Origin of the sequence: Streptomyces sp. F001, assembly GCF_004187715.1 — a bacterium.
Taxonomy (GTDB): Bacteria; Actinomycetota; Actinomycetes; order Streptomycetales; family Streptomycetaceae; genus Streptomyces; species Streptomyces flavusporus.
Genome location: NZ_QZWF01000002.1, coordinates 790,883 through 848,553, shown reverse-complemented (window position 1 = coordinate 848,553; position 57,671 = coordinate 790,883). Strand labels below are relative to the sequence as shown.

At 69.5% G+C, this 57,671-nt stretch carries 43 protein-coding genes and 3 pseudogenes (2 of these 46 running past the window's edge); 18 read left to right on the top strand and 28 right to left on the bottom strand.

The genetic code is table 11. From position 1 onward, the window contains the following. From StrepF001_RS11535 to StrepF001_RS11520, 3 genes are all read right to left on the bottom strand, one after another. Positions 1-254, bottom strand: partial view of an AMP-binding protein gene (locus StrepF001_RS11535; RefSeq protein WP_165396227.1) — the 5' portion only. It extends 1,717 nt beyond the left edge of the window; 254 of the gene's 1,971 nt are visible here — the first part of the coding sequence; its start codon is at positions 252-254; its stop codon lies beyond the left edge, outside the window. Positions 255-325: 71 nt separating this feature from the next. Beyond that, positions 326-1,876, bottom strand: a complete 1,551-nt coding sequence (locus StrepF001_RS11530) for a condensation domain-containing protein (protein WP_276322814.1) — start codon at positions 1,874-1,876, stop codon at positions 326-328. A gap of 421 nt (positions 1,877-2,297) precedes the next feature. Beyond that, the gene (locus StrepF001_RS11520; RefSeq protein ID WP_129798168.1) at positions 2,298-3,299 is read right to left on the bottom strand and encodes a condensation domain-containing protein; all 1,002 of its coding nucleotides are present in this window, start codon (positions 3,297-3,299) and stop codon (positions 2,298-2,300) included. Between StrepF001_RS11520 and StrepF001_RS49470 the strand changes: the two genes are divergently transcribed. Further along, the gene (locus StrepF001_RS49470; RefSeq protein ID WP_276322813.1) at positions 3,294-3,425 is read left to right on the top strand and encodes a hypothetical protein; all 132 of its coding nucleotides are present in this window, start codon (positions 3,294-3,296) and stop codon (positions 3,423-3,425) included. The genes StrepF001_RS11520 and StrepF001_RS49470 overlap by 6 nt on opposite strands. A gap of 7 nt (positions 3,426-3,432) precedes the next feature. Here StrepF001_RS49470 and StrepF001_RS50020 read toward each other — a convergent pair whose 3' ends face one another. The 12 genes and pseudogenes from StrepF001_RS50020 to StrepF001_RS11460 all read right to left on the bottom strand — a co-directional run bounded on the left by StrepF001_RS50020 (position 3,433) and on the right by StrepF001_RS11460 (position 19,889). Then, a complete protein-coding gene (locus StrepF001_RS50020; protein ID WP_346656929.1) occupies positions 3,433-4,365 on the bottom strand; it encodes a condensation domain-containing protein in 933 nt (310 codons plus the stop codon). Then, positions 4,342-7,144 (bottom strand): annotated as a pseudogene (locus StrepF001_RS11510) (amino acid adenylation domain-containing protein); the annotation flags it as partial. The gene StrepF001_RS50020 and the pseudogene StrepF001_RS11510, both read right to left, overlap by 24 nt. A 205-nt stretch (positions 7,145-7,349) precedes the next feature. Continuing rightward, on the bottom strand, positions 7,350-8,627 hold the full coding sequence (locus StrepF001_RS11505; protein ID WP_129798165.1) for a HAMP domain-containing sensor histidine kinase: 1,278 nt from the start codon (positions 8,625-8,627) through the stop codon (positions 7,350-7,352). A gap of 18 nt (positions 8,628-8,645) precedes the next feature. Beyond that, positions 8,646-9,299, bottom strand: a complete 654-nt coding sequence (locus StrepF001_RS11500; protein WP_129798164.1) for a response regulator transcription factor — start codon at positions 9,297-9,299, stop codon at positions 8,646-8,648. A gap of 285 nt (positions 9,300-9,584) precedes the next feature. Further along, positions 9,585-11,663, bottom strand: coding sequence for an ABC transporter ATP-binding protein (locus tag StrepF001_RS11495; RefSeq protein WP_276322812.1), 2,079 nt, complete (start codon positions 11,661-11,663; stop codon positions 9,585-9,587). A 78-nt stretch (positions 11,664-11,741) separates the two neighbouring features. Then, positions 11,742-11,975: an MbtH family protein gene (locus StrepF001_RS11490; RefSeq protein WP_129798163.1), complete on the bottom strand. Its 234-nt coding sequence runs from the start codon at positions 11,973-11,975 to the stop codon at positions 11,742-11,744. A gap of 63 nt (positions 11,976-12,038) precedes the next feature. After that, positions 12,039-12,911, bottom strand: a complete 873-nt coding sequence (locus tag StrepF001_RS11485; protein ID WP_129798162.1) for an alpha/beta hydrolase — start codon at positions 12,909-12,911, stop codon at positions 12,039-12,041. 5 nt (positions 12,912-12,916) lie between these two features. Continuing rightward, the gene (dpgC, locus tag StrepF001_RS11480; RefSeq protein ID WP_129798161.1) at positions 12,917-14,269 is read right to left on the bottom strand and encodes a (3,5-dihydroxyphenyl)acetyl-CoA 1,2-dioxygenase DpgC; all 1,353 of its coding nucleotides are present in this window, start codon (positions 14,267-14,269) and stop codon (positions 12,917-12,919) included. Next, positions 14,266-14,952, bottom strand: coding sequence for an enoyl-CoA-hydratase DpgB (gene dpgB, locus StrepF001_RS11475; protein WP_129798160.1), 687 nt, complete (start codon positions 14,950-14,952; stop codon positions 14,266-14,268). Before dpgB ends, dpgC begins: the two co-directional genes overlap by 4 nt. After that, positions 14,946-16,088, bottom strand: a complete 1,143-nt coding sequence (gene dpgA, locus StrepF001_RS11470; protein WP_129798159.1) for a 3,5-dihydroxyphenylacetyl-CoA synthase DpgA — start codon at positions 16,086-16,088, stop codon at positions 14,946-14,948. Before dpgA ends, dpgB begins: the two co-directional genes overlap by 7 nt. 109 nt (positions 16,089-16,197) lie before the next feature. After that, positions 16,198-18,579 carry an aminotransferase class I/II-fold pyridoxal phosphate-dependent enzyme gene (locus tag StrepF001_RS50015; protein ID WP_346656919.1) on the bottom strand — a complete coding sequence of 794 codons (2,382 nt, stop codon included), beginning with the start codon at positions 18,577-18,579 and terminating at the stop codon, positions 16,198-16,200. A 167-nt stretch (positions 18,580-18,746) separates the two neighbouring features. Then, the gene (locus StrepF001_RS11460) at positions 18,747-19,889 is read right to left on the bottom strand and encodes a prephenate dehydrogenase (protein WP_129798157.1); all 1,143 of its coding nucleotides are present in this window, start codon (positions 19,887-19,889) and stop codon (positions 18,747-18,749) included. Positions 19,890-20,164: 275 nt separating this feature from the next. On the opposite strand from StrepF001_RS11460, the gene hppD reads away from it, so the two are divergent. Both hppD and StrepF001_RS11450 read left to right on the top strand, forming a co-directional pair. Continuing rightward, positions 20,165-21,253 (top strand): 4-hydroxyphenylpyruvate dioxygenase, encoded by a 1,089-nt coding sequence (gene hppD / locus StrepF001_RS11455; RefSeq protein WP_129798156.1) that lies wholly within the window; start codon positions 20,165-20,167, stop codon positions 21,251-21,253. A gap of 34 nt (positions 21,254-21,287) precedes the next feature. After that, a complete protein-coding gene (locus tag StrepF001_RS11450) occupies positions 21,288-22,403 on the top strand; it encodes an alpha-hydroxy acid oxidase (protein ID WP_129798436.1) in 1,116 nt (371 codons plus the stop codon). 86 nt (positions 22,404-22,489) lie between these two features. Here the strand turns inward: StrepF001_RS11450 and StrepF001_RS11445 are convergent, their stop codons facing one another. The 4 genes from StrepF001_RS11445 to StrepF001_RS11430 form a co-directional block, all read right to left on the bottom strand. Further along, positions 22,490-23,419 (bottom strand): ParB N-terminal domain-containing protein, encoded by a 930-nt coding sequence (locus StrepF001_RS11445; RefSeq protein WP_240797394.1) that lies wholly within the window; start codon positions 23,417-23,419, stop codon positions 22,490-22,492. A gap of 697 nt (positions 23,420-24,116) precedes the next feature. After that, the gene (locus StrepF001_RS45525; RefSeq protein ID WP_165396225.1) at positions 24,117-24,269 is read right to left on the bottom strand and encodes a hypothetical protein; all 153 of its coding nucleotides are present in this window, start codon (positions 24,267-24,269) and stop codon (positions 24,117-24,119) included. Between the two features lie 16 nt (positions 24,270-24,285). Then, complete coding sequence (locus StrepF001_RS11435; protein WP_129798153.1) at positions 24,286-27,234, bottom strand: LuxR family transcriptional regulator; 2,949 nt, start codon at positions 27,232-27,234, stop codon at positions 24,286-24,288. 740 nt (positions 27,235-27,974) lie between these two features. Next, on the bottom strand, positions 27,975-28,724 hold the full coding sequence (locus StrepF001_RS11430; protein WP_129798031.1) for a transposase family protein: 750 nt from the start codon (positions 28,722-28,724) through the stop codon (positions 27,975-27,977). A 111-nt stretch (positions 28,725-28,835) separates the two neighbouring features. Here StrepF001_RS11430 and StrepF001_RS47515 point away from each other — a divergent pair. From StrepF001_RS47515 to StrepF001_RS11405, 4 genes and pseudogenes are all read left to right on the top strand, one after another. Next, a pseudogene (locus tag StrepF001_RS47515) lies at positions 28,836-28,984 on the top strand (IS630 family transposase); the annotation flags it as partial. 198 nt (positions 28,985-29,182) lie between these two features. Continuing rightward, complete coding sequence (locus tag StrepF001_RS11420) at positions 29,183-30,019, top strand: MIP/aquaporin family protein (RefSeq protein ID WP_129798151.1); 837 nt, start codon at positions 29,183-29,185, stop codon at positions 30,017-30,019. Positions 30,020-30,030: 11 nt separating this feature from the next. After that, positions 30,031-31,545 (top strand): glycerol kinase GlpK, encoded by a 1,515-nt coding sequence (gene glpK, locus StrepF001_RS11415; protein ID WP_129798150.1) that lies wholly within the window; start codon positions 30,031-30,033, stop codon positions 31,543-31,545. Between the two features lie 685 nt (positions 31,546-32,230). Further along, positions 32,231-32,629 carry a hypothetical protein gene (locus StrepF001_RS11405; protein WP_129798149.1) on the top strand — a complete coding sequence of 133 codons (399 nt, stop codon included), beginning with the start codon at positions 32,231-32,233 and terminating at the stop codon, positions 32,627-32,629. A gap of 60 nt (positions 32,630-32,689) precedes the next feature. Here the strand turns inward: StrepF001_RS11405 and StrepF001_RS50010 are convergent, their stop codons facing one another. Together StrepF001_RS50010 and StrepF001_RS50005 are read right to left on the bottom strand one after the other, a co-directional pair. Then, on the bottom strand, positions 32,690-33,124 hold the full coding sequence (locus StrepF001_RS50010) for a hypothetical protein (RefSeq protein ID WP_346656918.1): 435 nt from the start codon (positions 33,122-33,124) through the stop codon (positions 32,690-32,692). A gap of 85 nt (positions 33,125-33,209) precedes the next feature. Then, a pseudogene (locus StrepF001_RS50005) lies at positions 33,210-33,486 on the bottom strand (helix-turn-helix transcriptional regulator); the annotation flags it as partial. A gap of 543 nt (positions 33,487-34,029) precedes the next feature. Here StrepF001_RS50005 and StrepF001_RS11390 point away from each other — a divergent pair. Beyond that, positions 34,030-34,779 carry a transposase family protein gene (locus StrepF001_RS11390; protein WP_129798031.1) on the top strand — a complete coding sequence of 250 codons (750 nt, stop codon included), beginning with the start codon at positions 34,030-34,032 and terminating at the stop codon, positions 34,777-34,779. Between the two features lie 78 nt (positions 34,780-34,857). Here the strand turns inward: StrepF001_RS11390 and StrepF001_RS11385 are convergent, their stop codons facing one another. Then, positions 34,858-35,730, bottom strand: coding sequence for a leishmanolysin-related zinc metalloendopeptidase (locus StrepF001_RS11385; protein WP_129798147.1), 873 nt, complete (start codon positions 35,728-35,730; stop codon positions 34,858-34,860). A gap of 268 nt (positions 35,731-35,998) precedes the next feature. Between StrepF001_RS11385 and StrepF001_RS11380 the strand changes: the two genes are divergently transcribed. Beyond that, the gene (locus StrepF001_RS11380; protein ID WP_240797393.1) at positions 35,999-36,646 is read left to right on the top strand and encodes a hypothetical protein; all 648 of its coding nucleotides are present in this window, start codon (positions 35,999-36,001) and stop codon (positions 36,644-36,646) included. On the opposite strand, the gene StrepF001_RS11375 is transcribed toward StrepF001_RS11380, so the two are convergent. Further along, a complete protein-coding gene (locus StrepF001_RS11375; protein ID WP_129798146.1) occupies positions 36,637-37,386 on the bottom strand; it encodes a transposase family protein in 750 nt (249 codons plus the stop codon). The two genes, StrepF001_RS11380 and StrepF001_RS11375, sit on opposite strands and share 10 nt — an antisense overlap. 134 nt (positions 37,387-37,520) lie before the next feature. Here StrepF001_RS11375 and StrepF001_RS11370 point away from each other — a divergent pair, with 134 nt between their 5' ends. The 3 genes from StrepF001_RS11370 (at position 37,521) to StrepF001_RS11355 (ending at position 40,890) form a co-directional block, all read left to right on the top strand. Next, positions 37,521-38,696, top strand: a complete 1,176-nt coding sequence (locus StrepF001_RS11370; protein ID WP_240797392.1) for a DNA/RNA non-specific endonuclease — start codon at positions 37,521-37,523, stop codon at positions 38,694-38,696. A 115-nt stretch (positions 38,697-38,811) separates the two neighbouring features. Beyond that, positions 38,812-39,993 carry an ISAs1 family transposase gene (locus StrepF001_RS11365; RefSeq protein WP_129798145.1) on the top strand — a complete coding sequence of 394 codons (1,182 nt, stop codon included), beginning with the start codon at positions 38,812-38,814 and terminating at the stop codon, positions 39,991-39,993. A gap of 555 nt (positions 39,994-40,548) precedes the next feature. Beyond that, a complete protein-coding gene (locus StrepF001_RS11355) occupies positions 40,549-40,890 on the top strand; it encodes a hypothetical protein (protein WP_129798143.1) in 342 nt (113 codons plus the stop codon). A gap of 994 nt (positions 40,891-41,884) precedes the next feature. On the opposite strand, the gene StrepF001_RS11350 is transcribed toward StrepF001_RS11355, so the two are convergent. The 3 genes from StrepF001_RS11350 to StrepF001_RS11340 all read right to left on the bottom strand — a co-directional run bounded on the left by StrepF001_RS11350 (position 41,885) and on the right by StrepF001_RS11340 (position 45,480). Then, positions 41,885-42,643, bottom strand: coding sequence for a hypothetical protein (locus StrepF001_RS11350; protein ID WP_240797391.1), 759 nt, complete (start codon positions 42,641-42,643; stop codon positions 41,885-41,887). A 296-nt stretch (positions 42,644-42,939) separates the two neighbouring features. Then, positions 42,940-43,761, bottom strand: coding sequence for a S8 family serine peptidase (locus StrepF001_RS11345; RefSeq protein WP_240797470.1), 822 nt, complete (start codon positions 43,759-43,761; stop codon positions 42,940-42,942). Between the two features lie 663 nt (positions 43,762-44,424). Further along, positions 44,425-45,480, bottom strand: coding sequence for an ISAs1 family transposase (locus tag StrepF001_RS11340; protein ID WP_240797390.1), 1,056 nt, complete (start codon positions 45,478-45,480; stop codon positions 44,425-44,427). Between the two features lie 299 nt (positions 45,481-45,779). Between StrepF001_RS11340 and StrepF001_RS49465 the strand changes: the two genes are divergently transcribed. Continuing rightward, positions 45,780-45,902, top strand: coding sequence for a hypothetical protein (locus tag StrepF001_RS49465; RefSeq protein ID WP_276322811.1), 123 nt, complete (start codon positions 45,780-45,782; stop codon positions 45,900-45,902). A 152-nt stretch (positions 45,903-46,054) separates the two neighbouring features. After that, positions 46,055-46,231 (top strand): helix-turn-helix domain-containing protein, encoded by a 177-nt coding sequence (locus tag StrepF001_RS47510; RefSeq protein ID WP_276322810.1) that lies wholly within the window; start codon positions 46,055-46,057, stop codon positions 46,229-46,231. 509 nt (positions 46,232-46,740) lie between these two features. Here StrepF001_RS47510 and StrepF001_RS11330 read toward each other — a convergent pair. Beyond that, a complete protein-coding gene (locus StrepF001_RS11330; protein WP_129798140.1) occupies positions 46,741-47,676 on the bottom strand; it encodes a LysR family transcriptional regulator in 936 nt (311 codons plus the stop codon). A gap of 133 nt (positions 47,677-47,809) precedes the next feature. Here StrepF001_RS11330 and StrepF001_RS11325 point away from each other — a divergent pair, with 133 nt between their 5' ends. The 3 genes from StrepF001_RS11325 (at position 47,810) to StrepF001_RS11315 (ending at position 54,856) form a co-directional block, all read left to right on the top strand. After that, positions 47,810-49,078 carry an MFS transporter gene (locus StrepF001_RS11325; RefSeq protein ID WP_129798139.1) on the top strand — a complete coding sequence of 423 codons (1,269 nt, stop codon included), beginning with the start codon at positions 47,810-47,812 and terminating at the stop codon, positions 49,076-49,078. An 84-nt stretch (positions 49,079-49,162) separates the two neighbouring features. After that, positions 49,163-50,458: an FAD-binding oxidoreductase gene (locus StrepF001_RS11320; protein WP_129798138.1), complete on the top strand. Its 1,296-nt coding sequence runs from the start codon at positions 49,163-49,165 to the stop codon at positions 50,456-50,458. 687 nt (positions 50,459-51,145) lie between these two features. Continuing rightward, positions 51,146-54,856 (top strand): S8 family serine peptidase, encoded by a 3,711-nt coding sequence (locus tag StrepF001_RS11315; protein WP_129798137.1) that lies wholly within the window; start codon positions 51,146-51,148, stop codon positions 54,854-54,856. Between the two features lie 320 nt (positions 54,857-55,176). Here the strand turns inward: StrepF001_RS11315 and StrepF001_RS11310 are convergent, their stop codons facing one another. After that, positions 55,177-56,178: a LacI family DNA-binding transcriptional regulator gene (locus StrepF001_RS11310; RefSeq protein ID WP_129798136.1), complete on the bottom strand. Its 1,002-nt coding sequence runs from the start codon at positions 56,176-56,178 to the stop codon at positions 55,177-55,179. A 386-nt stretch (positions 56,179-56,564) separates the two neighbouring features. On the opposite strand from StrepF001_RS11310, the gene StrepF001_RS11305 reads away from it, so the two are divergent. Then, positions 56,565-57,671 carry the 5' portion of an extracellular solute-binding protein gene (locus tag StrepF001_RS11305; protein ID WP_129798135.1) on the top strand. 228 nt of this gene lie beyond the right edge of the window, so the window shows 1,107 of its 1,335 coding nt (coding positions 1-1,107); it begins with the start codon at positions 56,565-56,567; its stop codon lies off the right edge, out of view.

Genomic DNA, 57,671 nt, shown 5'->3' with positions numbered 1-57,671 from the left:
AACGTGTTCACGAAGAACCCGACCAGCTCCTCCAACGCCGGATCCGACCGCCCCGCCACCGGCGTGCCCACCACCACATCACGGCCCGCACCCATCCGCGCCAGCAGCACACACACCGCCGCATGCACCACCATGAACATCGTCGCCCGGCCCCGCCCGGCCACCTCCACCAACCCCGCATGCACCGCCGGAACCACCTCCACCGGCACCACACGCCCCTCGAACGACGGCACCGCCGGCCGCACACGATCCACCGGCAGCACCAAATCCCCGCCACCCCCGCAACTCCGACCGCCAGAACCCCAACTGACGCCCCATCACACCCTCAGCATCGTCCGGATCCCCCAACACCTCCCGCTGCCACAACGCGTAATCCGCGTACTGCACCCCAACACACCCCACTCCGGCACCCCACCCCCACACCGCGCCGCATACGCCACCCCCCATCCCGCGCCAGCACCCCCATCGACCAGCCATCCACCGCCACGTGATGCGCCACCACCGACAACACGAACTCACCCCCACCCACCACCACCAGCCACACCCGCCACGGCACCTCAACCCGCAGATCGAAACCGCATCGCAGATGTCCGGCCAGCACGTCCTCGACGCGGTCGTCACCGCACTCCACGACACGGAGTGCCGGGCGAGCGTCAGCCCCGGTCAGCAGGTGCTGGTAGGGGACGCCGTCGTTGTCGGGGAAGACCGTCCGCAGGCTCTCGTGGCGGTCCGCGACATCACCCAGCGCAGCCTCCAACGCCCCGACGTCCAAAGCGCCGGAGAGCCGCAGCACCAACGGCAGGTTGTACGCCGCAGCAGCCCCCGGAACCGTCGCCTCCAACCGGTTCAGGAACCACATCCGCTGCTGCGCGAACGACAACGGCACCACCCCCGGCCGCTCCCACGCCCGTAACGTCGGCCCCTCGGTAGCAACGGCGCCGTCCACCAGCCGGGCCAGCCCGGCCACCGACGGCTCCGCGAACAACTCTCCGATCCCCACCTCAACATCCAGCACCGCCCGCACCCGAGCCACCAAGCGCATCGCCAACAGCGAATCCCCGCCCAGCTCGAAGAACGACACCTCCGCACCCACCCGCTCCACACCCAGCACCTCGGCGAACAGAGCGCACAGTCGGCGCTCGGTGTCGGTCTCGGCTTCGCGGCCGGTGGGACGGTCGGCGAAGTCGGGTGCGGGCAGGGCGGCCCGGTCGACCTTGCCGTTCACGGTCAGTGGCATTGCGTCGAGCATGATCAGGGCCGTGGGCACCATGAACTCGGGCAGCCGGCCCAACAGGTACGCCCGCACGTCGGGGATGTCGACGGTGTCGGCGGCGGGTACGACGTAGCCGACGAGCCGGTTGTCGCGCGCGGTCACGGCGGCGTGAGCGACGGCCTCGTGCTCGGCCAGGACCGTCTCGACCTCACCCAGCTCGACCCGGAACCCGCGGATCTTCACCTGGGCGTCCGCCCGCCCCGCGAACAGCAACTCGCCCTCGGGAGTCCAGCGGGTCAGGTCGCCCGTCCGGTACATGCGCTCACCCGTACTCCACGGGCAGGCCACGAAGCGTTCCGCCGTCAGACCGGGCCGTCCCACGTAGCCGCGGGCCACGCCCGGTCCGGCCACGTACAGCTCGCCGGTGACGCCGGGGGGAACGGGTTGCAGCAGGTCGTCGAGCACGTAGGTGCGGACGTTGTTCAGGGGGCGTCCGATGGTCGGCGGCCGGTCCTGCGGACCGATCCCCGCGTCCACCGCACCGGCGGTCGCCATCACCGTCGTCTCGGTCGGCCCGTACGTGTTCACCACCCGCGCCCGACCCGCCCACCGACTCGCCAGATCTGCGTGAGCAACTCGGCGCCAGCACCCAGGTCTGCACACCCGGCACCGTGTCCGGGTCCAGCACGCCCAGCAGCGACGGCACCACACTCGCCGTCTCCACGCCGGCCGAGCGGATCATCTCCGCCAACGCAGCCGTATCCGCACGCTCCTCACTCGTGGCGATCGCCAGCGTGCCACCCGAGGCCAGCGTCACCGCCACATCCAGCACCGCCGCATCGAAGCTGAACGAGGCGAACTGCAACGCCGTCACGCCCTCCCCCACCCCAGCACCGGCCGCATCGCCTCAACCAGGTTCGCCACCCCACCGTGAGCAACCGCCACACCCTTCGGCCGGCCCGTCGAACCGACGTATAAATCACATACGCCAACTGATCCGGCACGACCTGAACGTCCAGCGGCACCCCCGACATGGCCCCACCGCCGGGTCATCGGAGACACCCACGGCACCTCACCGAACCGCTCACCGATCCCCACCACCACCCGCACACCACTGTCGGCCACCATGAACGCCAACGGTCCACCGGATACTCCGGATCCAGCGGAACAAAGGCCCCACCCCCCTCCACACCGCCAACTCCGCCACCACCATGTCCACCGACCGCGGCAGACACAGCCCCACCCGCACCTCACGCCCCACACCAAGGGCGACCAGGTAACGCGCCAACCGATCGACACGCTCGTCCAATTCCCCGTACGACAACGCGGATCGGCCACACCGCACGGCCACTGCATCCGGAGCGACCGCAAACGACTCCGGCACCAACACATGCGGCGCCTCCGTCGCGGTGTCGTTCCAGCCCGTGGTCAGGCGGGTCCGCTCGTCGTCGGTCAGGACGTCGATGTCGCTGAGCCTCAGGCCGGGATCGGCGGCGACCTGCTCCAGCACGCCCGCCAGACGCCGCGCCAGCGCCTGGACGGTTCCTTCGTCGAACAGGTCCGTGGCGTACAGGATGTCGCCGGTGAGACCGGCCGGAGCGCCCTGCTCATCCCGGCGTTCGGTAAGAGTGATCGCGAGGTCGAACCTGGCGGCCGGCGCGAACATGGAGGCCGACCGTACCTGTGCACCTGGCAGGTTCCATTGGGGTTCGGGGACGTTCTGCAGGGCGAGCATGACCTGGAACAGCGGGTTGCGGGACAGCGAGCGGACCGGGTTGAGCTCCTCCACCAGCCGCTCGAACGGCACATCCTGATGCGCATACGCCGCCAGATCCGCGGCCCGCACCCGCTCCACCACCTCCGCGAACGACGGATCCCCCGACACATCCACCCGCAACACCAACGTGTTCACGAAGAACCCGACCAGCTCCTCCAACGCCGGATCCGACCGCCCCGCCACCGGCGTGCCCACCACCACATCACGGCCCGCACCCATCCGCGCCAGCAGCACACACACCGCCGCATGCACCACCATGAACATCGTCGCCCGGCCCCGCCCGGCCACCTCCACCAACCCCGCATGCACCGCCGGAACCACTCCACCGGCACCACACGCCCCTCGAACGACGGCACCGCCGGCCGCACACGATCCACCGGCAGCACCAAATCCCCCGCCACCCCCGCCAACTCCGACCGCCAGAACCCCAACTGACGCCCCATCACACCCTCAGCATCGTCCGGATCCCCCAACACCTCCCGCTGCCACAACGCGTAATCCGCGTACTGCACCCCAACACCCCACTCCGGCACCCACCCCCACACCGCGCCGCATACGCCACCCCCACATCCCGCGCCAGCACCCCCATCGACCAGCCATCCACCGCCACGTGATGCGCCACCACCGACAACACGAACTCACCCCCACCCACCACCAGCCACACCCGCCACGGCACCTCAACCCGCAGATCGAAACCGCATCGCAGATGCTCGGCCAGCACGTCCTCGACGCTCTCTCCGTCGGCCAGTCCGACGACGGTCAGGGGCGGCCTGCCCTCCGTGCTGTCCAGCAGGTGCTGGCAGGGGACGCCGTCGTTGTCGGGGAAGACCGTCCGCAGGCTCTCGTGGCGGTCCGCGACATCACCCAGCGCAGCCTCCAACGCCCCCACATCCAAGGAACCCGAAAGCCGCAGCACCAACGACAGGTTGTACGCCGCAGCAGCCCCCGGAACCGTCGCCTCCAACCGGTTCAGGAACCACATCCGCTGCTGCGCGAACGACAACGGCACCACCCCCGGCCGCTCCCACGCCCGCAGCTCTACGCCGTCACCCCGACCGGCGCCCGAGCCCACGACACGCGCCAGCCCGGCCACCGACGGCTCCGCGAACAACTCCCGGATCCCCACCTCAACATCCAGCACCGCCCGCACCCGAGCCACCAAGCGCATCGCCAACAGCGAATCCCCGCCCAGCTCGAAGAACGACACCTCCGCACCCACCCGCTCCACACCCAGCACCTCGGCGAACAGAGCGCACAGCACCTCTTCGAGAGGTGTCCCGGGCCCACGGCCGGCTCCTGTTCCGGTGAGATCCGGTGCGGGCAGGGCGGCCCGGTCGACCTTGCCGTTCACGGTCAGCGGCAGGGCGTCCAGCATCACCATCGTCGGCACCATGAACTCCGGCAGGCGTCCTGCCACATAGGCCTGCAGGTCCGCGAGGTCGAGGCCGTCACCGGTGGGCACCACATAGCTGACGAGCCGCTTGTCCCGTACGACCACGGCGGCCTGGGTGACGCCCGGGTGTCCGGCCAGGACCGTCTCGACCTCGCTGGGCTCGACCCGGAACCCGCGGATCTTCACCTGGGCGTCCGCCCGCCCGGCGAACCGCAACTCGCCCTCAGCCGTCCACCGGGCCAGATCCCCTGTGCGGTACATCCGCCCACCCGCACCCCACGGGCAGGCCACAAACCGCTCCCCCGTCAGACCGGGCCGTCCCGCATAGCCACGTGCCAGGCCGGGGCCCGCCAGGTACAGCTCACCGACCAGGCCCGGCGGGACCGGCCTCAGGAAGTGGTCCAGCACAAACGTCCGCACATTCGCCAGCGGCCGCCCGATGGACGGCGCCTCATCCCCGGCCCCGATCCCGGCATCCACCGCACCGGCGGTCGCCATCACCGTCGCCTCGGTCGGCCCGTACGTGTTCACCACCCGCGCCCGACCCGCCCACCGACTCGCCAGATCTGCCGTAAGCAACTCCGCACCCAGCACCCACCTCTGCACACCCGGCACCGTGTCCGGGTCCAGCACGCCCAACAGCGACGGCACCACACTCGCCGTCTCCACGCCGACGGACGTGATCATCCGGGCCAGAGCCCGTGTCCGCGCGTTCCTCCTTCGTGGCGATCGCCAGCGTGCCACCCGACGCCAGCGTCACCGCCACATCCAGCACCGCCGCATCAAAACTGAACGAGGCGAACTGCAACGCCGTCACGCCCTCCCCACCCCAGCACCGGCCGCATCGCCTCAACCAGGTTCGCCACCCCACCATGAGCAACCGCCACACCTTCGGCCGACCCGTCGAACCCGACGTATAAATCACATACGCCAACTGACCCGGCACGACCTGAACGTCCAGCGGCACCCCGACATGGCCCCACCGCCGGGTCATCGGGAGACACCCACGGCACCTCACCGAACCGCTCACCGATCCCCACCACACCCGCACACCACTGTCGGCCACCATGAACAACAACCGGTCCACCGGATACTCCGGATCCAGCGGAACAAAGGCCCCACCCGCCCTCCACACCGCCAACTCCGCCACCACCATGTCCACCGACCGCGGCAGACACAGCCCCACCCGCACCTCACGCCCCACACCAAGGGCGACCAGGTAACGCGCCAACCGATCGACACGCTGCTCCAACTCGGCATACGTCAGCGCAACCTCACCGCATCGCACCGCAACCGCAAGCGGCGACGTGACCGCACAACGGGCAATCAGCTCCGGCACCAGTGCGCCCGGCACAGTGGCGTTGTCACTCAAGGCGGGCGGCAGCTGCTCACCTGTGTCGATCCGTCCCACGGGTACGGCGGGCTGCTTGACGCCCCGCTCGAGGAAGGCGAGGAAGGACCGGTGGGCGGCGCGGACCCAGTCGTCGTCGTAGAGCGTGGGGTTGGCCTCGAAGGTGATGCGCATGCCTTCGTCCGCCGTCCAGCCGCTGACCAGGACGCCGAAGTCCTCGGTCCGGCGGCTCGACAGGTCGCACATGATGCCGCGATGTGCGCCGAAGTGCAGGGTTTCGCCGGCCGCCGGCATGACGTTCACGTAAGGGCCGAAGTGCCGGCGGTCGCCGTGCGGCCAGGTGAGGTCGCGGCGCAGCTGCTCTCCGCGGTAGCGCTGGTGGGCGAGGAGGGCGCCGATCTCCTGGCCGGCGTGGCGTGCCAGGTCGAGCAGGCTCGTGCCGGCCGTGACGGGCAGGCGGACGGGCAGCATGTTGGCCATGGTGCAGGGGGTGCGCCGGGCGCGGTCGCTGGTGCGGCCGGAGACCGGGACGCTCAGGACGGCTTCGTCCGATCCGCTCAGGCTTGCCGTGAAGGCCGCAACCGCGGCGATGACGAGCCGGGGCCAGCTCACGTCGGCTCGGGCCGCAGCCGCGCGCAGTGCCGCCACGGCGTCGGGCGCCAGGTGGCCCGTTGCGCGCAGGACTTCGGGCGTGGCGGTCCCGCCACCGCCTCCGAGGGCCGTCGATCCGTGGCCGGGGACGGTGGGCGTGTCGGGCCGGTCGGCGAAGTGGTCGTGCCAGTACCGGCGGTCGTGTGCGTGCTGCTCCGAAGCCCGGTAGGCGGTCTCCTCGGCCAGCAGGTCGCGGAGCGGGGCGTGGTCCGTGGGGGCGGGGGTGTCTCCGCGCAGGAGGGCGGTGTAGATCTCGGCGGTCCTGCGGGCCAGCAGGGTGCAGCCGAAGGCGTCCATGAGGAGGTGGTCGTACCGGTGGAGCCAGATGTGACGGTCGGGTCGCAGCCGGAAAAGGGTGTGGGTGAAAAGCCTGCCGGTGGTGTGGCCGGTTTCCTGGAGCAGTTCCGCATGCATGGCTGTTTCGGCGGCCGTCCGCGGATCGTCATCGGAACCGAGGTCGACGACGGTGAGAAGGGCTTCGGAATTCGGGGGTCCGGAGTGCGGCTGGTCCCGTTCCGCGGGCGGATCGACGATCTGCAGCACCGTGTCGCCGTCTTCGATGAATCGCGTGCGCAGTATTTCCGTCTCGGCCACGACGTGTCGCAGTGCGCGCTCGAATGTGTCCGCGTCGATCGGTCCGTCGATTTCGATGTATTGACCGGCGCTGTACGCCTGGCGGGAACCGTCCACCCGTTGCGCCAGCCATATTCCCTCTTGGGCTTCGAATACGGGCAGGGCGTGACCGGTGTTGCCGTTCATCTTTCCCCCTCGTTCCCCATTCGCCGAACACGAGCGCGTGTACGAGCCGTCAGCATCTGCTGTTTCGTCGGCTCGGGGCCAGTCCTGTCCAACCGTGTACCGCGCACGGTTGGACAGGACGGCAGCGATGGTGGATGCGCACCCGGAATCGCGCGGCGGATTACATGCTAGGAAAGAGGGCTGCCGAGGGGAAACGGGAATGAGGTCAGCGCGGTTCGGGGGTGCTGAGCAACGTCGGCAGTGCGAGCTGCTGGCGGCCCCGACGAGTGCGCGGCGGGAAAGACACCTCCACGACGAGCCCGCCGCGGGAGCGGGCCCGCGCACTGAGCGAGGCGCCGTGCGCGGTGGCGATGGACCGGACGATGGACAGGCCGAGGCCGTGGTGTCCGTCATCGGCGACCCGGTCCAGCCGCTGGAACGGTTCGAAGAGGCGGCCCACCCGGTCGGGTGGGATCTCGCGCCCGCTGTTGGCCACACGGACGACGCAGCGACCGTTGTGGACGCCGGTGAAGACCTGGATCCAGCCGTCGGGCACGTTGTAGTCCATGGCGTTGTCCAGGAGGTTGGCCAGCAGCCGTTCCACCAGGGCGCCGTCGCCCCAGACCTCCGCGGTGGCGATCGCCGTCTCCAGGCGCAGTCCGCGTGCCTCGGCGTCCCGGCGTCGGCCGTCGACGACCTGGTCGGCCACCTCGGACAGATCCAGGGGCTCCTGGCGGTCCAGGCCGCGTTCACTGCTGGACAGGGTCAGCAACGACTCCAGGAGGCGTGCCTGCTGCCGACTGAGGTTCAGCAGGCGTTCGAAGTTGGAGCGGAACGAGTCCACGGTGGCGTCGCGGTCGATGAGCGACTCCTCAAGGAGCGCGTGTTCGACGGTGAGGGGTGTGCGCAGCTCGTGTGCCGCGTTGGCGACGAAGCGTTTGTGGGAGTCGAGGGCGGTCTCCAGCCGGCTGAGGAGTCCGTCGACGGTGTCCGCGAGATCCTTCAGTTCGTCGCCGGGGCCTTCGACGGCCAGCCGCTCGTGCACATTGCGGGCCGAGATCCGCTGGATGGTGGAGGTCATGGTGCGCAGCGGGCGCAGCACCCGCCCCGCGACCAGCCAGCCCAGACCGATGGCGATCACCGACATGATCGCCAGGGCGATGCCGGACTGGACCAGGAGGTGGTGCATTTCCGCGTCGTGCTGCTCCATGGCCTGCTGCCGCTGGGCCGCGGCGATCGGGTCGATGCTGCAGGGGGCGTCCGCGTTGCACAGGTGCAGGCCGTCGGCGACGGCGGCCGGGCCGCCGCCGGCGGAACGCCTGTAGAGGTAGAAGCCGTTGGGACGGTTGGCCAGCACGTAGGTGATGGCGAGCAGGACCGCGCCGGAGGCCACGAACAGCAGTCCGTACAGGAGGGTGAGCCGCATGCGGACTCGGCGGGGCAGGAGCCGGCGCGTGGCCCAGGCTCGCAGGCGGGTCGCGCGGGGTGAGCCGAGCAGTGGCATGGGCCTCACTTCACCTCGTCAGATCCGGTAGCCGCCGCGGGGCACGGTGTCGATCACCGGTGGGGAGCCGAGCTTGGACCGCAGCCGGTTGATCGTCGCCTTGACCGTGGTGGTGAACGGATCAGCGGCCTCGTCCCACACCCGCTCCAGCAGTTCCTCGGCGGAGACCACCCGGCCTTCGGCGGCCATCAGGTACTCCAGGACCGCGAACTCCTTGGGGGTGAGCGCGAGTCGCTCCCCTGCCCTGGTGGCGAGGCGTTGCGCGGGATCGAGCCGCAGATCGCCGTGGAGCAGGACGGGGGGCACCGCGGGGCGGGCGCGCCGGGCGACCGCGCGGATGCGCGCGACGAGTTCGGCGTAGGCGAACGGTTTGGGGAGGTAGTCGTCCGCACCGAGGCTGAGGCCCTCCACGCGGTCGGCGATGGTGCCGGACGCGGTGAGCATCAGGACGCGGGTGTGGACGGGTTCGGCCACCAGGACGCCGCAGACCTCGTCGCCGTGGACACCGGGCAGGTCCCGGTCCAGTACGACGACGTCGTAGTCGACGACGGACACGCGTTCGAGCGCGCCCTCGCCGTCGTAGACGACGTCGACGGCCATTCCCTCGCGGCGCAGTACCCGGGCCACCGAGTCCGCGAGCTGGATGTGGTCCTCGACCACCAGCACCCTCACCGCTCACCCCCCATGAAGCAGCGTGCGACGTGGCCGGGCGGGTCGGATGATGGGATCACGGCTGTTCACGATGCCCGGCCTGCCGTCACACACTGGTCACAGTCCAGCGCGGCCCTCGCCGCGCACACGGTCCGGAGGGTAGCGGGACTCGGTCCGGGCCGCCGCCGGAAGGAGGCGTTGGGCCACAGCATGGCCGGGACACGACGGTGCGGTGCCCGCGGCGGGGAAACCCCGCAGCGGACACCGCTCGTCGGCTGTCCGTACGGACGCGCGGTTACGGCTGTCTCATTCCTGTCCCGACACAGGCGGGCCGCCGAGGAGTCCCGGGCCCGGGCCGCCGGGGCCGGGTCCGGGGCCGCCCTCGCCGGGTGGAGCGGGGAAGAGGAACAGGCCGGGCCCGCCTGGTGCGCCGCCGGGCATCGGGCCGCCGGTGCCGGCCGGGCCTCCGGTCAGGACAGCGCCGGGCGGCGCGCCGACCGGCGCCGGTTCGGGCATCGGCGCGTTGCCGTTGGCCGACGGCTGATGGGCGAACTGGGTGCGGTACAGCTCCGCGTACAGCCCGTCCAGGGCGAGCAGTTCCTCGTGGTTGCCGCGCTCCTGGACCCGGCCCTTGTCGATGACGAGGATCTGGTCGGCGTCGCGGATGGTGGACAGCCGGTGGGCGATCACCAGGGACGTGCGTCCCCTGAGGGCTGTCTTCAGGGCCCGTTGCAGCGCCGCCTCGGACTCGGAGTCGAGGTGCGCGGTGGCCTCGTCGAGGACGACGATCGGCGGCGCCTTCAGCAGCAGCCGGGCCATCGCGACGCGTTGCTTCTCGCCGCCGGACAGCCGGTAGCCGCGGTCGCCGACGACGGTGTCGAAGCCGTCGGGCAGGGATTCGATGAGCTCCCAGATCTGGGCCGCCCGGCAGGCGGCGATCAGCTCGTCCTCGGTGGCGTCGGGTCGTGCGTAGGTGAGGTTGTCGCGGATCGTCGCGTGGAAGAGGTGGGCGTCCTGGGTGACCATGCCGATGGTCTCGTTGAGCGACTTCAGTGTCACGTCGCGCAGGTCGTGGCCGCCGATCCGGATGGTGCCCTCGACCGGGTCGTACAGGCGCGGCACCAGATGGGTGATGGTCGTCTTTCCGGCGCCGGACGGCCCCACCAGGGCGGTGAGTTTGCCGGCGGGCGCGGTGAAGGTCAGGTCGCTCAGGGTCCAGGCGTTCTGGGTGCGCTCCGGCGTCGGCAGAGCGATCGACTCCAGGGAGGCGAGCGAGACGTCGGACGCCTTGGGGTAGCGGAAGGACACGCCGTCGAACTCGATGTCGGGTGCGGTGCCCTCCGCGGTGGCCGTCGGCAGGGGCTTGGCGCCGGGCTTCTCGGAGATCAGCGGCTTGAGGTCGAGGATCTCGAAGAGCCGGTCGAAGCTGACCATTGCGGTCATGACGCTCGTGTGGGCACCGGAGAGCTGGTTGATCGGCCCCATCAGCCGGGTGAGCAGCGTGGCGAGCGCCACCAGGGTGCCGATCTGGAAGGTGCCGTCGATGACGAGGCCGCCGCCGACGCCGTACACGAGCGCGGTGGCCAGGGAGCCGACCAGGGTCATCGTCAGGAAGAGCATCTTGCCGTAGACGGAGGTCAGGATGCCCAGGTCGCGGCCCTTGCGGGCCAGCCGGGAGAACTGTCCGGTCTCGCCGTCGGGGCGGCCGTAGAGCTTGGCCAGCAGCGCGCCGGTCACGTTGAACCGCTCGTTCATGAACGAGCCGACCTCGGCGTTGACCTGCATGTGCTCCCGCATGATGCGCTGCAGGCGCCGGCCGACGATGCGGCCGGGCAGGATGAACAGCGGGATCACCACCAGCGAGACGAGGGTGACCACCCAGGACAGCCACAGCATGGCGATCAGCACCAGCACCAGGGTGAGCCCCGCGGACACCACCGTGGACAGCAGCGACGTCACCGCCTGCTGGGCGCCGACCACATCGGTGTTGAGCCTGCTGACCAGCGCACCGGTCTGGGCACGGGTGAAGAACGCCAGCGGCTGCCGTTGCACGTGGTCGAAGATCCGGGTGCGCAGATCGTAGATCAGGCCTTCGCTGATGCGGCCGGAGTACCACGCCTCGACGAATCCGAGGCCGGCGCCCAGCAGAGCCAGTGCGGCGACCGCCACGGAGATCCACACGACGACCGAGGAGTCCCCGACGGCGATGCCGTTGTCGATGATGTATTTGAACAGGACTGGGGTGGCCACCGCTATTCCGGCGTTGAGCGCGGTGACGACCAGGAGAAGGGCGATGTGGAATCGGTACGGTTTTGTATAGGGGACGATCCTTTTCGCAGTGCCGGGCTTGATGCGCTGCCTGGTCACCGTCTCATCCGGCCCCATCCCCCGTATCACCATCGGCCCCGGGCCGATCATGGCCACGAAAACCTCCCGTTTTCGCTGTTGTTGTCGGGCGGGTGCCTAACCGGCGGCTTCGGCCTGTTCCAGCCTGTCCATCTGCTCGGCGAGGCTCTTCGGCCGCATGTCGGTCCAGTTCTTCTCGATGTACTCCAGGCAGGCCTTGCGGGTGTCCTCTCCGAACACGGTCCGCCAGCCCGGCGGCACCTCGGCGAAGGCGGGCCAGAGCGAGTGCTGGTTCTCGTCGTTGACCAGGACCAGGAACGTACCGTTTTCGTCGTCGAACGGGTTCGGCATGACTACTCCGATCGTTTTCCCTCGTCGGCTTTCGATGTTTTCCGCGGGCAGACCTGATTCACGCTAGACGCGTGCTGTGGGGCCTACAAGGCCGTCCAGGCGGGAGGCGTGCGGCCTGGAATTCGCGTTCTGCCGGCCGTGGTTGAAGAATTCGATGATCGCGGAATTCACGGCGGCGGGGTTCTCGAGATATCCGTAGTGCCCGCACCCGGGGATCTCGGTGTAGCGGGCGCCGGGGATGGCGGCTGCGACCTCGCGTGACAGGTGCGGGCGGACGACGAGGTCGTCCTGGAACCCGATGACCAGGCAGGGGCGGCTGATGCGCCGGTAGGCCGGGCGGCGGTCCGGGATCAGCTGGAGGCCGAGCTGTCCGCGGACGGCGGACGGATCGGGGGCCGCCATCTCGAAGACGGCGAGCCAGTCCTGCAGGCGTTCGTCGTCGTTGAGAGTGCGTGGCGAGAGGTTCTGCAGGGCCTTCACGTATGCGCGGAAGCGGGGCGGAAGGCCGATGGCGCCGTCGCCGAGTTCGAAGTCGGCGGCCGTCATGGCCTCGGTCAGGGCGTCGGACCGTGCGGCGGTCGCCACGAGCACGGCCTGCCGGACCAGGTCGGGGCGGGCCAGCAGCAGTTCCTGCACGGCGATCGCGCCGAGGGAGTAGCCGACGACCCGGCAGGGCCCCACATCCAGCCGGTCGATGAGGCGGGCGACGTCGGCGGCCATGGCGTCGAGGGTGAAGTCGTCGGGGCAGGGGTCGCTGGGCGGGATGCCCCGGTTGTCGAGTGTGATCACACAGTGGCCGGCCGCCGTCAGGGCGGGCACCTGGTGGGTGCGCCACATGCGGCCGGGGGCACCGGTGCCGGTGACCATGACGACCGGCTCTCCGGTGCCGTACTCGTCGTAGGCGAGGGTGACCCCGCCCGCTCGGACGACCGGCATCCGCGTCAACTCCTCTCGATGTGCGTGGACTTCGCGGTCGGGTCCGCGAACCGGCCGGCCTTGTCGAGCACGTCCTCGCTGTACAGCCTGAGCGACTGTTGCAGGGCGAACTCCGCCAGGTAGGCGCGGAACGCGTCCCCGGGCTCGTCGGCGAGGTTCAGCATCCGCCGGTTGGCGAGCACGGCCTCGCTGTCGAGCCGGGCCAGGCTGCGTTCGACGGCGGCGTCCATGTCCTCGGGTTCGACGACCTCGTCGACGAGCAGCCGGGCGTCGGGTTCACTCGCCCGGATACGGCGTCCGCCCAGCACGATCTGCCGGGCCAGCCGGGGGCCGGTGTAACGCGCGAGGCGGAAGTTGGCGACGCCGGGGATGATCCCCTCCTTCGCCGCGGGCAGGCTGAGGTAGGCGTCGGACGCGGCGAGCACATGGTCGAAGACCAGCAGCAGCTGCATTCCGCCGCCGATGGCGAAGCCGTCCACGGCGGCCACCCACGGTTTCTCGATCCGGGGTGCGTGCCACTGGTCGGGGTGGTCGGTGAGCACGCCCCGCACGATCTTGTGGATGTAGCCGAGTTCGCGGCGCAGCAGGAACCCGGTCAGCGGAATGCCGCCGGAGCTGAGGCTCTTGAGGTTGATGCCGGCGCTGAACACCCGGCGGCCCCGGTGGCGGGGGTGGCTCATCCGCCCGCCACGCAGCAGTGCCACGCGGGTGGCGGGGTCGAGCAGGGCGAGGTCGACGGCGGTCTCCATGTCGTCGACCTGTCGGACGTCCTCGGCGTTCAGGCAGTCGTCACGGCACATGCTCAGGCGGGCCACGCCATCGTCGCGGCGTTCCACCCGGACCGCCTCGAGTTCCGCCACGCCGGTGCGGGTGAACTCGGGCAGCATCCGCAGGGCGCGGTCCGTGGGGCGGAGCATGGAGTCCAGGAGGTGCTCTCCCGCGGTCGGTGAGCGCAGCACCGCGCGCAGCAGGATGCCCTGGTCGATCTCGTGGCCCTCCTTGTCGGCCTGGACCAGGCCGGTCTCGGCCGCGAGCCGCGCGACGGTCGGGACGAGGCCGGGGAAGGTGTCGGCGGCGGCTTCGAGGAGTTCGTCGAGGCGCGGGCGCAGGGTGCGGCCGGTGGTGAGCCGGTCGTACACGGCGTCGGCGTACGCGTCCAGGAAGCGGGTGCGCAGGGCGCGCGCCGCCTGGTGGGCCGCCGCGGCGTCGGCCCGCTGGCCTGCGGTGCGGGCTCCGGGTGCGGGCAGCGCGGTCAGCAGGTCCTCGACGCGGGCTATCACGCCGGAGGCGGTGGCGAGTTCCTGCCAGGCGTGCTGCACGTCTTCGTGCAGCGGCCGGGCGGGCAGGGTCGTCGTCATGAGGCCTCCGCGCTCTGCTCGGCGCTGCGGCGCAGGACACGGTCGCAGGCCGCGAGGTGGGCGCCCAGGGCGTCCTCGAAGCTGGTCGTGGTGGCGTCGAACAGCAACTGGCGGCGGATCGCGACCTCTTGGCCGGACAGTCCGCCGGTCAGGTCGGCCGCGTCGGCCAGCGCGGCGGCCGGGTCCTCGGCGATCTCGTCGGCAATGCCGAGGGCCAGCGCCTCGGCGGCGGCGATCGGATGGCCGAACAGCACGGCCCTGCGGGTGCGGGCGGCACCGGCCAGCTGGACCAGCCGGTAGCCGGCCATGCCGGGCCAGGTGGCGGTGGCTTCGCGGGATACGAGCAGCCGGGTGCCGGGCAGGGCCACGCGGACGTCGGCGGCCAGGAACGCGTCGAGGGCGGTGCCGCCGCAGTCCCCGGCGGCGACGGCGACCGTGGCCCGGGGCAGCCGTTCGAGCCGGCGCAGGGCCCGTTCCCACTTGGTGACCAGTGAGACGTCGAGTCCGCTGGTCCAGGAGATGTCCGGGGCCCCGGTGACGCGTACGGTCACGATGCCGTCGGCGGTGTCCTCGGCCCGGTCGCACAGCTCGGTGACGGCCTTCACCGTCGCCACCGCGAGCGGCTCGCCGCCGTTCAGCTCGAGCGTGAGCGAGGTCTGCGTCGCTGTCTGAATGGTCACCATCGAACCAACGCCGTTTCGATCGTGGAGCCGGGCCCCATGGTCATGAGCACTCCGTACTCGCCGGGGCGGGTGACGGTCTCGTCGAGGAGCCGTTCGTAGGAGAACAGGAAGGAGCCGCTGGAGACGTTCCCGTGGTCGCGCAGCACGCCCACGGTGTGCCGTACGTCGTGGCGGGTCAGGCCGAGGTTGACGACGACCGCGTCGATGACCTTCTTGCCGCCGGAGTGCACCAGCCAGTGCCGGATGTCGCTGCGGCGCAGGCCGGTGTCGGCCAGCAGGCGCTCGACGACGATCTCGGCGTGCGCGCCCACGACGTAGGGGATCTGCGGGTCGAGGAAGAAGCTGAACCGTTCCAGCGTGCGGTCCCAGTCGTAGCGCATGGCGTCGACCGCTTCGGGGATGATGCAGCTGGCGAACTTCAGGACGTCCGGACCACCGAGTGCGCAGTCGCCGCCCGCGACGAGCGCGACGGCAGCGGCGCCGTCCCCGAACAGGCTGTTGACGACCGCCGTCCGCATCGACGAGTCCATCGCGTACGCGGCGGAGCACACCTCCGCGCACAGGACGACGGCGAGTTCGCCCGGGTGGGCGGTGGCCCAGCCGGCCACCACGCCGAGCGCGTTGAGTCCGGCGTTGCAGCCCATGCCGACGATGTCGCTGCGGCTGCAGTGCCGGTCGATGCCGAGCTCCCGGATGAGCAGGGCGCTCAGCCCGGGGGTGAGGAAGCCGGTGGAGGTGACGCAGCACAGGTGCCGCACGTCGGCGAGTTCCGCGCCGGCCCGTTTCAGGCAGGCGCGCAGGGCCTCGCCGCCCATCTCCAGGGCGAGGTCCTTGTGCTTGTCGAGCAGGTCGCCCTGCGACTCCGGGCTGCGGATGCCGTCGGCGGCAGCGGGCGGCAGCGTCAGGTTGCGCCGTTCGATGGCGCTGTTGAGGAAGACCGAGCGCACCTTCGGATCGGTGATGGAGAAGGCGTCGAGGACCTCCCCCTGGGTGTACGACGTGGGGGTCACCGCCGAGCCCACGCCCACGATCCGGGGATGCACCGGGAGTCGTCCAGGGCCCGGCCGGGCGGTGTCGTGGAGTTCGAACTCGGGCACTTCGCCGAGGACCTCGGCGGGAGCGATGTCGATGGTCATCGGAAGGTCCACCCCCACATACGGGGCTTGCTGCGCAGTCGCCTGCCGCTGGTGCCGGTCACGTGTCCGTCCTTTCTGCCGGGCGGCTGTGTCGGTGGGGCTCGCGCGGCTACGGCCGTTCGGCCTCGGCCTCGATGAAGCGGACCAGCCGTGCCGTGCCCTCGGTGATCTCGGCGGGGGTGAGGTAGCTGGTCGACAGCCGGATGCCGTCGAGCCCCCCGCCGTCCGGGTAGAAGTACGTCATCGGCGTCCAGATGACGCCGAAGTCCTGTGCGGAGCGGGTGAGCGCGCCGTTGTCCGCGTGGAAGGGGACCCGGACGGTCAGGAAGAAGCCGCCCGTCGGTTCGTTCCAGCGGACGCCCAGGGCTTCCCGGCGCACGGCGGGCAGGCGGGCGTCGAGCTCCCGCAGGGTGGCCCGCATGGCGTCGCCGTAGTAGGCGGCGGCCGCCGTGGTGAGGTCGGAGACGCGGCCGTCGGCGCTCAACAGGGTGCCGGCGACGGCGGCCTGGCTGAGCGACGACGTGTTGACCGTCACCATGCTCTTGATCCGGGCGAGTTCGTCCGCGAGCAGATGGGTGCGGCCGGCGTCGTCCAGGACCGGCTGGTCGGCGATGACGAAGCCGACGCGGGCGCCGGGGAAGACCGTCTTGGAGAACGAGCCGAGGTGGACGACCGTACGGGTGCGGTCCATCGACTTCAGCGTGGGCAGCGGCGGGCCGGGGCTCACCAGGCGGTACGGGCTGTCCTCCAGGACGAGAAGGCCGTGCCGGTGCGCGAGTTCGAGCAGGTCGGCCCGGCCCCGCTCGTCCAAGGTGGTGCCGGAGGGGTTGGAGTGGTCCGGGACCACATACAGGGCGCAAGGGCGACGGCCGCGTGCCCGTTCCCTGAGGATCGCGGACTCCAGGTCGGCGCAGGCCAGGCCGTTCTCCCGTTCCTCGACGGGGGTCACCGCGATGTCGAGGAGCCGGGCCGCGCCGGTGATGCCGACGTAGCAGGGGCTGGCGACCAGCAGCACGTCGTCGGGGCCGGTGATAAGGGCGCGCAGCACCAGCAGCATCGCTTCCTGGGCGCCGACGGTGACCACGATGGACTCGGCAGGGACGTCGATGCCCTCGTCGGCGCGCAGCGCGTCCGTGATGATCTCGCGGATCTGGCCGGCGGTGGGGCCGTACTGGTACATCGCGGTGCGGATCTGCTGCGGTGAACTGCCCTGCTCCGCCAGGTGGTCGAGGTAGGTCCGCAGGTGGCGGAAGATCTGCTCGGTGCCGAAGAAGCCGTCGTAGGGGCGACCGGGAGCGAAGGAGATCGCGTCCGGGTGGCGCAGGGTGACCTCGTTGAGGAAGGTCATGGTGTCGAGGACCGGGTCGCTGAGGCTCGCGTGCAGGTCGGACCTGCGCAGGGCACGGGGCGCCGCCGCGGTGTCCCCCGGTGACGGTGTCTCGGTCCGGGGCTCCCGCGGGCCGTGCGCCGGGTGCGCGGGCCGGGTGCCGGTCTCCGGACGGGCCGGGCCCGCCGCCGTGCGGATCACGTCGGGGCCGGCGTCCGCGACCGTGTCGGTGCCGGTGAACGCCATCGCCTCGGTCAGCTCCTGGACCAGCGCGCTCAGTGTCTCGGTCACGCCCGCGCGTCCCTTGACGCGCAGCCCCTGCAGCACGGGTCTGCCCACGACGATCGCGTCCGCTCCCGATGCCAGTGCGGTCAGGACGTCCGCGCCGCGGCGGACGCCGCCGCTCAACAGCAGCGGGCAGCCATCGGCCACGGCCGCGCGGATCCGCGGCAGTGCGGCGAGGTCGGTGACCACGATGCCGTCGGCGCCGGCGTCCACCGCTCGAGCAGCGTCGGCGGCGGTGTGCACGCCGCAGAGCAGCAGCGGCAGTTCGGTGGCCGCGCGCAGCCTTCCCACGGCCGCCCAGTCGGTATGGGCGTCGAGCAGCCGCCGTGCGTCCGTGATGGGTCCGGTGTCGGCCAGGTTGGCGGGGGCGGCGACCGGGCCGAGCCGGATGTCGTCGCGGTCACCGAGCGCCAGGACCACGGCGCCGAAGCCGGCCTCCTCGGCCCGCCGGGCCAGCGCCCGGCCCGTACCGGGCTCCTGGAAGGAGTAGGTGCGCAGCCACGGCGGGACCCCGGCGGCCGAGGACAGTTCGCCGAAGGTCCGCTCGGCGAAGGCGCTCACGACGGCCGGCAGGCCCGCCGCGCCCCCGGCCCGCACCACCGCCAGCTCGGCGCCGGGCCTGGGGGCGGCGGCGAGCGGTCCGACCAAAAGCGGCGCCGACCACAGACGGCCGAGGATTTTCACTGCGGTTTCCGGCGGTCCCGGACTGCGTCGTACGCCCTGTCGCAAACCGGTGCGTTCGAACATCTCCCGGTTCGTGGTTCCGGCGAACCCAGCGGCCGGGGAGAAATCAGCGGACGATGATTCCGTGTCGCCGTATTCGGTGCCCCGAATACGGCCGTCGCGTACCGCACGCACTCGGCCGTCGGAACTCACCATGGATTTCCCCCCGGTTGTCTGCGGTTCACGGGACGGCGCTTATCGGGCGCTCAGCGTCACATGAATCCGCGAGTGCCGACAACACCGTCCAACCGGCCGATTCGTCCACTTGGACAGGTGTGCGGACGGCATGACAGTGCCGAACGGAGCCGCCCGCGCCCGGAGGATCACACCGGCAGCGCGACGTCCTCGCCCTCGTCCCGTCCCGGCTGCTCCCCGGCATGCCGCACGGCGTCCTCCCGCACGGCGGACCAGCCCCCTTTGCGCAGCTCGGCCACCATGCGGTCGGCGACCGCCTGCGGCACGGTGAACCGCACGGCCAGACTGTCGGCGTCGGCGGCGCCGACGTCGGCGTCCTCCGCCGCCACGCCGAGCCCTGCGGTGGCCGCCACCAGCCGCGCCAGTTCCCCGGGACGGTCGACGACCCGGACCCGAACGCGCGGGTCACCGGGCGCCGTCGGTGGCCGCGTGCCCGGGATGCCGGCCAGGCCGAGGATGCCCCGGTCCAGCAGGTCCACCAGGGTGCGCATGCCGAGTTCGCGGTCCCGGTGCCCGGGCCGGGCGAGCGCGTCGAGCGCCGGTACCAGCCGGGACAGGTCGGCGTGCAGGTCCCTGAGGACGTCGGCGACGGCGGGCGCGTTGGACTGCAGGATGTCGCCCCACAGCCGGGAGTCGCCGCCCGCGATCCGGGTGACGTCACGCAGGCCCTGTCCGGCGAGCAGGGACGTCCCGGCCGGCCCGTCCCGCAGCCGGGCCGCCATCAGGCTGGCCACCAGGTGCGGGACATGCGAGGTGACGGCCACGGCGGCGTCATGTTCCTGACTTGGCATCACCACTGGTACGGCGCCGCACAGTTCCACCAGGCACAGGGCGCGGTCGAGGGTGGCCGGCGAGGTCACCCGGGAGGGGGTGAGCGCCCAGTTGCGGCCCTGGAACAACTCCGCGCGGGCGGCGAGCGGGCCGGAGCGCTCCCGGCCGGCCAGCGGATGGCCGCCGATGTAGCGCTCGGGGTCGGGTGCCCGGCTCAGCGCGGCCCGCTCCGGCCCTGCCTTCACACTGGCCACGTCGGTGTAGCCGAGGGCGAGCCGGCTCGTCTGGGCCTCGGCGAGCACACCGCCGACCTGGCTGGGCGGCACCGCGATCACGGCGAGGTCGACCGGCGCCGCGGGGGCGCGGGCGAGTCCGGCGCCGAGGGCGGCGGCCGTCCGCGCGGCCACCGGATCGCGGTCCGCCAGGAACACCGTCACGCCCCGTCGGCGTGCGGCGAGGGCGATCGAGGTACCGATGAGGCCGGTGCCGATCACGGCCATGGTGCGCAGCACAAGACATCACCCGTTCGAAAGGCCGTCGTCCACGGACCGATGGGCCAGGCGAGTTTACGCACGGCGCCGGGCGTCTGTCAGTCGGCCGATCCCTGCACTGTCCGGGCGATTCATTTGACATTTACGGATCTTTATCCACGGGAACTTTCAACCACCTTATTCATGCTCCTCGTTCATCGGCCGGTCGGTCGGACAGTTCGCTTCCCCCGGCGGGATCCGTAGAGTTCCAAAAACCTGTTTCTCTCCTTTTCCGGGGGACACCCATGCCGGATTCATCGAAAGCAGCAGTTCCGCTGGAGGACCTCTCGATCGACCACGTCGGGATGTACGTCACGGACCTGGAGGCCGCCGTGTCCTCCTGGGTCGACGAGTACGCCTTCACCGTGGTCGGCACGAGTGCTTCGTCGCGGCACCGTGGGGTGGCGCTGCGTCAGGGCGGCATCACCCTGGCCCTCACCCAGGCGACGTCGGACCAGCACCCGGGTGCGGCGTACGTCGTCGCGCACGGGGACGGCGTCGCCGACATCGCGCTGCGCACCGCCGACGCGGAGGCGTCGTTCCGGGCGGCGGTGCAACGCGGGGCCCGAGCCGTGCGGCGGCCCACCCGTCATGCGGGCGGCGACCTCGTCACGGCGACCGTCGGGGGCTTCGGCGACGTCGTTCACACTCTCGTCCAGCACTCCTGCGAGGAGGGGCCCGGCCTTCCCGCCGGCTTCTCCCCCGTGGCCGGCGCGGACGAGGCGGCCGCCGACGACGCGGGCCTGCTCCGACTGGACCACGTGGCGGTGTGCCTGAACGCCGGCGAACTCCAGCCGACCGTCGACTACTACCGCACCGCCCTCGGCTTCCGGGACATCTTCCAGGAGCGCATCGTCGTCGGCGCCCAGGCGATGGAGTCGACGGTCGTGCAGAGCCCGTCGCGCACGGTGACACTGACACTGATCCAGCCGGACGTATCCGCCGCCCCCGGGCAGATAGACGAGTTCCTCAAGGGGCACCAGGGAGCGGGCGTGCAGCACCTGGCGTTCTCCTCGCGGGACGCGGTCACCGCCGTACGGTCCCTGACCGCGCGCGGCGTCACCTTCCTGCGCACTCCGTCCGCCTACTACGACCTGCTCGGCGAGCGCATCGCACTGGATCCGCAGCGGCTGGCGGACCTGCGGGAGACGAACGTACTGGCCGACGAGGACCACGACGGCCGCCTGTTCCAGATCTTCACCGCCTCCCGGCACCCGCGGCAGACGCTCTTCTACGAGGTCATCGAACGCCAGGGGGCGGCGACCTTCGGCAGCGCCAACATCAAGGCCCTGTACGAGGCCGTGGAGCTGGAGCGGACGAAGCAGCGTGGCTGACCCGGGCCCCGGGACGGACTCGGGCAGCGCCGGGGTGCGTGCTGCGGCCCGGGAGTTCGAGGAGGCGGGCTGTCTCGCGGATGTCGAGCGGGCCGCCGCAGCGGTGCTCCCGGCCGGGGTGCGGGACTTCGTGGCCGGGGGAAGCGGCGCCGAGACGACGCTGGACGCCAACCGGGCGGCCTTCGACCGGGTGTTCGTCGTGCCCCGGGTACTGCGGGACGTGTCGCGGTGCACGACGGACGCCACGCTGCTGGGACGACCGGTGCGGATGCCCGTGGCGGTGGCGCCCGTCGCCTACCAGCGGCTGCTGCATCCGGAGGGCGAACTCGCCGTCGCGCGTGCGGCGGAGCGGGCGGGCGTGCCGTTCACCGTGAGCACCATGAGCAGCGTGCCGATCGAGCGGATCACGGCGGTGGGCGGCGCGGTCTGGTTCCAGCTGTACTGGCTGCGGGAGCCGGGCCGGGCGCTGGATCTGGCCCGCAGGGCGGAGGACGCCGGGGCGCGGGCGGTGATGCTCACGGTCGACGTGCCATGGATGGGCCGCAGACTGCGGGACGTGCGCAACCGGTTCACCCTGCCCGACCACGTGCGGGCGGCGCACCTCGCGGAGGGGACGTCGACGGCGCACCGCAGGCCCTGCGGGGCCGGCTCCGCGGTGGCCGCGCACACCGGCGAGACGTTCTCCTCCGCGGTGACCTGGTCGTCCGTGGCGGAGCTGCGGGAGTGCACCCGGCTGCCGTTGGTGCTCAAGGGTGTCCTGTCACCGCAGGACGCGGTGCGGGCCGCGGAGTGCGGGGTCGACGCCGTCGTGGTCTCCAACCACGGCGGTCGTCAGCTCGACGGTGCCGTGCCCAGCATCGAGGCGCTGCCCGAGGTGGTTTCCGCCGTCGCCGGCCGCTGTGAGGTGCTGCTGGACAGCGGGGTGCGCGGCGGTACGGACGTGCTGCGGGCGCTCGCCCTGGGAGCCGGCGGTGTCCTGCTGGGGCGGCCGGTGCTGTGGGGGCTGGGCGCGGGCGGTGAGGCCGGCGTGAGCCGGGTGCTGGAGCTGCTGGCCGAGGAGCTGCGGGACGCTCTCGGGCTGGCCGGCTGCTCCGACGTGAGCGCGGCCGGGCATCTGCGCACCGTCGTACGGAATCTGCGGGCACCCTGAACGCCGTGACGGCGGGCCCTGGTTCGGGCTCGCCGTCACATGCCTGCTCATCGGTGTGGTCACCAGCATCGCGCCGGCCGTCGCGGTCAGGCGCTCTCGACGACCTTGCGTTCCAGACGCGTGGCGAACTCCGCCCACATGCCGGCGCATTCGTTGGCCAGGCGGACCACGATGCCACCGCAGTGCGGCGGGACGTTGTCGATGATCTCCTCCCAGTTCTGGGCGCTGATCGTGTAGACGTTGAGCAGCCGGAGCAGTGCGCGCCCCGTCTCGCTGAACCGCAGGGCGGGGTCCGCCCTGAGCCGTTCCACGACGGCGGTGCGGTGCTGTACCGGCGTCCGTTCGAGAACGGTTCTCACCGCCGGGACGGTGAAGTCCCTCGGCTCGGTCTCGTGGGCGGCGCCTCCGGCCTGTGTGCGGGTGCGCGACTTCGGCATCGGGTCCTCGCCCCTGAGCATGCGGTTGCGCACGTCGCGTGCCGTCTCCGGGGAGATCGCCGCCGCGCGGGCGATCTGACGCAACGACAGGCCTGGGTTCTCGGCGATGAGTTGTCCGGCCAGCCGACGCCCTTCGGCGATGTCGATCGGGCGGACCCGCCCGTCCTGTCCGATCCGGGCGGTCTGCGCGGTGGGCACGTCCTGTGTCTGCCGGCGGATCGTCGCGACCGTCCCGGGCGCGAGGCCCGCGACCGAGGCGATCATGCGGTCCGACCACTGCGGGTGCGAGGCAATGATGCGCCGGGTCGCCAGCTTGCGCTCCGCCGTGGTCAGCGGAAGCCCGTGCGTGGTGTTGGACTCCACCGCCAGGACGAAGGCCTCGGCCTCGTCGCCGTCGAAGAACACCACGCCGATCTTGTCGTCGCCGCGGAGCCGGGCGGCGCTGAGTCGGTGCAGGCCGTCGATGACCTGCATGGTGGATCGCTGCACGATGATGGGAGGCAGCGGCGCCTGCGCCGCCACGAGTGCTTCCACATGTTCCGGATCGGCTCCGGAGACACGCGGCGAATCCCCCGTCACCAGAGAATCGATTTCGACTTCCACAACCAGGTTCTGATCAACCGTCCCGTGACCAGGTTGCAATTCCGCTTCCCCCTAAGTGAACTGATGTGACCGGTGCCCGGGTGTGCCGTTCAACGCGCCCCCGTCGGCGCGAAGTGGGCGTGCATGGGCGCACTTCGGCCACCGAGAATGCGCGCCGACGATGGCGTACGGCCTGATCGGCCGGCCTGCATCGGGTTCGAACGGGCACCGGGAGCGGTGTCGCCGGGATCGCCGACGAATTCCCGAGTGAGCCGGATGACTTCCGTACCGTCTTCGTCCCGGGCCGTCCGGTCGAAATGTGAGAAGTGGCGTGCCCGTCGAATGCGAGAACCCCGGCCGTGACCGGTGTCCTTCACTTCCACCTGGCCTCACCGCACCACCTGCGATGATGCCTCGAACGCGCAGCAACAGTAACAAAACGGCTCTGCCGCCAGTACCCCTATCAATTCGATCTCGGTGCGGCACCCCTAAGCACCCCTACGCGCCCCCTACCGGAGGAAGAGGCACGGCTCGGGGCGGTGGCCGACACGGGCACGGAACCGGGGGTGGCCGGCGAGCCGACGGGGGGGGAGGGCGTGCGGCAACCGGTCCTGCACCCAGAATGGACACGCGCGGTCACACACTGGTCACCGAGGACACAGCGAATGCTGACCGCGGTGTGACCGGACGTCTCCTAGAACTGTTGCAACGCGGGACCGCTGCCGGGCACACCGGTGACGACGCGGACGTCAGGGAGAAGAGCCGTGCACTCGGAGGGCCGCAACGGGGCAGGGCCGAACCACTCGTCGACGGCACCGGCCGCCGCCCGCTCGGACACCGTTGGCATGACGGCGTGCGGACGCCTACGAGGACTGCAGCCGGTTCCCTGCCTCGCCGTCGTCCTGTCCCGGGGACCACTCCTGCTGGTCCGGCTGCGCGGTACCGCGCAGCAGCGCCACCAGGCCCATCCGGCGCCTGACGTTGAGTTTGCGGTACACGCGGGTCAAGTGCTGCTCGACAGTGCTGACCGTGATGAACAGCTGCGCGGCGATCTGCCGGTTGGTGTGCCCGCGGGCGGCGAGCGTCGCCACGCGCAGTTCCGCATCGCTGAGTTCGTCCACCGGCTGCGGGCGGGTTCCGACGGTCGCCGGCCACGACCGCTCGTGCGTGGAGGGCTGTTCGGCACCCCTGTCGCCACCCCTCTCGCCACCGCTGCCGGCGGCTGCCTCCGGCGGGTCGTACGCCGGCTGCTCGGCGCCGCACGCGTGCAGCAGCCGCAGGGCGGTACGGGCCAGCGACCGAGCTCGTCCGGCGTTGCCGAGTTCGCGGTGGGTACGTGCCAAGTCGTCCGCAGCGCGGGCCAGTTCGTAGCGGTGGCCGCGCTCCCGGAGGATTTCCATGGCTTCGTCGAGGAGGGCCGGCCGTTGCCCGACGGGCACGGTGGCTGCGAGCACGCGCAGCGTGACGCCGCGGGCCCAGGAGCGTCGGCCGCCGAGCTGGGTGAGCTGTTCCTCGGCGAGGGCGCGGGCGCGCCGGATGTCACCGAGCACGAGGCAGGCCTGGGCGGCGTCGCCGCGCCAGGGCAGCCAGTCCGGCCGGTCGAGACCCCATCGGGTGGCCAGCCTGCCGCACTCCAGGAAGTCGTCGAGGGCGGCATACGGACGTCCGGCGGCGAGGTAGTAACGGCCGCGCGCCGAGAGGTAGAGGACGCCGCCCCAGGTGTGGAAGGCCGCCTCCGGGACGGGGTCGCCGAGCCGGTCGGCAGCCTCCTCCAGTCTGCCCCCGGCGGCCTCGGCGAACAGCGCCGCGGCGAGCGGGGCGGCAACGGCGACTCCCCATCCCTCGGGCGGGACCAGGGCGAGCGCCGTACGGGCGGCCTCTCGGGCGTCGGCCAGTGCGCCAAGCCTGATCTCGACGAGGGCCTTCACCGTCGCGAACAGCGCCTGCCACATCGGCGCACGGCGCTCCTGCGCCTCCTTCACCAGCAGGCCGCACCAGGAGACGGCCTTGTCCAGGTCGTCGACGACGACGAGAGCCGACAGCGCGATCAGGATCACCGGGAGTGTGTGATCGTCCAGGCGGGCGCCCTGCAGCATCTGCTCGGCCCGCGCGGCGACGGCGTCGCGTTCGCCGTCCGCGTCGGCGGGCCGGTCCATGACATCGGCGAGCAGCCGTATCGCCCGATGTTCGACGCCTCGGGTGTAGGGCAGCAAGCTGCGCAGGGCGCCCACCATGCCGGACGGGGTGGGCTGCGAGAGCCCCGGGAAGCGGATGGCCATGCGCAGCCGTACGGCGTCGAAACGATCCTTCACGTCGGGTCCGATGTCGCCCGGGTCGGCGTCGGCCGCTTCGATGTCGCGCCGTTCGGCGGTGTCGAGCACCTCGAGGGCCTGGTCGAGCCGGCCGAACCACAGCAGATGGGCGATGAGCGCCTCGGTGTCCCGGACTCCCAGCCGTCCGGCGAGGGCGGCGGCGGTCAGTTCGGGCAGCTGGCCGGAACCGGCACCGGGACCGGCTCGCCAGCCCACTCGCATGAGCAGGGCCTTGATCGACAGCGCCTGCCGTTCGTCGGGGCATCGGTCGCGGGCGGCCCGCAGACAGTCCAGGGCAAATCCGGTCTCGTCCTCGGCCAGCGCTCGGTCGGCTGCTTCCAACAGGGTGGGCAGCGCCCACGGGGCGTCGAAGGGTTCCGCCGCGATCAGGTGCCGGGCCAGTGCGGTCGCGGAGGCACCATGGTCATGCAGCACCTGGGCGGCGCGGGCTTCGAGACGGGCGCGGTATGCCGGGTCCATGCTGCGCAGGACGGCGGGCCGGACCGCGTCGTGGCGGAACCAGCCGGAGCTGAACAGCCCCGTCCCGTCCAGCGCGTCCAGATCACGGCGCGCCACCTCGGGTGTGGTGGAGAGGACGTCCGCCTGGGTCGCGTCCGAGGCGTCCGGGCCGAGTACCGCGCGCGCCCACGCTGCATGCCGCATAGCGGCGTCGCTCCGGTACAGGCAGGTGGTGACGGCCTGTTCGAAGGCCGGTCCGAGTACGGGTTCCGCCGTCGGTCCACGGGGCACGTCGCTGTCCGCGGCGAGCTGGCGGCGGTCGTCGAGCAGGGCCCGCACCAGCAGGGGGTTCCCGCCGCTGAGCCGGTGGAACTCCTCGGCGGGCGGGTGCGCCCGCCGCCCCTCTGCGCCGACTGCGATCATCCTGCCGACGCCCTGGCGCGTGAGCAGCCGGAGCCGGATGTGCCGGCAGCTCGGCAGTCGGAGCAGCTCTATCCGGAATCGCGGATTCTCCACCGGGAAGCTGCTGCTCTCGCCGAGCACCACCAGAATTCTGGCGGTCTCGCTTCTGCGCGCCACATACAGCAGGCATTCCAGCGAATAGGCGTCCGCATGCTGAACGTCATCGACGCACAACACCAGTGGGATTTTTTTTGATTTTTCCAACAGAATCCCGCAAACGCCGGTGATATCGCTGACGACCGCCGCGGGCAGTTCCCTTTCCGCGGGGGCGCGCAGTTCGTCAGCCGCGTCCCAGTCGAAGCGGCTGACGGCGACTTCCAGGTCGGCGCCCGGCAGTCCAGCGCCGAGCAGTAGTTGCTCGATCACGCCGAGCGGCAGCGAACGCTCCGCGCCGGACGCTGTGGCCTGCAGAAACAGCGTCTGCGCGGAATCAGCGCGGGCACCGAGCTCGCGAAGCAGTGCTGTCTTGCCCGTGGCGGCCGCGCCACTCACCAGCAGGACTGCGCCACGCCCGGACACGCAGGCGTCGAGCATGTCCTGCATCAGGGATAACTCGGTTTCCCGCTCCACCAGTTCCATGAGTCAGTTCCCCCCGTATCCTGACCGAGCGTTCCCCGATGCGAATTTCACCGAAGGATCCGAATCGGTCGCTCCACTCTGACTTCGCCCCACCTGGGCCCGATTCTGCCACAGCGGAAAAATACACGCCATCGAAAGGAGACGAAGGCTTCGATGAATTCGACATGCACGGCAATCCGCGGCTCATCGCATCCGTACGGGCCGCATGGCGGGTGATCCATTCCGCGTCGCTGCCGCGACGATTTCAACATCCTGCACCACCCTGACCCGACTCACCCCTGTATGGGCAACTCTGCGGAGACTGCGGACAGGCGTCCAGCCGCGAAATCGGTCAACAACCCGCCCCGGTCCGCAGCGCTCAGCGGTGTGCGGGGGCGGGGCGGTGGCAGGCTGTTCTTCGGCGGGAACGAACCGGCCGATGACCAGTGCTGTCACGGCGGCCAGAACGCGCCGCGCCACCCGAGCAGCCGGCCGGCCCAGGAGCCCAGCGGCACCCCAGCCGCGACGGCCATGGCCACGCCACCGGCCATACGAGGGCGGAATGGATAAACTCCACCTCGATGGTGGGGCGTTCAGCTCGGGCTTCTCGACCAAGTGCCGGATGCTGGACAAGGCCCCGTACTGGGTGGACTTCCCCCTTCATACGGGCCTCGGCTGTCAGGCCGACGCCCTGGACATACCTCATGCCGGCGGCATACCGCAGGCATCGCCTGCCGTCAGCCCCGATTCACTGAGCCCTTTCAGCGTTGACGCTCCAGGGTGAGGACGGCCTTGGCGATTGACGTCATTCGATTCGGGCTGCATCGCGCCTTGCGGAAGATCTTCCAGGTCTTCAGGCGGGCCGGGCCGCGCTCGACGGCTGCCCTGGTCCGCGACAGCGCTCGGTTGACGGTCTGCTGGGTCGGTGTCAGCTCGCCTCCGGGAGGGCGCCGTCGTGGGGTGGTGACCCAGGAACCGGCCCCGATGTAGGCGCAGTCGGCCAGGATCGGAACGCCCTGGCGCTCGCAGATCCGGATGATCCGGTGGGTGCGGGCGGCGGTCAGGTCGTGGGTGCGTCCGGGCAGGGCCGGGGAGATCCACAGCAGTCGTCCGTCCGGGTCGCTCACCAGCTGCAGGTTCACTCCGTGCCGGCGGTGCTTGGCGGAGTAGTCGCTGCGGCTGTCGCCGACCCGGTCGCACTCGGCGAGCGTGCCGTCGACCAGCACGTAGTCCGGGTCCGCCTCGCGCAGGGCCTTCAGCAGGCCCGGTGCCCGCTCGGCGAGCAGGCTGACGGCGGCCGAGGTGTAGGCGTGGGCCGTGCCGACCGAGATCTGGAAGGCCTCGGCGATCTGTGCCAGGGGCTCGTGCTTGCGCAGGTAGACCAGAGCGACCAGCGCACGCTGGGACGGACGGAGTTTGCAGCGGCGGTCACCCTCACGGGTGACGATGAGCATCGTGAGCCACTCGACGAGAGCGTGCGGCAGGTCGAGTACGGCAGGATGGGGAACCAACAGGGCTCCAGCGCTGATGAGTTGAGACTTCGAACACCTCCCTCAACAGCACCGGGGCCCTGTCCGTTTCGCACCCGCAGCCCGTCACCCGATCAGTGGCCACCCTGAAAGGGCTCACTGGGGCGCACCCCGATCGTGCGCCGCACCGGCAACCGGTTCTCGGTGAACGCGATGTCCGCGATCAGCACCAAGGGCCGGATGCACTGGTGTTCACCGAGACCTTCGACGCCGGCGTGATGTGCCGCTTCCCGGACCGCCTCGCACACAGGACACTGCCGAGGTCGAAAGGCAAGCTGAACGGGCGATACATCTCCACCCCGCGGCAAGGGGGGCGACGACTGCGCGTCGCCGAAGCCTGACCGGCCGTTCCACCTCCGGGCACCGAGCTCCGGGTGCCGGTTCACCCGATTGGCCCGCCTGCGGAGGCCGCTCGCGCCCGCGCTGCGGAGGATATGAACATGCCGGAATCTACGTCCAAGGCACGCCTCGTCGGCGAACTCTCTGCCGAGTTCGCCGGCACCATGATCCTCATTCTCTTCGGATGCGGTGTCGTCGCGCAGGTCGTCGCCGGTGGCGCGCTGACCGACGGTGGGTTGGGTGACCACGACAGCATCGCCTGGGGCTGGGGTCTCGGCGTCGTCTTCGGTGTCTACGTGGCGGCGCGAGTCAGCGGCGCCCACATCAACCCCGCGGTCACCCTCGCGCTCGCGGCCTTCAAGGGCTTCCCGTGGAGCAAGGTCCTGCCGTATGCGCTGGCCCAGACGGCAGGCGCCTTTGTCGCTGCCCTGCTGGTGCGCTGGAACTACAGCGAGGTGCTGGCGAAGGCCGACCCCGGCCACACCGACAAGACGGAGATCGTCTTCTCCACCCTGCCGGGCAACGGCGGTCTCCCGATCAGCCAGTTCGGGGCCTTCCGTGACCAGATCATCGGTACTGCCCTGCTGGTGCTGCTGGTCTTCGCGGTCACCGACCTGCTGAACACGCCACCGGGCGCGAACATGGCCCCGTTCATCATCGGCCTGATCGTCGTCGCCATCGGCATGGCGTGGGGAACCAACGCCGGCTACGCGATCAATCCGGCCCGTGACCTCGGCCCCAGGCTGGCGGCGTTCCTCACGGGCTACGGAGGCGCTTGGCGTGATCAGTACGGCGACCTCTACTTCTGGGTGCCGATCGTCGGCCCTCTGATCGGCGGCCCGCTCGGTGCACTGCTCTACCGCCTGTTGATCACCCCCTTCCTCCCGGCTCCCGAGGCCGAGCAGGAGCCCGGCCGGGTGCCCGCGCCGGACCAGTGAGAGGGACGACCATGCCTGAATTCGTCGGTGCGGTGGACCAAGGCACCACCAGCACGCGATTCATGATCTTCGACCACGACGGCAACGAGGTCGCACGCCACCAGCTCGAACACGAGCAGATCTTTCCCCGCTCCGGCTGGGTCGAGCACGACCCCGTGGAGATCTGGGAACGTACGAACTCCACGATCCAGAACGCCGTCCGCCTGGGCGGCCTGTCCGCCGCCGACTTGGCGGCCATCGGGATCACCAACCAGCGGGAGACCACGGTCATCTGGGACCCCAGCACCGGTCAGCCGTACTACAACGCGATCGTCTGGCAGGACACCCGCACCGACTCGATCGCCGCGGCGCTGGAGCGGGAGCACGGCGACCTCATCCGGCGCAAGACGGGGCTGCCACCGGCGACGTACTTCTCCGGCGGCAAGATCAAGTGGATCCTGGAGAACGTCGACGGTGTCCGAGAGGCCGCCGAGGACGGCCGGGCCGTCTTCGGGAACACGGACGCCTGGGTGCTGTGGAATCTCACCGGCGGTCCGAACGGCGGCATCCACGCCACGGACGTCACCAATGCCAGCCGCACCATGCTGATGAACCTGGAGACCCTCGACTGGGACGACGAGCTGCTCGACATCTTCGGCATCCCGCGCGCCATGCTCCCGGCCATCAACCCGTCCTCGCACCCGGAGGCGTTCGGGACCACCCGCACGACCCGTCCGCTGCGGACCGCCGTACCCATCACCGGCGTCCTCGGGGACCAGCAGGCGGCCACCGTCGGCCAGGTCTGCTTCCGCCCGGGCGAGGCGAAGAACACCTACGGCACCGGCAACTTCCTGGTCCTCAACACGGGCACGGAGATCGTCCGGTCCAGCACGGGCCTGCTGACCACGCTGGCCTACCAGTTCGGGGACGCCCCGGCGGTGTACGCGCTGGAAGGGTCCATGGCGGTCACCGGGTCCGCCGTGCAGTGGCTCCGCGACCAGATGCGGATCATCTCCTCCTCCGCCGAGGTCGAGACACTGGCTCGGCAGGTGGAGGACAGCGGCGGCATCTACTTCGTACCGGCCTTCTCCGGCCTGTTCGCGCCCTACTGGCGCTCCGACGCCCGGGGGGCGATCGTCGGTCTCGCCAGGTTCCACACGAACGCACACCTCGCCAGGGCGACCCTGGAGGCCATCTGCTACCAGAGCCGCGACGTGGCCGAGGCGATGGAGCAGGACTCCGGGGTGACACTCGACGTGCTGCGGGTCGACGGCGGCGTCACCGCCAACGACCTGTGCATGCAGATCCAGGCCGACGTCCTCGGCGTACCGGTCAGCCGCCCGGTCGTCGCCGAGACCACCGCGCTCGGCGCCGCCTACGCCGCGGGGCTCGCCACCGGCTTCTGGGAGAGCACCGACGAGCTCCGCCTGCACTGGCACGAGTCGAAGCGGTGGGAGCCGCAGTGGAGCGACGAGCAGCGGGAGAAGGGCTACGCGGGCTGGAAGAAGGCCGTGGAACGCAGCCTCGACTGGGTCGAGGTCGAATAACCGGGACTCCGGGCGCCTGCAGGGTCAGAAGTTCTCGATGACCATCGGCAAATCACCTGGGCGCTCGGATGGAAGCTGCCTGCTTGTGCAGGCGCAGCCCGTCACTGACTCTCCTGGGCGAGGACGCGGCGACGGCGAGGAGGAACGGGGATCACCACACCGCTTTCACGGCCAGAGTGAGCGGCGTGTCCTGGCCGAGGAGGGCGGAGCCGACGCCGATCCCGACGTGTGCGAGGGCCGCGTCATCGCGGTGCACAGGACGCGGGCCTGGGTCTCGGTGAGCTCACCGTCCGCCTTCGGAAGTCCACGTGACCTGGCGCGGCGACACCGCAGACCCGGCCGTGGTCCTGCAAATTTACGGCCACGCGCTCGACGACGGCCCCCAGGGCAAGATGGCCAGCGCGCTCCATCCTCGACCGCGCCTGCCAGCAGCCCCTCCACCGCGAGGATCCACTCACGCGCCCGTTCGCTCCACGGGACGAAGCGCGCCCACCGGGCCGCCAGGCGCAGCGTCGCCCCCACCGCGGAGCCGCCGCCGTCCTGCGCCCCGGGATCGGCGAGGACAAGGCGCACCTGGTCGGCCGGGACCACGTCCCCGTGCCGGATCGTCGGCGAAGCCCTCGCCCACGCATCCGCCGACAGCGGGCCCGAGGACGCCGCGGAGGTCCGGGCCATCACCGACGCCATGGTCCGCCTGCTGATCGGCGCCCCGCTGCACTCCGACGGCAAGCTGACCATCGTCTCCCTCGCCGTCGAAGCCGGGCTTCGACGCAACAAGCTCACCCACAAACACACCGGCCTCAAGGATCTGTTCTACGCCCTGACCAAGGCCCGCGGCCACATCCCCGAACCGGTCTCCGAAGCCGCGCGGTCCCGCAGCCGCAAGCAGCAAGAGGACCTGGCGCGCGTCTGCACCGAACGCGACGACCTGCGCTCCCAGGCCCAGCTCCTGGCCCGGATCGTCCACCACGTCCTGGAGATCGAGAACCACCGGCTCAAGGCGACCAACGCAGCCCTGGAAGAGCAACTGGCCGACCGCACGGGCATCCCGGACCTCGCCAGCCGGCGACGAGAGCATTCCTAGATCGTGCCGCCAACTCCGAGCGGCGGCACCACCGGTTCTCCCCGCTTCCCGCGCGCCGCCTCAACGTCCGCCGACCGGGAGGGCACTCCAACTGGCCAGCAGACGCAACGCCTCCTCATCGGCCGTGTCAGGGGTCGCGGAGAAGACGACCAGGGACAGGCCGGGGTCGGCGGGGAGGGTGAGTACCTCGTAGGTCAGGCCGAGGTCGCCGACCACGGGGTGGCACAGCCGCTTGAGGCCGGTGCGGTGCTCGCGCACATTGTGGGCGGCCCAGCGGATGCAGAAGTCGTCACTACGGGTGGCGAGGTAGCCGACGAGAGCCGACAGCTGCTTGTCGTAGGGGTTGTGGGTGACGGCGACCCGCAGCATCGCCACGGTCTGGTCCGCCGATTCCTCCCAGTCGGGGTAGAAGCGCTGCGAGGCGGGGTCGAGGAAGAGGAACCGGGCCGAGTTGACCGGCCGGGGGGCCGGAGAACCGGCTCGGATCCTCGACACCCCACATCGGAGAGAAGAGGGCCTGGCCCAGCCGGTTGGCCGTGAGCAGGTCCGACCGCTGGTTGCCGACCACCGCGGCGGCGGTGGCGTGCGCCAGGTCGAACAGGTGCCGGCGCTCGGCCTCGTCCAGTTGCAGGGCGCGGGCAATGGCTTCGAGGACGCTGTCGGAGGCCCCTGTGGCGTCACCGCGCTCCGGGCGGGTGTAGTAGCTGATCGACACCCCGGCCAGTGAGGCCAACTCCCCCCTGCGCAGCCCCGGCACGCGCCGATCACTGCTCGTCGGCGGCAGGCCGACCTGCTCGGGGGGTGATCCGGGCCCGCCGCGTGATCAGGAAGTCGCGCATCTGTTCTCGGGCGTCCATGCCGTTGAGTCCAGGAGCGGTCACGGCACTGAGGGAGCCACGGCGAGTGACCCCCTCGGCAGGGGCTGCCACATCGCCGTCGACGGTGCTGCACTGGATGGCGCCGGCCGGGTGACACCGACGTGCAGCGCGTGTCCGCGGCACCCCCGGCCCTGCAGCCCATCCACGGCATTCGGACGAACGGTCACACGGCCGGTCACTGTGCCCAGCTGACGCTCCCGAGGACTGAGGTACCCATGACCGTGACAGGCCCTGTTCCTGCCTGCGGATCTTCTATGCCGCTCGGGCGGAAGCGCGCCGCACATAGCGTCTGCGCCGTCCCGCCGAGGAGATGACCGAGGCCCGGCCCTGGCCCCGCTGACCGCCATGCAAGCCGAGCATGGGCTTTCGGTGCCGGTCGAGCGATTGGCATGGTGAGCAGCTCACTGAGCCCTTTCAGGGTGGCCACCGATCGGGTGACGGGCTGCGGGTGCGAAACCGACAGGGCCCCGGTGCTGTTGAGGGAGGTGTTCGAAGTCTCAACTCATCAGCGCTGGAGCCCTGTTGGTTCCCCATCCTGCCGTACTCGACCTGCCGCACGCTCTCGTCGAGTGGCTCACGATGCTCATCGTCACCCGTGAGGGTGACCGCCGCTGCAAACTCCGTCCGTCCCAGCGTGCGCTGGTCGCTCTGGTCTACCTGCGCAAGCACGAGCCCCTGGCACAGATCGCCGAGGCCTTCCAGATCTCGGTCGGCACGGCCCACGCCTACACCTCGGCCGCCGTCAGCCTGCTCGCCGAGCGGGCACCGGGCCTGCTGAAGGCCCTGCGCGAGGCGGACCCGGACTACGTGCTGGTCGACGGCACGCTCGCCGAGTGCGACCGGGTCGGCGACAGCCGCAGCGACTACTCCGCCAAGCACCGCCGGCACGGAGTGAACCTGCAGCTGGTGAGCGACCCGGACGGACGACTGCTGTGGATCTCCCCGGCCCTGCCCGGACGCACCCACGACCTGACCGCCGCCCGCACCCACCGGATCATCCGGATCTGCGAGCGCCAGGGCGTTCCGATCCTGGCCGACTGCGCCTACATCGGGGCCGGTTCCTGGGTCACCACCCCACGACGGCGCCCTCCCGGAGGCGAGCTGACACCGACCCAGCAGACCGTCAACCGAGCGCTGTCGCGGACCAGGGCAGCCGTCGAGCGCGGCCCGGCCCGCCTGAAGACCTGGAAGATCTTCCGCAAGGCGCGATGCAGCCCGAATCGAATGACGTCAATCGCCAAGGCCGTCCTCACCCTGGAGCGTCAACGCTGAAAGGGCTCACTGTCAGCGAGCTGCTCAGCAGTGCGCGGATAACGCGCCGAGGCCGTACTGCCGACCTCGTCAGGTCCGTCAGGGCCTCTCGGCTGGGATACGGGTCGGGATGGTCGGGAGCACCACATGCTCCGGCACCGCGGTCGGGACGCGGCCGGAGCGTGCGATCTCGAGGAGATTCGGAAGCTCGTAGTCCTGTGCGGCGTCGAGATCGACCGTGTATCCGAGGTCCCCCAGGCTCGCCACCGTCAGCCGGCTCAGGGGGTTGTTGCTGCCATCGATGTTCGGCGACATCAACTCGTTGTCGAAGACGCTCTCACGCCAGTGGCCGCCCGCGCTTCCGGCGCCGCCGACATTGGCGACCGGCACCGGGGTGGGCCCTTCTCCGGTGAGCCTGCCGAACTCCTTCATGGCGCCGGGGCCGACGAAGGTCGGGTCCGGGCCGGGGAAGTTCTTCAGGAAGCCGAAATCCGTCCAGACGGTTCCGATTCCCAGTACGTGCCCCATCTCGTGCGTGATGACGTCGAGGAGTGAGCCCTCTTCTTCCATCTGGGCCAGGTCCGCGCTGTCGAACATCATGCGCCCCTTCACGGGAAGTCCCGCTCCGCTGGCCGCGTCGTCCCTCCGGAACCGCGTCGGGCCGGCCTGCCCGAGAATGTTGGGAACGTTGTTCACACCGTCGATCGGCACGCCTTCGGCGTCGATCAAGAGATCGTCGACCACGACCCTGCCGGTGAGGTCGTTGATGATCGCGGTCTCCAGGTCTCCCACGATGACGCGCGTCCAACGGTCCGCGGCCTCGGCGAAGACGCTCTTCTGACTACTCGTCAGCCCTCCGAGGAACCGCACCTCGATCTGGAACGGAGACGTGGTCGCGGCGAGCTCCGCGGCGCGGCCGCTGTCAGCGACTGCCCTGTGGGTCTCAAAGGCGTAATTGATCTCCCTGCCCATGGCTACTTCTCCCATCGCATGTAGCCGGCCTTGTCCTCCTGAACCACGCTAAACTTGTTCGGAGTTGTAGGCGATGCAACCAAATATCGTTGAATGTTCGCCTGTTTTCAGTGCCGTACATGGCAGTACATTTTCGGGCCTCGTATGCTGGAAGTGCACGACAGAGCGGGAAGCCCAGGCCGTTCGCTTCGGTTTCAACCACCGCTGGATCCCCATGATTTCGGTAGGGCTTCTCACGCCTGAATTCCATGCGTGAAGGGAGCCTTCAATGGCCGCCAAGAAGCGTGCGTCCGTCAATCCCCAGCCCTCCGCAAGCGGCCAGGACAAGCTGATCAGCGACCTCAAGCAGTTCATCCGTGGCCGGGGATCGGGGTTCCTCAGCGACCCGAATGTGTCCTCGATCGGTATCGGGTACAAGGAGAAGAACGGCAAACCGGGCAAGGAACTGGTCCTTCAGTTCACGGTCGACAAAAAGGTCCGGCCGGAGGAACTGGACGAACTGAGGACCGCCGAGATCCCCGAGGTCATCGACATAGGCGGCGGCGTCGAGGTGCCGACCGATGTCGTCCAGCGCTCCTACAAGCCGCACTTCCTCGTGGTGGACGAGGGCGAGACACCGGAGCGTCAGCGGCGCGTCGATCCGGCCCGTCCCGGCGTGAGCGTCGGCAACGTCAAGGTGAGCGCCGGCACCTTCGGGTGCATCGCCTTCGACAGGAACGACGGCTCGCCCTGCGTGCTGAGCAACTGGCACGTGCTGAACGGCCGGAAGGGCGAGCTCGGCGACGTGGTCGTGCAGCCCGGCAAGAAGGACGACAGCCGCATCGCACTGAACCGTCTCGGCAGGCTCAAGCGCGCCCACCTCGGCAGGGGCGGCGACTGCGCGGTGTCGACGGTCACGGAGCCCTTTCAGCGTTGACGCTCCAGGGTGAGGACGGCCTTGGCGATTGACGTCATTCGATTCGGGCTGCATCGCGCCTTGCGGAAGATCTTCCAGGTCTTCAGGCGGGCCGGTCCGCGTTCGACGGCTGCCCGGGTCCGCGACAGCGCTCGGTTGACGGTCTGCTGGGTCGGGGTCAGCTCGCCTCCGGGAGGGCGCCGTCGTGGGGTGGTGACCCAGGAACCGGCCCCGATGCAGGCGCAGTCGGCCAGGATCGGAACGCCCTGGCGCTCGCAGATCCGGATGATCCGGTGGGTGCGGGCGGCGGTCAGGTCGTGGGTGCGTCCGGGCAGGGCCGGGGAGATCCACAGCAGTCGTCCGTCCGGGTCGCTCACCAGCTGCAGGTTCACTCCGTGCCGGCGGTGCTTGGCGGAGTAGTCGCTGCGGCTGTCGCCGACCCGGTCGCACTCGGCGAGCGTGCCGTCGACCAGCACGTAGTCCGGGTCCGCCTCGCGCAGGGCCTTCAGCAGGCCCGGTGCCCGCTCGGCGAGCAGGCTGACGGCGGCCGAGGTGTAGGCGTGGGCCGTGCCGACCGAGATCTGGAAGGCCGCGGCGATCTGTGCCAGGGGCTCGTGCTTGCGCAGGTAGACCAGAGCGACCAGCGCACGCTGGGACGGACGGAGTTTGCAGCGGCGGTCACCCTCACGGGTGACGATGAGCATCGTGAGCCACTCGACGAGAGCGTGCGGCAGGTCGAGTACGGCAGGATGGGGAACCAACAGGGCTCCAGCGCTGATGAGTTGAGACTTCGAACACCTCCCTCAACAGCACCGGGGCCCTGTCGGTTTCGCACCCGCAGCCCGTCACCCGATCGGTGGCCACCCTGAAAGGGCTCACGGATCGTGATTTCGCCATGGACATCCTCGACCTCGATGTCACACCGACGAAGCTGGGCGAACCGCAGATCGACGACAAGGTCGTCAAGAGCGGCCGTACCACGGGTGTCACGCACGGTGTGGTGAGCAGGCCCTTCGCCATCGTCAGCATCGACTACGACGAGCCGGTCGGAGTGCGCGAGATCGAATGCTTCGAGATAGGCCCCGACCCCAAGCGTCCGGCGGACGGCAACGAGATCAGCCTGCCCGGCGACTCCGGATCGGTCTGGATGTTCACCAGCCGCTCCGGCAAGCCCACGGACGTAATGGCCGGTCTGCACTTCGGTGGTGAGGGGGACGGGGACCCCGAGGACCGCGCTCTGGCCTGCCTCCCCCAGGCGGTCTTCGACGAACTGAAGATCACCCTCGCACCGCCGGACCCCGAATCGCTGGAGGCCGTGACCGGGTACGACCCGGGCTTCCTCGCGGTACCGATCGGCACCCCGCAGCTCAACCGGTCGATCAAGGGGGATGCCGTCCGGCTCAGCGGGTCCGAGGTGGTCCCCTACACACACTTCTCGCTGGCCCTCAGCACATCGCGGCGCTTCGCCTTCTGGGTGGCCTGGAACATCGACGGCGGCACCCTGAAGAAGCTCGACCGGAAGGGCATCGGCTTCGTCAAGGACCCGCGCCTTCCGGCTGCCGCCCAGGTCAGCAACGAGCTGTACAAGGGACGCAACAACCGGCTCGACCGCGGCCATATCGCGCGCCGCGCCGACGTCGTGTGGGGCTCGCTGCCCGAGGCGAAGAAGGCCAACAGGGACTCGTTCTTCTACACCAACATCACTCCGCAGATGGACGACTTCAACCAGAGCGGGCGGAACGGCATCTGGGGCCACCTCGAAGACGCGGTCTTCGAGGATGTCCGTGTCGATGACCTCAAGGTCAGCGTGTTCGGCGGCCCGATCTTCCACGAGGACGACCGTGTCTTCCGGGGGGTCAAACTCCCGCGCGAGTTCTGGAAGGTGCTCGTCTTCTCCGAGGACGGCAAGCTCAAGTGCAAGGCGTTCCTGCTGACGCAGAACCTGGATGTGTCCGAAGCCCTCGAACTGGACGAGTTCCGGGTGTTCCAGGTCAAGCTGTCCGAGATCCAGACGCGGACCCACCCAGGGTCTTTGCGTGATCGGGATTGGTCCGGTTCGCGCGTGACGTGACGTCATGTCCCTTGGCGAGGACGTGAAGCAGCGCAGGCACGACCCCAGGTGATCATGTGGGTGTCGAGTCCATTGATCACCGAGCGAGACCGTGCCTGCCCCTGCATCATCCCCTATGCCCGCAGCGTTGGAGCACCTGGCCCACGCCGATGCCCCAGCTCCGGTCGCCGACGCTGTCCGCCTGCGCGGCTTCCTCGGCCTGCTGCCAGATCCCCGCGACCGCCGGGGCCGCCGCTACCCGCTCGTGGCGCTGCTGTGCGCGTCGGCCGCGAGCGTGCTGGCCGGCGCCCGCTCCCTGACCGCGATCGGCGAGTGGATCGCGGACGCTCCGCAGTGGGTGCTGCGCGCCTGCGGCTTTGCGGCCGATCCGCTCACCGGCGGCGTGCCGGTGCCGCACCCGGCCACCGTCCGGCGCCTGCTCGCCCGACTCGACGGCGATGTGCTGGATGAGGCGATCGGCGCTTTCCTTACGGCCCGCGCCAGGCGGCCGGAGCACACTGTCGGCAAGCGCCCAGTGCTGCGGGCGATCGCGGTGGACGGCAAGACGCTGCGCGGCTCGCGCCATGCGGGCCGGGAGGCCGTCGCGCTGCTGGCGGCGATGGAGCACACCGGCGCCGTGCTCGCCCAGCGGCAGGTCGCCGACAAGAGCAACGAGATCCCCGCTTTCGCCCCGTTGCTCAACACCGTGGACCTGACCGGCACCGTGGTCACCGCCGACGCCCTGCACACCCAGCACGACCACGCCACCTACCTGCGCGAACGTGGTGCCCACTACCTCGCGATCGTCAAGAAGAACCATCCGACGCTCTACGCCCGCGTCCGCCAACTCCCGTGGCGGGACATCGCCCTGGACCACTACCAGCGCACCCGCGCCCACCACCGCATGGAGATCCGCCGGCTGAAGACCGCCGCGTTCGCCCATCTCGACTACCCGGGCGCGGCCCAAGCCCTCCAAGTCGTGCGCTGGCGGCGCGAGTCGGGCACCGGCAAGCTCACTATCGAGCGTGTCTGCCTGATCACCAGCCTCAAGCCCGGCGAGGCCACCGGTGAACAGCTCGCGGCCTGGATCCGCGGTCACTGGAGCATCGAGAACCTCCTGCACCACGTCCGGGACCGGACCTTCCGCGAGGACGACTCCAAGGTCCGCACCGCGCACTTGCCCCGCACCATGGCCAGCCTGCGCAACCTCGCCATCGGCCTCCACCGTCAGGACGGCCGCACCAACATCGCCGCCGCCCTCCGCCACGCCGCACGCGACTACAAGCGCCCCCTGACCGCGCTCGGACTCACCGGATGAAAAGGATCAATCGGCTTCATGCAATGACCCTGCCTCCCCAGCCTCTCGGGTGTCTGTTGCCCGAAGTCTGCCGCAAATCCGGAGCAGACAGGGTTACTGGCCACGGAAGGTACGGAGATCGTTTACGGACAAGCTTTAGATTAGGCGTTCCCGGCATCAATCTGGAGTTCTCCGGCCAGAGAAGATCACCCACCGGTTCAGCATGGCAGCGCGCTGCTCGCAGCCGTTGCACGGGCGGAGCCTCGCGTGGTAGGTGACCTTCTTGATAACGTCACCAAGACCGATCTCGTCGTTAATGAAAGCGGGCAGCCGGACCCTCAGCGGCTTCTTCGTCTCGCTAGGCGGATGTGTTTCACTGTCAGACACTGGTCTCCACCTCCGAAGGAGGTTTTCTTTTCCATCATGGTATCACTCGGGATTTTGAGTGTACGTCCCTCCTTGAAGCGTTTTGAGGCATCAAATGTTAATGATTCATTCAGTGTGACCGGTTGCGCACGCGGCATGCGTGCGCGATTATAAATGTGTAGTTGCGCTCTCTCAGGAAGGGTGACGGACGTGCCGTTCGTGATCATCAACAAGGTTAAGTGCAACGAGACGACCGACGGTGCGGGTGCGGACGATCTCCAAATCAAGATTGACGGGGTCCTGGTTTTCGGTGGTCCGCGCGGCACGGCGATCGATTCCGGCCAAGAAAAGATCGTCAACCAATCACGGGCCTTCGACACCATAGCGAAGGTCAGCCTATGGGAATGGGATTCCGGCTCCGGTGACGATCACATCGGTAGCTTTTTCGTCAGCGCCAGTCAGGTTGATGACGGAGAGCGGGCCTTCAACCTGATAGGCGACGGCTCCGACTACGACGTCTTCTATCAGGTCGAAGAAGCATTCAACCCATGAGGGCAACGGAACTTATCCATGTGCCCCAGTGAACGGCTCCGGATCTCAGCCCGGAGCCGTTCACTCACGTCTTTGCTATACACAATACAGCGCGCCTGAAGAGGCGTCGAACTTCGCCCGCTGCCCATGCGGACAGCATGTTCCTTTGGCGCACTTGCCCTGGGGGCAGGGTGTGTCAGAGACGCACGACCAGCCTGGCGGGCAGCATCGCTCCTCGGTGTACGGTGCAGGTTCGAAGTCCGCGGCCGACCCTGACGGGGGGAATACGCGCACTCTGCAGGCGACCTGTCCTGCGGGACAGCACCCGGCCGTCGTGGAACGTTCCTGCGGGCAGCACACGTTCCCTATGCATTGCTCTCCCTCGCAGCATCGCCCGCCACCGCACGGGGGACCCGGCTTGCAGCACTTGCCACCTACGCATTCCTCCCCTGATTCACAGCATCGTCCGCCGCAGCTGACGCGACCCTGAGTACAAATAGTTCCGTCTTTGCAGGAGGTCCCGGGGCCCGGTGTGTAGCACACGCCGTCGCAGCATTCCTGGCCGGGTGGACAGCAGTTATTCGGACCAAACCCCCTCGGAGCACAACATGTGTGCCCAGGTTCACAGCACTTGCCCCCGCAGCATTCCCTCCCGGGCGGACAGCAGCCGATGACCGAGCGCGCTGACGGGTATTCGTAGCCGTAGCAGCAGGTGCTCCCGTAGGGGCAACAGCGGCTCTGCCCGAAGTCCGTAATGCACAATTCTCCGTTACAGGGCGGAGGCGACGGAGGCCCGCTGCACTGCTGCTGGCAAAACTTTTTACATTCGTAGCTGGTCATTTCGTAGTCGCAGGTCGCTATGCAGTCGCTATAGCAGCTGCCGGCCGGTGCGATGTTTGTGTTCGTGCGGGATCGCACCCGGCCGGGGGCTGACCGGTATGCGCCACTCGTACGGTACAGAGAGGCCTCCGCCGTAGCGGTCGGGACTGGCATGTTGGCCGACCTCCTCCTGCCGTCACCGGTCGTAGTACGGAGACAGCTTTGTGACGAGGAAGGGAAACTCTTCCGTCACATCGACCCGAACGAAGCACTTCTCTGTCACGTCGGTCGTCCGGTTGGTATAGGAGAACACCACGTCTTGAATGCTCCTGCTACCGCTGAGCCGCGACGGCCGCGTCTCAATGGCTGTGAGGGAACGCCCCGATGCGAAGGCATGAGCAGTATTCGTGTATATCTGCGCGTATCGCACCGCGCAGTAGTTGAGGGCACGGTGCTCGTCGGACGAGCCAGCGTTGTCGGTGATCTGCATCACCCGGTCGAAGAGCTCCCGAGAGGCTGACCGGAACGACTCCTCGTCGAGGTCATCCGGTTTGGGCAGACCCGCGACGAGTGAGTCGGCATCGAAGGCGTATATCTGATCGAACGCCACTAGGGGAAGCATGAGACCGTTGCAGAAGTCGGGCGGGGCGAGGGGGCCTCGTAGTCCGACTACCACGTGGAGATCATTTGCCTGCGGTGACGGACCGATCGCGTCCACGAGCACGCCGTAGTCTGCGGGATCACGTGGACGCAGGATGTAGGTGTCGATCCCCTGGATCACCAGCACATAGCACAGGTGCTTGGCAAGATAGCGGCTCTGGGGATCCGATAGGACGGCGTGTAGAGCCTGCCTGTCCGTCAGGTTGGCCGTCTCGGCGCGGCCGGTCGCCTGGGCAAACTCTTTTTCTATCCCGAGGCTGGGAATGCGGGGCTCAAGTCGGCCCACCGCATACACGAACGGCGGGTACGCCTCGGAAGGACGGCCTAGGCCGTCAGCCGCGGGGACGGCCCGACCGCAGCCACCGCACCCGCAAGGTGACTTTTCGTGTGCTTGCAAAGACTCCGCGGCGGCTGATGATGCGAGGCTCACGCCAGGGGCGGATACCTCGGCAGAGGGAACCGTCCCGCTGCTCGTCGCACGCCCGACCGATGGATCGCGCGCAACGGGGGGTGACTCGGCAGCGGATACCGTGGGCTCGTCCATGAGCTCACCGCCTTCTTTCTAGATCCATGCGGTGACCAGGGCTGCTGTCAGCTTCGTGCTGCGAGCAACGACTCAAATGCACGCCAGGCGTTCATCAAGGGAGGCACGACCGATGTGCGGCGCGACGGCGCTCCTTTCATCGCGGAGATAAGTTCCTCAGGCGTGGTCTTCGGAAGCTCGGACAAGATGAGAGCCACGGCACCAGTGACGACGGCTGCCGCCGCGCTAGTCCCGCCGAACGGCCGGAGCATTCCGTGCGCACCCAGGCTCATCAATCCGTCCACCACCACCCCGATGCCCCGCTGACCGATCGACCGTCCGATATTAGAAATCTGCCAAGGCCGACCCTGAAGGTTGTAAGCCACGACCGGGAGAACTGACCGGTGACGGGTGACAACCGTGCTGTTGATTGCGCCCTCGTTGCCGGCGGCGGCCACCACGATCACACCATGAGCGGCCACATAGTCGAGTGCATCCTGCACGGCACGATGTTCCATGGAAATACCCGTTGCCAGAGAGAGGCTCATGTTCACGATGCGTGCACCGGCGTCCGCGAGCTCCACTAGCGCGTCAGCCAGTTCCATCCATGTGGTGGTACCTGCAGAACGTGCTGCCGGAGAACGGAAGACAGAACGAGTGACAAGCGTGATTTCCGGGCAGATACCCAGTGCACCCGACCGGCGCCCAGCCACCAGGATGCCTGCGGTGGACGTGGCATGTACAGCCGCGACGTCACGCGCCCCGAGTTCTGCCACATCCCCTTGACAGAACCACTTGATCTTTGCGGCAGAAAATCCCGGATGCCCAACCACCACTGGGCCATCTGGGAGACCCACCTTCAGATCAGCTGCTCCTACGCTTCTAGCCATGAGTTGTGAGAGGCCCGCCAAGGCAACGGGTCGCCGAGAGGTTACATGGATGTCGGGATTCATGGGAATGCACTGCCACTCTCGCGCGGATTTGTTCCTCGTCATATGCCCAGAGCGCTCTCAGAACTGAATTTCCCCGACCCGGGATTTTATCTTGTAGTGTGAACCCGGGCCGATTATTTCCTTGGTGTGAAAGCCGGTACCAGCCTCACTCGCCGGGATGGTGCGCTTCCAAGGGGGTTGTCTGCGCTCAACTCGTCAGCGTCCCAAAGCGAAATAACAGTGTCGGTGGCGCCGCCGAAGAAAAAATCCTTAGCAATTACCGCCGACGTCCCGTTTGATATTGGGAAACCGTCACTGGAGGAGGGTCAGATGTCAAGCCCATCTCGCCGAATTTTCACTTCGTCAGACCCGGCTTCCTCTGCTTTTACGCAAAGAAGGCTATCGATTCTTAGGACGGCGTCACCCATAGCTGCCCCTTCGAGTTACCCCCTGTCCTCGTCATTAGACCCCGTCACTCCCAATCAACCACGACCAGGCCGGACATGCAAACGGGATGGAGTGCAGCCTAGGTGAATCGGAAAATACTTGGGTTGGAAATACTGGAACCGTTAACCGTCCGACAGCCAGGGCCATTGCGTGATCGAGATCTGTCCGGGTTCGTCAGGTGAGGCCGAGGGCTCGTAGGGGCCGGGTGTAGTCGCGGCTGGTGTGGCGGAGGGCGGCGGCGATGTTGGTCCTGCCGTTCTGGCGGAAGACGCCGATGGCGAGGTTGCGCGGGCTCGCCATGGTGCGGGGCAGGGCGCCGGTGCGGATCTTGGAGTCGTCTTCGCGGAAGGTGCGGTCCCGCACGTGGTGCAGGAGGTTTTCGATGCCCCAGTGGCCTCTGATCCAGGCGGCGAGCTCGGCCGGGGTGGCGTCGTAGACGTCCAGGCTGGTGATCAGGTAGACGCGCTCGATCGTCAGCTTCCCGGTGCTCAGGTCGCGGCGCCAGCGCACGACTTGGAGGGCCTGGAGGGAGCCGGGATAGTCGAGGTGGCGGAACGCGGCGACCTTGAGCCGACGGATCTCATCGCGGTGGTGGGCCTTGCCGCGGGTGTGGTGGTCGAGTGGGATCTCGACCCAGGGAAGCTTCCTGACCTGGGCATACAGGCCGGGATGGTTCTTCTTGACGATGGCCAGGTAGTGGGCGCCCCGCTTGCGGAGGTAGGCGCCGTGGCCGTGTTGGATGTGCAGGGCGTCGCCGGTCAGCACGCTGCCGGTGAGGTCGATGGCGTCCAGTAGGGGCTGGAAGGCGGGGATCTCGTTGCTCTTGGAGGCGATCTGCCGCTGGGCCAGGACCACGCCGTGGTGGTCCATCGCGGCCAGCAGCTGGATCGCGGTCGTGGTGCGGGTGCGGGAGCTGCGGACGGTCTTGCCGTCGACCGAGATCGCCCGCAGCGCGGGCTTCGAAGGCGGTTCGGACGGTTGCGGTGGTGTTGTTCTGGCCCGCAGGTAAGCGCCGATCGCCGCGTCGAGCGCGTCGCCGTCGAGGCGTTGGAGCAGACGACGGATGGTGGCCGGATGCGGTACGGCCTGGATGCCGGTGAGCGGGTCGGGCGGGAAGCCGAGGTCGCCCAGGACAGACGGCGGGGCGTCGGTGGTCCATTCGCCGATCGCGACAAGGGAGCGGGCGCCGGCCAGCACGGCCGCGGCGGCCGCACACAACAAGGGCAGCATCGGATACCGCCGTCCTCGATGGCCGCGTGGATCAGGCACCCAGATCAGGAACCGACGCAGGTTAGCGGCGTCCTGTGGGGTGCCGTGAAGGCTCGGGAGGGCCAGTTGTCCCAGCCCGGAGGGCAGGGGTGATGATGTTCGGGCAGGCACGGTCTCGCTCGGTTCTCATGGGTCTTCGACAACCACATGATCACCGGCGCCGTGCCTGTTCTGCTTCCCGGGGAACATCCCTGCCCAGGCCGGGACATGACGTCACGTTATGCACGAGACCGGCGAACCGGACCGATCCCGAACATGCAATGACCCTGCGGACCCACCTGCGGTTCTCCACCGCGATGACCACGGCGGACACGCTGGTTGTCCCGGAGTCCCTGGAGGAGCGGACCCCGCTGGAGCGTCAGTCCGACATCGACTGGAGCTAGCTACTGAGATTTTCGGCCCAGGGTCACGGTGATCTCGCTGGTGGGTGTATCCCTGTGTCATGCGGTATCCCGATGGGGGTGGCCTGACCGCGAAGCAGCGGGCCCGGCGGGAGCAAGTGCGGTTCGAGGCCGCCGAGTCATTCGCGTAAGGGGTGACACCGCCGCAGGTCGCGCGGCGGTTACGGGTCTCACGGATGCCCGCCTATGCCTGGCATGCCCGCTGGCGGAACGGTGGTGTGACGACGCTGCGGTCCAAGCGGCAACGCGGCCGTCCGCCCCGAGCGGACCGCCCGGGCTCTCCACCAGGTCATACGCCAACTGCGAGATGAATACCCCAGAACCCTCACGTTCTGGGCCGCGTACGTCCACGTCGGGACATAAGCGTCGGAGAGCGTCGGAGCGGGGGTGGGACCGGCCCACGCCTCAACCTCGTACTGGCTTCTGTCTCATGGTATGGAGGACACGCCAGACTGCTCGGAATCAGCGCCCGGGCCTCGGCGAGCCCAGGACGGCCGTCCGACGTTGATATTCCTGTACTGCCGCTGCCCGCCCCGGTGACCGAGTACGGCCACGGTCTTTTCCTGGTCGGGGCGTCCGCTCCGGCGCCCCGCTCAGTGAGAGCCTGGCGGGTGATCTTGGGCTAGTTGTCCCCGCGCTCGTCAATCGCGACCGTACGCCTCATCTGGGGTGCCTGAGCCGAATCGGCAGTTCACTGCCTTGATGACCGTCAAGGCAGATGAGGCACACGGAGGGGAAAGCCGAAGTGTGCCGATGGCCACGCCTGCCCCCGAGTCACCGTCCGTCGGTCCGACCACGATGATCGAAGACGCGGCGGCGTTCAGCGCGGAATCACCCAGCCCGGCGTCCAGGTCCCGGCGGCGTCGTGGCCGGCCGGTGTGGCGGCGAGGTGGGCGCGGAGGGTGGCCAGCGCCAGGTGGGGGTTGTCGCGGTGCCAGAGGAGCGAGTGCGGATAGACGGGCATCGGGGTGGTCACCGGGATGCGGCGCAGGCCGTGGTCGACGGGCCAGACGAGGCGGGTCTGCTCGCCCATGAAGGTGGCCAGGGCCGGGGTGTCGGCGATGGTGTCGAGGAGCGCGTCGGAGCCGAAGTTGGGGCCGGTCGCCTCGAGGGTGAGGCCGAACTCGGCGACGAGGTCGTCGTAGTAGGCGGCCCACTCGGTACCGGGGACGATGCCGGGCATCCAGATCCGGTGCCCGGCGAGCTGAGCAACGGTCACCGACCGGGCGCCCGCCAGCGCGTGGGCGGGTCCGGTGAGGAGCTGGAGCGGCTCGTCGAGCACCCGGACGGACTCGATGTCCTCGGGAAGGGGCCGGCCGGGCACGGCGACGGCACGGAAGGACGCGTCGATCGCGCCGGACCGGATGGCGGCGACGGCCGTCTCGATGTCGAACAGCATCACCACGTCGAGCTCGATCTCGGGGTGCGCGCGGTGGAATCCGCGCATCAGGCCCGACGGCGCGACGCGCGAGGCGATCACGTCGACGCGCAGCGGACGGCGACCGGGGCGCACGGACGCGACCGCGCGCTCGGCGACGCGCAGCAGCTCGCGCGCGTGGGGCAGGAACGCCTGCCCGTCGATGGTGAGCTCGGCGCCGCGCGCGGTGCGGGTGAACAGCCGCACGCCGAGGTTGCGCTCCAGCGCGGCGATGCGCTTGGAGACAGCCTGCTGGGTGACCGCCAGCTCGGCGGCAGCCTCCTGGAACTGCCCCGCGCCGGCGGCGGCGACGAAGGTTCGGACGCTGTCGAGGTCCATGCCGACACCCTACGGGTACAACTGTTGGTTGTGACCGGCGGCTCTGTGGTTGTTTGATCCCTGGGCATGGTGCTCGCTTTGATGCTTCCGATCGCGGATCGGTTGTGCGGGTGAGGGGCGAGGGGCGTCGGACATGAGGAGCGGGCACCGGCTGGGACACCTGCTCGGACATCGGCTGGGGCGGCGGTTCGGGTGGCTCTGGGGAGCGTACGGGACCAGCGCGCTCGGCACATGGCTCGCCTTCGGCGCGTTCCCGCTGATCGCCATCCAGGTGCTGCACGCCGGACCGGCCGAGGTCGCCGCGCTCTCCTCCGTGGGGGCTGCGGTGGGCGCGGCTGTGGCGGTGCCGCTCGGCCCGTGGGTGGAGTTCCGCCGCAAGCGGCCCGTGCTGATCGCGATGGACCTGGTGCGGTTCGCGGCGCTGCTGACGATCCCCACCACGTTCGCGTTCGGCGTGCTCACCTTCCTTCAGCTCCTGCTGGTCTCGGTCGTCGTCGCGGCGGCCGACATCACCTTCCGTGCCGCCTCCGGCGCGTACCTGAAGACGCTGCTGCCGGCCGAGGACCTGCTCGCCGCCAACGCCCGGTTCGAGTCCACGGCCTGGACGACCACGATCATCGGACCGCCGCTGGGCGGCGCGGCGATCGGGCTCCTCGGTCCGGTGGCGACGGTGGTGGCCGACGCGGTCAGCTACCTGCTCTCGGCCCTGGGCATCCGCGCGATGGGCGGGCACGAACTGCGGCCCGAGCGCCGGGAGGCCGCGCGCATGCGGGCCAGGGACCTGCTCGACGGCTGGCGGTACATCCTCACCGACGCGACGCTGCGTCCACTGTTCTTCAACACCGCCTTGTTCAACGGCCTGGTGATGGCCGCCTCGCCGCTGCTGGCCGTCCTGATGCTCGGCCAACTCGGGTTCGCACCGTGGCAGTACGGTCTCGCCTTCGCCGCCCCCTCGATCGGCGGGCTGCTCGGTTCGCGGCTGGCCCGACCGCTCGTCACCCGGTTCGGGCAGCACCAGGTCATGGTCGTGGCCGGGGCGCTGCGCGCGATCTGGCCCGTCGGCCTGGCCTTCCTGGGGCCGGGCACCGGAGGGCTGCTGCTGGTCATGGGCGTCGAACTCGGGCTCATCTTCTGCTGCGGGGTCTTCAACCCCGTCTACGCCACCTACCGCCTCCAGCGCACCGCGACCGAACGGGTCACCCGCACGCTGACCGCCTGGGCGGTGACGACCAAGGCCACGACCGCACTCCTGACGGCCGTCTGGGGCGTGCTGGGCAGCCTGCTCGGCCCGCGCACGGCCATCGGCCTGGCCGGCGTGCTCCTGCTGGCGACCCCGCTGCTGCTCCCCCGGCGCGCGGCAGCGCCTCTCTCCGAGTCGGACCCGGCACCCAGCCGCGTCTGACGGGCCGCCACGGCCGTCACCGCGATCGGCACCGCCCTTCTTCGGAGCGGTCCACCGCTCCTGATCAGTGAGGAGGAGTAAGTCTTGGACCCACTGCCCGGCACTGCGCGCATCCCGAACGAGCACGACGTGGTCGACCTGCTCGACTGGTGCACTCGCGAGGGCATCGCGGTGATTGCGTTCGGCGGCGGCAGCTCGGTGGTCGGTGGCGTCGAGCCACGGTGCGACGGCCGTGGCGTGGTCACCGTCGATCTCGAGCGTCTTGACCGGGTCCTGGAGATCGACACCACGAGCCGGGCAGCGCGTATTCAGGCCGGGGTGTTCGGCCCGCATCTGGAGGCACAGCTCAAACCTCATGACGTGACTTTGCGGCACTTCCCGCAGTCCTTCGAGTTCTCGACGCTGGGCGGTTGGCTCGCCACCCGGGCCGGCGGTCACTACGCGACGCTGTACACGCACATCGACGACCGCGTCGAGTCGATACGGGTGGTCACGCCGATCGGGATCAGCCAGTCACGGCGGCTGCCGGGCTCCGGCGCGGGACCGTCACCGGACCGGCTCTTCCTCGGCAGCGAAGGAACTCTGGGCGTCATCACCGAGGCGTGGATGCGCCTGCAGGAGCGACCACGGTGGCACGCCAAGGCGTCTGCGCATTTCGCTGACTACGCCGCGGCGGTGGCGGCCACCCGGGCGATCGCGCAGAGTGGGCTGAATCCCGCGAACTGCCGCCTCCTTGACGCAGCCGAGTCGCTGATCCACGCGGGTGTGACCGTCGGCGGCGGCATCCTCGTTCTCGCTTTCGAATCCGCGGACCATCCGGTAGGCGGCCACCTGGCAAGAGCCGCGGAGCTGTGCCGCGACCACGGCGGTGAACCGTCCGCCGAGAACGCGCAGGACGTCGTCGGCGACACCTGGCGCGCATCGTTCCTGCGGATGCCCTATCAACGCGACGCACTGGCCCGCCACTCGGTGATCGCCGAGACGTTCGAGACGGCGTGCACCTGGGACCAGTTCGACGAACTTCACCACGCAGTCACCGAGGCGGCCAAGCAGGCCATATACCAGGTCGCCGGAACGGGCGTGGTCACCTGCCGCTTCACCCACGTCTACCCGGACGGACCCGCACCGTACTTCAGCGTCTACGCCCCCGGCCGCTGGGGCAGCACCATCGCCCAGTGGGACCACATCAAGGCCGCGGTGTCCGAAGCGCTCGCAACACACGGCGGCACGATCACCCACCACCACGCGGTCGGCCGCGACCACCGGCCCTGGTACGACCGCCAGCGCCCCACCCCCTTCGCCGCCGCGCTCGCCGCGGCCAAACACACTCTCGACCCGGCCGGCATCCTCAATCCCGGAGTGCTCCTGCCCGCACAATGACCCTCCAACAGCGCCGCCCGGCGTGACGGTGCAACAAGACGGGGCAACCGCGCCAGTAGCGCCCGACGTCCACACGCTCACAAGGCCCGCTGATCAGGAGCCGGACCGGACCGTGCTTGAGGGCATGGCACAGTACGGCAGTTCCCGCCAGGAAACGGACCTGCGGCAGCGCAGCCACCACGCACGACACCCTCCCAGCCCGCTGATGCCGGGGTGGGAGGGTGTCGTGTCCGGAGCGCCGGGCAGGCCTTGCACCTGCATCTCCCCGCAGGAAGCGGGGCGTCTTTCCTTGGACCACCAACGCGCAGCCAGACGCCGCGAGTTGCGGCGGCTCACTCAAGATCAAGCATAGCGCAGCCGACCAGGGCCGTTGGCGTACTGCCCGTCTTGTCACACGCCCGGCAGGAGGGCCGCCTGGAGCCGATGGCCCCACTGAAGGGGAAATGTCCTTCTGTCTTGACGTCGGTGAATCTTGCGCTCCGACGTCACCGCACCCCGTGGGTGACCGGTGCGGCGTGCTGTCGCGGTCGGCGGGGCGACACAGCCACGCCAGTGGATCCATCCCCTGGCGTCGCAACTGCGCCATGGCACAAACGCGACGGCGCCGGACTCTTGAGCACGGGTGAGTGCGGCCGGACGATCAGGCGTCTTCCACTCATCGCAAGCGTCTGAGGAGTCTCCTTGCGCATGGTTCCCCTCCCCGGACCCGGGCCGATCGCGCTCGGCGTGGTCACCGCCCTGGCACTCGGGGTCATACCGGCCGCCACCGCCATATCCGCGCACCCGGCCGGTCCCGTGCCGCCTGTCGGCGCCGCACAACGGCCGCCCGGCAACAGCAGCACACACACCGTCACCCTGATCACCGGCGACAAGGTCACGATCGGCACCGCTGCGGACGGCACCGTGGTCCGGTCCTTCAAAGGCGCGAACGGAGCCGCCACAGGTTTCCACCGGGCTGTCGTCGACGGCTCGACGTACGTCTATCCCGACGCCGTCCTGCCGTACGTCAGCGCCGGCAAGCTGGACAAGCAACTGTTCAATGTGAGCCGGCTGATCAACGACGGCTACGACGACGCGCACACCTCCCGGCTGCCGCTCATCGTGAGCTACACCGACGCCGCCGCCAGGTCCCGGACCCAGCCGAAGGTGGCCGGCTCGACCGTCGTCCGCCGGCTGGGCAGCATTCAGGGGGCTGCCCTCGCCCAGAACCGCGAACAGGCTCCGGCGTTCTGGTCCGCACTCACCGGTGATGCCGACGCGGCGGCCCGGTCGGCGAAGCCGGCCTTCGCCGGTGGCATCGCCAAGGTCTGGCTCGACGGCAAGGTGAGGGCCAACCTCGCCGACTCGACAGCCCAGATCGGCGCGCAGCACGTCTGGGCTGAGGGGAACACCGGCAAGGATGTGAAGGTCGCGGTGCTCGACACCGGTGTCGACCCCGAACACCCTGACCTCGTCGGGCAGGTCGACGACAGCGCCAGCTTCATTCCCTACGAGCCGGAGATCACCGACTACCACGGTCATGGCACCCATGTCGCCTCGACGGTGGCCGGCACCGGCAGCGCCTCCGACGGAAAGGAGCGGGGCGTAGCCCCCGGCGCTCGGCTGGCCATCGGCAAAGTGCTCGACAACGAGGGCCGGGGCGAGTCGTCCTGGATCATCGCAGGCATGGAATGGGCCGCCCGGGATCAGAAGGCCAGGATCATCAGCATGAGTCTGGGCGGCAGCGGCGACGGCACCGACCCGATGAGCGAGGCGGTCAACCAACTCAGCCGCGAGACCGGAGCGTTGTTCGTCATCGCGGCGGGCAACGGCGGCCCGCGCTCCATCAACAGCCCCGGTGCCGCCGACGCCGCGCTGACCGTCGGCGCCGTCGACTCCGCCGACCGGCTCGCCGAGTTCTCCAGCCAGGGTCCGCGTGACGGCGACGCCGGGCTGAAGCCCGAAATCACCGCGCCCGGCGTCGACATCCTCGCGGCCCGCTCCCACTACCGACGGGGCGGCTCGGGTTACTACACCACGATGAGCGGTACGTCGATGGCGACACCGCACGTCGCCGGCACCGCCGCGCTGCTGGCTGCCACGCACCCCGACTGGACCGGCCCGCGGCTGAAGGAGGCACTGGTCAGCAGTGCCAAGGCCACGCCTGCGTACGCCCCGTATCAGGCGGGCGGAGGGCGGCTCGACGCCGTGGCGGCGGTGCGCACCTCGGTCTTCGCGACCGCCAGCGCCCACTCCGGTTTCCACGCGTGGCCCCCGAAGCCGGGAGAGACCGACGTCCAGAAGGTGACGTACACCAATGTCGGCGACACACCGGTCAGTCTGGATCTGGCGATCGACGCCGCTGCCCCGGCGGGCCTGTTCGCCCTCTCCGAGGACCGGGTCACTGTTCCCGCGCACGGCACCACCTCGGTCGCCCTGACCGCGGAACTGGACCGGCTGCCGGTCGACCAGCCGATCAGCAGCATGATCATCGGCACGGACAGCACCGGAGCGGTCCGTGCCCGGACCCTGATCGGCGCCGCCAGGGAGGGACAGCGGCAGAACCTGACCATCAACGCGAAGGACCGCTCGGGCAGGCCGCTCTCCGGCAGGGTCCTCCTCACCGCCGACCACCTCTTCACGGTGATGGAGCTCGACGAGTCCGGCACCGGTACGGCGCGGCTGCCCGTGGGCAGCTACAGCGGATGGCTCACCGCCGATGTGCGGGGCGCCAACGGGCCGCATTCACTCGGGATGGCGCTGCTCAGCTTCACCGACGTGCAGTTGGACCAGGACCGCACCGTCACCCTGGACGGCCGAAAGGCGCGTCAGGTCCTGGCGCACGTACCGAGGCAGACCACGGCGGTCGCGCCGCGGCTGGACGTCCACCGGTCCTTCACCGACAGCCTGGTCGAGTCCTCCATGCTGCCCGACGCGTCCTATGACAGCATCTGGGCTCTGCCGACCGGCAAGAAGGTCACCGTCGGCGAGTTCGAGTTCGGCGCGCGCTTCCGCCTCGAGCAGCCGGCGCTGACCGTGGGCACGCAGTCGGGAACCTACGACGACCCGCTGGTCAAGCGTGCGGCCAAACCGCTGCCGGCCGGCACCCGGATGCTGAGGGGTGTCTTCGCCGGCGAGGGTTCGGCCGGCGCGCTGGCCGGGCACGACGTGCGCGGCAAGGCCGTGGTGGTGCGGCGCAGCGACACCATCGCGATCAAGGAGCAGGCGCAGGCCGCGGCAGCGGCGGGCGCGCGGGTGCTTCTCGTCGTCAACGACGGAATCGGCCGACTGCAGCCCTGGGACGAGACTCCGTGGAGCCCTCTGGACCCGGCCCCGATGACGGTGGCGACACTCAACGCCGACCAGGGCGGTGACCTGATCGACACGCTCCAGCAGGGCCGCGTCGTGCTGAAGGTGACCTCGCAGCCCACCACCGACTACGTCTACGACGTGGTGCACCACTGGTCCGGCGCCGTCCCCGCGGACCCGACCTGGCGGGTGGAGCCGCGCGACCTGGGCCGGGTGGACGTCTCCTTCCGCAACCACCGTCCCGGCAAGGCGAACGAATTCCGTTACGACGTCTGGCGGGGCTGGACCGCCGGAAACCAACTCACCGCTCCTGCCCAGGGAGAACGGACCGACTGGGTTTCCTCCGACGCCGCCTGGCTGGAGGACGCCATCGTTCCGAGGGAGACCGGCCAGCACTCGGTCGGCGTCCTTCGTCACCCGGCCGGGAAGACCGCCAAGGTCAGCTGGTTCGGGCCCATCCAGCGGCCCCGGATGGGTCCGATCGGCTTCCAGCCGGTGCGCCACCTCGACACGATGTACATTCCGGCGCCCGGCTGGGGTGACTCCGGAGCCGGCCACGTCGGGGAAGCCCGCGGCAACTACGACGTCAAGAACTGGATGTCGCTCTACCAGGGTGACCGGCAACTTGACTGGGGCAACTCCGAGTTCCTGCCGGTCCCCGGGCTGGCAGCGGAGCGGCTGCCCTACCGGCTGGTGGTCGACAACGACCGGGGAGCCTGGGCCAACCCGTACTCGACGCACACGCTGACCGAGTGGAACTTCACCTCCGCGGCCACCGGGAGCGCGTCGGTCGAGTCCCTGCCGCTGATCCAGCTCGACTACGGTGTGGACACCGACAGGGCCGGCCGGGCCGGCCGGCGCGCCGAGCTGACGGTGACCGCCTCGCACCTGCCCGGCACAACGAGCGCCATCGGGAAGCTCTCTGTCGAGATCTCGTACGACGACGGGGCGACCTGGCAGCGGTCGGAGCCTGCCCGTCACGGTGACCGATGGCGGACCACCCTGAAGGCGCCGAGCTCCGCCGACTTCGTCAGCCTCCGGGTCACCGCCCGGGACAGCGACGGCAACAGCGTCTCGCAGACGATCACCCGGGCCTTCGGCCTGCGCTGACGTCACCCGAATCAGCCCACACGCACGGGCGGGTCCGCAGCCGGCGGCCCCGCCCGTTGGCGTTGCGGCGCGCACCCCGGATCACTACAGGCTCTGGTGGGCGGCACATCGATGAGGCTGCGGGACGACTCCACCATCAGTCCGGATGCGCGTACATATCCGCAAAAGCTCACGCACGTCCGGCCCGCCCGCGGAGGCCGGCGGAGTGCTCCTCAGGTCGGCCGGCGACTGCAGCTCCGGCGCCGCGCACAAGGTCAGAAGGGCTCGGTTGATCAGCGACGAGGCGAGAACCTTCGCCTCGTCGTCGCCGGGGGCCTCGCTCATGCAGATTCGCGCAGTCGCAATTCTGCCCTCACCACCAGTTCGTCGCGGCTGAGCGGTCTGCTTCCGGTCAGCAGCAGCGCGGCCTGTTCGACTGCGAGCGCACCGAGCCCACGCGTGTCCAGGGCCACGGTGGACAGCGGAGGCTCGACGAGCGCTCCGAGCCGGAGGCCGTCGAAGCCGATCACGGCAAGGTCTTGAGGAAGCTGCCGTCCGAGCCGGCGCGCGGCGCGCAACGCTCCAATGGCAATGATGTCGTTGAACGTGAACACGGCGGTCACGTCAGGATGACCGGCGAGGAGCTCTTTCAGTGCGTTCTCGCCCCCCTCAACGCTCTGCTCTGCGCGGCTCACCGATCCGGCGTCCAGTCCGCAGGCGGACATCGCGCCGGTGAACCAGTCGTGGCGGATACTCGGCTCGGACCGGCCTGCGTGATCGAGCATGCCGATGCGCCGATGCCCCGACTCGACCAGATAGCTGATCGCGGCGTGGACCCCTTCCTCGCCGTCGATCTTGATCGAGCTGAACCGCTCGGCGCGGTGCTCCCGGTCGATGAGCACCACCGGGAGCCCTCGGGTCAGTTGGGCGATCTCGTCCTCCGGCTGGCTCAGGTACCCCACTACAGCATCGACCTGAGAGGCGATCACCTCGAGCGTGCCCCGCTCCTCCTCGATGCGGTCACCGGTGTCATACACCACAACGTGCCAGCCACGCGCCCGCGCCGCGTCCAAGGCGGCAGCGGCAACCTCGGTGAAGAACGGGTTGAGCAGATCGGGGATCACGAGCCCGACACTGATCGTGTCCTGCCGGACGAGCCCCCTGGCGAACCGGCTCGGCCGGTATCCCAGCGCGAGAGCGGCGTCGAGGACGCGCTGCTTGGTGGCGACACCGATCTCGTCCTTGTCGTTGAGCGCCCGTGACACTGTCTGTCGGGACACTCCGGCGGTCCGGGCCACATCGTCGATGGTCACCTTGCGGGGTCCGGTCCCCGACGACGCCATCACTCACCTCCGCGTAGTTGTCGACGCGTCCGCGTCGCAGGGACACCGAGTATGCCCCCGGGCTGAAGTTGTGCCCGTTTGCGGGCCCTTGACGATCTCGGCCTTGCACCAGACGACGGGCCGTGGATGCGCTGCCGCTCTCCAATGAGATGGCGACGCATTGCCTGAGGCCGCCTCACCGCTGAACTCCTGTGTGACTCAAGAGCCTTGACACTCGGCCACACCGAAGCGCACACTCCCAATCGCTTCGCAACAAGCCCGTTACCGCTCCCGTGAGCGCTCACGTTACCGCTCACGGCTCCTCATTCCAACCAGAAGGCATCCGCCTCAGGTGTCAACGTCGACCCGCCCAGCATCGTCGCTAGGCGTTCTCTGGATCGGAAAATATGAGCAGCACAGTCACGCGCACTCGTCTCGCCATCGTCGCCGCGGCAGCCGGCATCGCCATACTCGCCGGGTGCTCGTCGCCCGCTCCGGCCGGTAAGGCATCCGCAGCCTCCTGCGAGCCCGCGAAGGGGAAAGTCACCCTCCAGTACTGGAACACCGTTCCAGGAATGGACAAGGTCGTCGACCTGTGGAACAAGAAGAATCCGAACATCCAGGTTGAGACGAAGAACATCTCCAACGACCAGTACGGCATCATCGGCAACGCCCTCAAGGCCGGGAAGGCGCCGGACCTCGCTCAGGTCGGCTACGACCAGCTCCCCAACCTGCGCACCCAGGACGCCTTCGTGGATGCCTCTGGCTGCTCGGCAGCCACCGCCACCAAGTCGAAGTTCGTTCCGTGGACCTGGTCACAGACCAGCTTCGGTGACACCGGCGTGTTCGCCCTCCCGCAGGACACCGGCCCCATGGCCCTCTATGTGCGCAGCGACATCTTCAAGAAGTACGGCGTCGCGATCCCCAAGACCTGGGACGAGTACGCGGCGGCTGCAAAGAAGCTGCACAAGGCGGACTCCGACCTCACCATCACGTACTTCGACCCGAACAACGCCGAGTGGTTCAACGGGCTCCTCTGGCAGAACAACGCCGAGATGTACAGCTACTCCGACGACAAGTGGCACGTCACCGTCGAGTCGGACCAGAGCAAGCAGGTCACGGAGTACTGGCAGAAACTGATCTCCGACAAGCTCGTGCGCACCGACCTCGCGCACGGTTCGACGCAGATGTACGCCGCGTACCAGAAGAACCAGATCGCCAGCTACGTCGGCGCCGCCTGGGGCTACAGCATGTTCCGGGACAACCTGCCCCGGCAGGCCGGCAAGTGGACGATCGTCCCGATGCCGACGTGGGGCGCGAACGGCGCGTCCGGCAACTGGGGCGGATCGACCGTCGCGTTCATGAGGGGCAGCAAGCACCTGTACGAGTCGGTCAAGTTCAACACCTGGCTGAACACCGACCCGGAGGCACTCGCGCTGGAGAACGAGCTGGGCGGCCTCTACCCGGCGGCCAACGCCGGCCTGCAGCTTCCCGCGCTCTCCAAAGGCGTGCCG

Bases quoted from the DNA above. Each gene is read 5' to 3' on its own strand.
- StrepF001_RS11460 (WP_129798157.1), bottom strand. From the start codon at position 19,889: ATGGCCGTGATCGGCACCGGCCTCATCGGTACCTCGATCGCCCTCGCC.
- StrepF001_RS11340 (WP_240797390.1), bottom strand. From the start codon at position 45,480: ATGCTGCCCTTGTTGTGTGCGGCCGCCGCGGCCGTGCTGGCCGGCGCC.
- StrepF001_RS45525 (WP_165396225.1), bottom strand. From the start codon at position 24,269: ATGCCAACGGTGTCCGAGCGGGCGGCGGCCGGTGCCGTCGACGAGTGG.
- StrepF001_RS11315 (WP_129798137.1), top strand. From the start codon at position 51,146: ATGGTTCCCCTCCCCGGACCCGGGCCGATCGCGCTCGGCGTGGTCACC.
- StrepF001_RS11345 (WP_240797470.1), bottom strand. From the start codon at position 43,761: ATGGCTAGAAGCGTAGGAGCAGCTGATCTGAAGGTGGGTCTCCCAGAT.
- StrepF001_RS11365 (WP_129798145.1), top strand. From the start codon at position 38,812: ATGCCCGCAGCGTTGGAGCACCTGGCCCACGCCGATGCCCCAGCTCCG.
- StrepF001_RS11380 (WP_240797393.1), top strand. From the start codon at position 35,999: ATGGCCGCCAAGAAGCGTGCGTCCGTCAATCCCCAGCCCTCCGCAAGC.
- StrepF001_RS50015 (WP_346656919.1), bottom strand. From the start codon at position 18,579: ATGGTGAGTTCCGACGGCCGAGTGCGTGCGGTACGCGACGGCCGTATT.
- StrepF001_RS11385 (WP_129798147.1), bottom strand. From the start codon at position 35,730: ATGGGCAGGGAGATCAATTACGCCTTTGAGACCCACAGGGCAGTCGCT.
- StrepF001_RS11370 (WP_240797392.1), top strand. From the start codon at position 37,521: ATGGACATCCTCGACCTCGATGTCACACCGACGAAGCTGGGCGAACCG.
- StrepF001_RS49470 (WP_276322813.1), top strand. From the start codon at position 3,294: ATGCACCGCCGGAACCACTCCACCGGCACCACACGCCCCTCGAACGAC.
- StrepF001_RS49465 (WP_276322811.1), top strand. From the start codon at position 45,780: ATGACCCTGCGGACCCACCTGCGGTTCTCCACCGCGATGACCACGGCG.
- StrepF001_RS50020 (WP_346656929.1), bottom strand. From the start codon at position 4,365: ATGCTGGACGCCCTGCCGCTGACCGTGAACGGCAAGGTCGACCGGGCC.
- glpK (WP_129798150.1), top strand. From the start codon at position 30,031: ATGCCTGAATTCGTCGGTGCGGTGGACCAAGGCACCACCAGCACGCGA.
- dpgB (WP_129798160.1), bottom strand. From the start codon at position 14,952: ATGGTGACCATTCAGACAGCGACGCAGACCTCGCTCACGCTCGAGCTG.
- StrepF001_RS11490 (WP_129798163.1), bottom strand. From the start codon at position 11,975: ATGCCGAACCCGTTCGACGACGAAAACGGTACGTTCCTGGTCCTGGTC.
- StrepF001_RS11310 (WP_129798136.1), bottom strand. From the start codon at position 56,178: ATGGCGTCGTCGGGGACCGGACCCCGCAAGGTGACCATCGACGATGTG.
- dpgC (WP_129798161.1), bottom strand. From the start codon at position 14,269: ATGACGACGACCCTGCCCGCCCGGCCGCTGCACGAAGACGTGCAGCAC.
- StrepF001_RS11325 (WP_129798139.1), top strand. From the start codon at position 47,810: ATGAGGAGCGGGCACCGGCTGGGACACCTGCTCGGACATCGGCTGGGG.
- StrepF001_RS11485 (WP_129798162.1), bottom strand. From the start codon at position 12,911: ATGCCGGTCGTCCGAGCGGGCGGGGTCACCCTCGCCTACGACGAGTAC.
- StrepF001_RS11330 (WP_129798140.1), bottom strand. From the start codon at position 47,676: ATGGACCTCGACAGCGTCCGAACCTTCGTCGCCGCCGCCGGCGCGGGG.
- StrepF001_RS11505 (WP_129798165.1), bottom strand. From the start codon at position 8,627: ATGCCACTGCTCGGCTCACCCCGCGCGACCCGCCTGCGAGCCTGGGCC.
- dpgA (WP_129798159.1), bottom strand. From the start codon at position 16,088: ATGACCATCGACATCGCTCCCGCCGAGGTCCTCGGCGAAGTGCCCGAG.
- hppD (WP_129798156.1), top strand. From the start codon at position 20,165: ATGCCGGATTCATCGAAAGCAGCAGTTCCGCTGGAGGACCTCTCGATC.
- StrepF001_RS11420 (WP_129798151.1), top strand. From the start codon at position 29,183: ATGCCGGAATCTACGTCCAAGGCACGCCTCGTCGGCGAACTCTCTGCC.
- StrepF001_RS11405 (WP_129798149.1), top strand. From the start codon at position 32,231: ATGGTCCGCCTGCTGATCGGCGCCCCGCTGCACTCCGACGGCAAGCTG.
- StrepF001_RS11495 (WP_276322812.1), bottom strand. From the start codon at position 11,663: ATGGGGCCGGATGAGACGGTGACCAGGCAGCGCATCAAGCCCGGCACT.
- StrepF001_RS11435 (WP_129798153.1), bottom strand. From the start codon at position 27,234: ATGGAACTGGTGGAGCGGGAAACCGAGTTATCCCTGATGCAGGACATG.